This window comes from Hydrogenophaga sp. T2 (assembly GCF_049843535.1).
GTDB lineage: Bacteria > Pseudomonadota > Gammaproteobacteria > Burkholderiales > Burkholderiaceae_C > Hydrogenophaga > Hydrogenophaga crocea.
Genome location: NZ_JBBHZJ010000002.1, coordinates 334,104 through 388,241 on the forward strand (window position 1 = coordinate 334,104; position 54,138 = coordinate 388,241).

At 70.7% G+C, this 54,138-nt stretch carries 57 protein-coding genes (2 of these 57 running past the window's edge); 26 read left to right on the forward strand and 31 right to left on the reverse strand.

Features of this window, described 5'->3' with window-relative positions:
- The 3 genes from WDZ95_RS05175 to WDZ95_RS05185 all read right to left on the reverse strand — a co-directional run.
- Positions 1-924 carry the 5' portion of a M20 aminoacylase family protein gene (locus WDZ95_RS05175; protein WP_425776709.1) on the reverse strand. 363 nt of this gene lie to the left of the window's left edge, so only the first 924 of its 1,287 coding nucleotides appear in the window; its start codon is at positions 922-924; the stop codon falls past the left edge of the window.
- A gap of 2 nt (positions 925-926) precedes the next feature.
- Positions 927-1,907, reverse strand: coding sequence for an ABC transporter permease (locus WDZ95_RS05180; protein WP_166230329.1), 981 nt, complete (start codon positions 1,905-1,907; stop codon positions 927-929).
- A gap of 64 nt (positions 1,908-1,971) precedes the next feature.
- A complete protein-coding gene (locus WDZ95_RS05185; RefSeq protein ID WP_425776712.1) occupies positions 1,972-3,567 on the reverse strand; it encodes an ABC transporter substrate-binding protein in 1,596 nt (531 codons plus the stop codon).
- 284 nt (positions 3,568-3,851) lie between these two features.
- On the opposite strand from WDZ95_RS05185, the gene WDZ95_RS05190 reads away from it, so the two are divergent.
- The gene (locus tag WDZ95_RS05190; RefSeq protein WP_425776714.1) at positions 3,852-4,139 is read left to right on the forward strand and encodes a ComEA family DNA-binding protein; all 288 of its coding nucleotides are present in this window, start codon (positions 3,852-3,854) and stop codon (positions 4,137-4,139) included.
- A gap of 64 nt (positions 4,140-4,203) precedes the next feature.
- On the opposite strand, the gene WDZ95_RS05195 is transcribed toward WDZ95_RS05190, so the two are convergent.
- On the reverse strand, positions 4,204-5,265 hold the full coding sequence (locus tag WDZ95_RS05195) for a porin (RefSeq protein WP_425776715.1): 1,062 nt from the start codon (positions 5,263-5,265) through the stop codon (positions 4,204-4,206).
- Between the two features lie 270 nt (positions 5,266-5,535).
- Complete coding sequence (locus WDZ95_RS05200) at positions 5,536-6,567, reverse strand: porin (protein ID WP_166230321.1); 1,032 nt, start codon at positions 6,565-6,567, stop codon at positions 5,536-5,538.
- 296 nt (positions 6,568-6,863) lie between these two features.
- Here WDZ95_RS05200 and coq7 point away from each other — a divergent pair, with 296 nt between their 5' ends.
- Positions 6,864-7,523, forward strand: a complete 660-nt coding sequence (coq7, locus tag WDZ95_RS05205; protein WP_425776717.1) for a 2-polyprenyl-3-methyl-6-methoxy-1,4-benzoquinone monooxygenase — start codon at positions 6,864-6,866, stop codon at positions 7,521-7,523.
- 29 nt (positions 7,524-7,552) lie between these two features.
- On the opposite strand, the gene WDZ95_RS05210 is transcribed toward coq7, so the two are convergent.
- A complete protein-coding gene (locus WDZ95_RS05210) occupies positions 7,553-8,002 on the reverse strand; it encodes an OsmC family protein (protein ID WP_166230317.1) in 450 nt (149 codons plus the stop codon).
- A gap of 206 nt (positions 8,003-8,208) precedes the next feature.
- Between WDZ95_RS05210 and ilvA the strand changes: the two genes are divergently transcribed.
- Both ilvA and WDZ95_RS05220 read left to right on the forward strand, forming a co-directional pair.
- Positions 8,209-9,774 (forward strand): threonine ammonia-lyase, biosynthetic, encoded by a 1,566-nt coding sequence (ilvA, locus tag WDZ95_RS05215; protein ID WP_166230315.1) that lies wholly within the window; start codon positions 8,209-8,211, stop codon positions 9,772-9,774.
- A 12-nt stretch (positions 9,775-9,786) separates the two neighbouring features.
- Positions 9,787-10,899: a nicotinate-nucleotide--dimethylbenzimidazole phosphoribosyltransferase gene (locus WDZ95_RS05220; RefSeq protein WP_166230313.1), complete on the forward strand. Its 1,113-nt coding sequence runs from the start codon at positions 9,787-9,789 to the stop codon at positions 10,897-10,899.
- 25 nt (positions 10,900-10,924) lie between these two features.
- Here the strand turns inward: WDZ95_RS05220 and WDZ95_RS05225 are convergent, their stop codons facing one another.
- Positions 10,925-11,434, reverse strand: coding sequence for a type II secretion system protein N (locus tag WDZ95_RS05225; RefSeq protein WP_287468099.1), 510 nt, complete (start codon positions 11,432-11,434; stop codon positions 10,925-10,927).
- A gap of 29 nt (positions 11,435-11,463) precedes the next feature.
- On the opposite strand from WDZ95_RS05225, the gene gspG reads away from it, so the two are divergent.
- The 15 genes from gspG to WDZ95_RS05300 all read left to right on the forward strand — a co-directional run bounded on the left by gspG (position 11,464) and on the right by WDZ95_RS05300 (position 26,688).
- Positions 11,464-11,940 (forward strand): type II secretion system major pseudopilin GspG, encoded by a 477-nt coding sequence (gspG, locus tag WDZ95_RS05230; RefSeq protein WP_166230309.1) that lies wholly within the window; start codon positions 11,464-11,466, stop codon positions 11,938-11,940.
- Positions 11,941-11,978: 38 nt separating this feature from the next.
- Positions 11,979-12,440 carry a prepilin-type N-terminal cleavage/methylation domain-containing protein gene (locus WDZ95_RS05235; RefSeq protein WP_166230307.1) on the forward strand — a complete coding sequence of 154 codons (462 nt, stop codon included), beginning with the start codon at positions 11,979-11,981 and terminating at the stop codon, positions 12,438-12,440.
- Positions 12,437-12,793, forward strand: coding sequence for a type II secretion system minor pseudopilin GspI (gene gspI / locus WDZ95_RS05240; protein ID WP_166230305.1), 357 nt, complete (start codon positions 12,437-12,439; stop codon positions 12,791-12,793). Before WDZ95_RS05235 ends, gspI begins: the two co-directional genes overlap by 4 nt.
- A 2-nt stretch (positions 12,794-12,795) precedes the next feature.
- Positions 12,796-13,539: a prepilin-type N-terminal cleavage/methylation domain-containing protein gene (locus WDZ95_RS05245; RefSeq protein ID WP_425776722.1), complete on the forward strand. Its 744-nt coding sequence runs from the start codon at positions 12,796-12,798 to the stop codon at positions 13,537-13,539.
- Positions 13,536-14,516 carry a type II secretion system minor pseudopilin GspK gene (gene gspK, locus WDZ95_RS05250; RefSeq protein WP_166230301.1) on the forward strand — a complete coding sequence of 327 codons (981 nt, stop codon included), beginning with the start codon at positions 13,536-13,538 and terminating at the stop codon, positions 14,514-14,516. Before WDZ95_RS05245 ends, gspK begins: the two co-directional genes overlap by 4 nt.
- 90 nt (positions 14,517-14,606) lie before the next feature.
- Positions 14,607-15,890, forward strand: a complete 1,284-nt coding sequence (gspL, locus tag WDZ95_RS05255) for a type II secretion system protein GspL (protein WP_166230300.1) — start codon at positions 14,607-14,609, stop codon at positions 15,888-15,890.
- 3 nt (positions 15,891-15,893) lie between these two features.
- Positions 15,894-16,424 carry a type II secretion system protein GspM gene (gene gspM, locus WDZ95_RS05260; protein WP_166230298.1) on the forward strand — a complete coding sequence of 177 codons (531 nt, stop codon included), beginning with the start codon at positions 15,894-15,896 and terminating at the stop codon, positions 16,422-16,424.
- 2 nt (positions 16,425-16,426) lie between these two features.
- A complete protein-coding gene (gene gspN / locus WDZ95_RS05265; RefSeq protein ID WP_425776725.1) occupies positions 16,427-17,218 on the forward strand; it encodes a type II secretion system protein N in 792 nt (263 codons plus the stop codon).
- 34 nt (positions 17,219-17,252) lie between these two features.
- Positions 17,253-19,496, forward strand: coding sequence for a type II secretion system secretin GspD (gene gspD / locus WDZ95_RS05270; RefSeq protein ID WP_166230294.1), 2,244 nt, complete (start codon positions 17,253-17,255; stop codon positions 19,494-19,496).
- Positions 19,497-19,506: 10 nt separating this feature from the next.
- A complete protein-coding gene (gspE, locus tag WDZ95_RS05275) occupies positions 19,507-20,949 on the forward strand; it encodes a type II secretion system ATPase GspE (protein WP_166230292.1) in 1,443 nt (480 codons plus the stop codon).
- Position 20,950: 1 nt separating this feature from the next.
- Entirely contained in the window at positions 20,951-22,180 is a 1,230-nt protein-coding gene (gene gspF / locus WDZ95_RS05280) for a type II secretion system inner membrane protein GspF (protein WP_166230290.1), read from the forward strand.
- A gap of 4 nt (positions 22,181-22,184) precedes the next feature.
- Positions 22,185-23,081, forward strand: coding sequence for a 5'-nucleotidase (locus WDZ95_RS05285; RefSeq protein ID WP_166230288.1), 897 nt, complete (start codon positions 22,185-22,187; stop codon positions 23,079-23,081).
- An 11-nt stretch (positions 23,082-23,092) separates the two neighbouring features.
- A complete protein-coding gene (locus WDZ95_RS05290) occupies positions 23,093-24,010 on the forward strand; it encodes a D-hexose-6-phosphate mutarotase (protein WP_166230286.1) in 918 nt (305 codons plus the stop codon).
- Positions 24,007-25,779, forward strand: a complete 1,773-nt coding sequence (locus tag WDZ95_RS05295) for an ABC transporter ATP-binding protein/permease (RefSeq protein WP_166230284.1) — start codon at positions 24,007-24,009, stop codon at positions 25,777-25,779. Before WDZ95_RS05290 ends, WDZ95_RS05295 begins: the two co-directional genes overlap by 4 nt.
- A gap of 81 nt (positions 25,780-25,860) precedes the next feature.
- A complete protein-coding gene (locus WDZ95_RS05300) occupies positions 25,861-26,688 on the forward strand; it encodes a hypothetical protein (RefSeq protein WP_166230282.1) in 828 nt (275 codons plus the stop codon).
- Positions 26,689-26,700: 12 nt separating this feature from the next.
- Here the strand turns inward: WDZ95_RS05300 and bla are convergent, their stop codons facing one another.
- Genes bla through WDZ95_RS05345 form a run of 9 tightly spaced genes read right to left on the reverse strand, consistent with a single transcriptional unit; the run spans position 26,701 to position 36,463 of the window.
- Positions 26,701-27,561 carry a class A beta-lactamase gene (gene bla / locus WDZ95_RS05305; RefSeq protein ID WP_425776730.1) on the reverse strand — a complete coding sequence of 287 codons (861 nt, stop codon included), beginning with the start codon at positions 27,559-27,561 and terminating at the stop codon, positions 26,701-26,703.
- A 41-nt stretch (positions 27,562-27,602) separates the two neighbouring features.
- A complete protein-coding gene (locus tag WDZ95_RS05310; protein WP_166230278.1) occupies positions 27,603-28,862 on the reverse strand; it encodes a Zn-dependent hydrolase in 1,260 nt (419 codons plus the stop codon).
- Positions 28,863-28,866: 4 nt separating this feature from the next.
- The gene (locus WDZ95_RS05315) at positions 28,867-29,610 is read right to left on the reverse strand and encodes a GntR family transcriptional regulator (RefSeq protein ID WP_425776731.1); all 744 of its coding nucleotides are present in this window, start codon (positions 29,608-29,610) and stop codon (positions 28,867-28,869) included.
- 2 nt (positions 29,611-29,612) lie between these two features.
- Positions 29,613-30,812, reverse strand: a complete 1,200-nt coding sequence (locus tag WDZ95_RS05320) for an amidase (protein WP_425776733.1) — start codon at positions 30,810-30,812, stop codon at positions 29,613-29,615.
- Positions 30,813-30,822: 10 nt separating this feature from the next.
- Entirely contained in the window at positions 30,823-31,845 is a 1,023-nt protein-coding gene (locus WDZ95_RS05325) for an ABC transporter ATP-binding protein (RefSeq protein WP_425776735.1), read from the reverse strand.
- Entirely contained in the window at positions 31,842-32,906 is a 1,065-nt protein-coding gene (locus tag WDZ95_RS05330) for an ABC transporter ATP-binding protein (protein ID WP_166230272.1), read from the reverse strand. Before WDZ95_RS05330 ends, WDZ95_RS05325 begins: the two co-directional genes overlap by 4 nt.
- A 10-nt stretch (positions 32,907-32,916) precedes the next feature.
- Positions 32,917-33,810, reverse strand: a complete 894-nt coding sequence (locus WDZ95_RS05335) for an ABC transporter permease (RefSeq protein ID WP_166230270.1) — start codon at positions 33,808-33,810, stop codon at positions 32,917-32,919.
- A 12-nt stretch (positions 33,811-33,822) separates the two neighbouring features.
- On the reverse strand, positions 33,823-34,773 hold the full coding sequence (locus WDZ95_RS05340; protein ID WP_425776738.1) for an ABC transporter permease: 951 nt from the start codon (positions 34,771-34,773) through the stop codon (positions 33,823-33,825).
- Positions 34,774-34,792: 19 nt separating this feature from the next.
- Positions 34,793-36,463, reverse strand: coding sequence for an ABC transporter substrate-binding protein (locus tag WDZ95_RS05345; protein WP_425776740.1), 1,671 nt, complete (start codon positions 36,461-36,463; stop codon positions 34,793-34,795).
- A gap of 164 nt (positions 36,464-36,627) precedes the next feature.
- Here WDZ95_RS05345 and WDZ95_RS05350 point away from each other — a divergent pair, with 164 nt between their 5' ends.
- The 3 genes from WDZ95_RS05350 to WDZ95_RS05360 all read left to right on the forward strand — a co-directional run bounded on the left by WDZ95_RS05350 (position 36,628) and on the right by WDZ95_RS05360 (position 38,061).
- Positions 36,628-37,356: an aspartate/glutamate racemase family protein gene (locus WDZ95_RS05350; protein WP_425776742.1), complete on the forward strand. Its 729-nt coding sequence runs from the start codon at positions 36,628-36,630 to the stop codon at positions 37,354-37,356.
- Between the two features lie 67 nt (positions 37,357-37,423).
- Positions 37,424-37,669, forward strand: coding sequence for a FitA-like ribbon-helix-helix domain-containing protein (locus tag WDZ95_RS05355; RefSeq protein WP_166230262.1), 246 nt, complete (start codon positions 37,424-37,426; stop codon positions 37,667-37,669).
- Positions 37,666-38,061, forward strand: a complete 396-nt coding sequence (locus tag WDZ95_RS05360) for a type II toxin-antitoxin system VapC family toxin (protein ID WP_425776744.1) — start codon at positions 37,666-37,668, stop codon at positions 38,059-38,061. The genes WDZ95_RS05355 and WDZ95_RS05360 overlap by 4 nt, the downstream gene beginning before the upstream one ends.
- 15 nt (positions 38,062-38,076) lie before the next feature.
- Here the strand turns inward: WDZ95_RS05360 and queC are convergent, their stop codons facing one another.
- From queC to flgB, 13 genes are all read right to left on the reverse strand, one after another.
- Complete coding sequence (gene queC / locus WDZ95_RS05365; RefSeq protein WP_425776746.1) at positions 38,077-38,796, reverse strand: 7-cyano-7-deazaguanine synthase QueC; 720 nt, start codon at positions 38,794-38,796, stop codon at positions 38,077-38,079.
- Positions 38,797-38,833: 37 nt separating this feature from the next.
- A complete protein-coding gene (locus WDZ95_RS05370) occupies positions 38,834-40,036 on the reverse strand; it encodes an HDOD domain-containing protein (RefSeq protein WP_166230256.1) in 1,203 nt (400 codons plus the stop codon).
- An 11-nt stretch (positions 40,037-40,047) separates the two neighbouring features.
- Positions 40,048-41,268 carry a flagellar hook-associated protein FlgL gene (flgL, locus tag WDZ95_RS05375; protein ID WP_425776748.1) on the reverse strand — a complete coding sequence of 407 codons (1,221 nt, stop codon included), beginning with the start codon at positions 41,266-41,268 and terminating at the stop codon, positions 40,048-40,050.
- A gap of 2 nt (positions 41,269-41,270) precedes the next feature.
- Positions 41,271-43,184, reverse strand: a complete 1,914-nt coding sequence (gene flgK / locus WDZ95_RS05380) for a flagellar hook-associated protein FlgK (RefSeq protein ID WP_425776750.1) — start codon at positions 43,182-43,184, stop codon at positions 41,271-41,273.
- A 14-nt stretch (positions 43,185-43,198) separates the two neighbouring features.
- Positions 43,199-44,047 (reverse strand): flagellar assembly peptidoglycan hydrolase FlgJ, encoded by an 849-nt coding sequence (gene flgJ, locus WDZ95_RS05385; RefSeq protein WP_166230251.1) that lies wholly within the window; start codon positions 44,045-44,047, stop codon positions 43,199-43,201.
- Positions 44,047-45,174, reverse strand: a complete 1,128-nt coding sequence (locus WDZ95_RS05390) for a flagellar basal body P-ring protein FlgI (protein WP_425776753.1) — start codon at positions 45,172-45,174, stop codon at positions 44,047-44,049. Before WDZ95_RS05390 ends, flgJ begins: the two co-directional genes overlap by 1 nt.
- A 44-nt stretch (positions 45,175-45,218) precedes the next feature.
- A complete protein-coding gene (locus tag WDZ95_RS05395) occupies positions 45,219-45,893 on the reverse strand; it encodes a flagellar basal body L-ring protein FlgH (protein WP_166230247.1) in 675 nt (224 codons plus the stop codon).
- A gap of 17 nt (positions 45,894-45,910) precedes the next feature.
- The gene (gene flgG, locus WDZ95_RS05400; RefSeq protein ID WP_166230245.1) at positions 45,911-46,693 is read right to left on the reverse strand and encodes a flagellar basal-body rod protein FlgG; all 783 of its coding nucleotides are present in this window, start codon (positions 46,691-46,693) and stop codon (positions 45,911-45,913) included.
- A gap of 20 nt (positions 46,694-46,713) precedes the next feature.
- Positions 46,714-47,448 (reverse strand): flagellar basal-body rod protein FlgF, encoded by a 735-nt coding sequence (gene flgF, locus WDZ95_RS05405; protein WP_166230243.1) that lies wholly within the window; start codon positions 47,446-47,448, stop codon positions 46,714-46,716.
- Between the two features lie 254 nt (positions 47,449-47,702).
- Complete coding sequence (gene flgE, locus WDZ95_RS05410; RefSeq protein ID WP_166230241.1) at positions 47,703-48,911, reverse strand: flagellar hook protein FlgE; 1,209 nt, start codon at positions 48,909-48,911, stop codon at positions 47,703-47,705.
- A gap of 30 nt (positions 48,912-48,941) precedes the next feature.
- Positions 48,942-49,607, reverse strand: coding sequence for a flagellar hook assembly protein FlgD (locus WDZ95_RS05415; protein ID WP_240936445.1), 666 nt, complete (start codon positions 49,605-49,607; stop codon positions 48,942-48,944).
- Between the two features lie 22 nt (positions 49,608-49,629).
- Positions 49,630-50,034, reverse strand: a complete 405-nt coding sequence (flgC, locus tag WDZ95_RS05420; RefSeq protein WP_166230239.1) for a flagellar basal body rod protein FlgC — start codon at positions 50,032-50,034, stop codon at positions 49,630-49,632.
- Between the two features lie 20 nt (positions 50,035-50,054).
- Positions 50,055-50,468, reverse strand: a complete 414-nt coding sequence (gene flgB / locus WDZ95_RS05425) for a flagellar basal body rod protein FlgB (protein ID WP_425777259.1) — start codon at positions 50,466-50,468, stop codon at positions 50,055-50,057.
- Between the two features lie 199 nt (positions 50,469-50,667).
- Here flgB and flgA point away from each other — a divergent pair, with 199 nt between their 5' ends.
- The 3 genes from flgA (at position 50,668) to WDZ95_RS05440 (ending at position 52,184) form a co-directional block, all read left to right on the forward strand.
- Positions 50,668-51,393, forward strand: coding sequence for a flagellar basal body P-ring formation chaperone FlgA (gene flgA / locus WDZ95_RS05430; RefSeq protein ID WP_287468133.1), 726 nt, complete (start codon positions 50,668-50,670; stop codon positions 51,391-51,393).
- A gap of 123 nt (positions 51,394-51,516) precedes the next feature.
- On the forward strand, positions 51,517-51,828 hold the full coding sequence (flgM, locus tag WDZ95_RS05435; RefSeq protein ID WP_425776757.1) for a flagellar biosynthesis anti-sigma factor FlgM: 312 nt from the start codon (positions 51,517-51,519) through the stop codon (positions 51,826-51,828).
- A gap of 11 nt (positions 51,829-51,839) precedes the next feature.
- On the forward strand, positions 51,840-52,184 hold the full coding sequence (locus tag WDZ95_RS05440) for a hypothetical protein (protein WP_425776759.1): 345 nt from the start codon (positions 51,840-51,842) through the stop codon (positions 52,182-52,184).
- Between the two features lie 37 nt (positions 52,185-52,221).
- Here the strand turns inward: WDZ95_RS05440 and WDZ95_RS05445 are convergent, their stop codons facing one another.
- Positions 52,222-52,632, reverse strand: coding sequence for a gamma-glutamylcyclotransferase (locus tag WDZ95_RS05445; RefSeq protein ID WP_425776761.1), 411 nt, complete (start codon positions 52,630-52,632; stop codon positions 52,222-52,224).
- A 161-nt stretch (positions 52,633-52,793) separates the two neighbouring features.
- On the opposite strand from WDZ95_RS05445, the gene WDZ95_RS05450 reads away from it, so the two are divergent.
- Entirely contained in the window at positions 52,794-53,876 is a 1,083-nt protein-coding gene (locus tag WDZ95_RS05450) for a hypothetical protein (RefSeq protein ID WP_425776763.1), read from the forward strand.
- Positions 53,877-53,885: 9 nt separating this feature from the next.
- On the opposite strand, the gene WDZ95_RS05455 is transcribed toward WDZ95_RS05450, so the two are convergent.
- On the reverse strand, positions 53,886-54,138 hold the final stretch of the coding sequence (locus tag WDZ95_RS05455) for a glycosyltransferase (RefSeq protein WP_425776765.1). The gene runs 806 nt beyond the window's last position; 253 of the gene's 1,059 nt are visible here — the last part of the coding sequence; its start codon lies beyond the right edge, outside the window — the gene reads right to left on this strand; it ends in the stop codon at positions 53,886-53,888.

A 54,138-nucleotide genomic window follows, 5' to 3' on the forward strand; every position in this document is an offset into this window, starting at 1 on the left:
GCGTTCGTAGTGCAGGTGCGCCGACGCGCCCAGGCCCAGGGCCACGCCCGAGCACACCTCGTGCAGGCGCTTCTCGACCATGGCCTGCACCTCGGGGTTGAAGGTGCGCACCGTGCCCACGAGCCGCGCGGTGCCCGGGATCACGCTGAACGCGCCGGGATCGCCGGCCTGCATGGCGCACAGGCTGATCACCGCGCTGTCGATCGCGCGCACGTTGCGCGACACGATGGTCTGCACCGCCGTGATGATGTGGGCCGCGACCACCACCGGGTCGACCGTGGCATAGGGATGCGCGCCATGGCCGCCCTTGCCCGTGATCTCGATGGTGATGCGGTCGGCCGCGGCCATCATGGGGCCGGGGTTGATGCCCACGGTGCCCGGGCGCATCTGCGGCCAGTTGTGCATGGCAAACACGGATTGCACCGGAAAGCGCTCGAACAGGCCGTCTTCGATCATGGCCTTGGCGCCCGCGAAGCCCTCCTCGCCGGGCTGGAAGATCAGCACCGCGGTGCCGTCGAAGTGGCGCGTCTCGGCCAGGTAGCGCGCGGCGCCCACCAGCATCGCGGTGTGCCCGTCGTGGCCGCAGCCGTGCATCATGCCGGGCTTGCTCGACTTCCAGGCGAAGTCGTTGTGCTCGGTCATGGGCAAGGCGTCCATGTCGGCGCGCAGGCCGATCATGCGGCCGCTGGCCGTGCTGCGGCCTCGCACCATGGCGACCACACCGGTCTTGCCGATGCCGGTGTGGATCTCGTCGACGCCGCAGACCTTGAGCGACTCGACCACGCGCTGGCTGGTGTAGCGCTCCTCGAAGCCCAGTTCGGGATGCGCATGCAGGTCGCGGCGCAATGCGGTGAGCTCGGGGTGGTAGGCCGCGATGTGCGCGAAGGCGCGGCCATGGGCCCGGATGCGCGAGGTGACGGCCATGTTCAGTGGCCCCCGGCCTTTTCGACGCGCAGCCGCGGATCGACCGCGAAATACAGCAGGTCGACGATCAGGTTGATCACCACGAAGATCAGCGCGATCAGGCACAGGTAAGCGGCCATCACCGGGATGTCGGCGAAGGTCACGGCCTGGATGAACAGCAGGCCCATGCCCGGCCACTGGAACACGGTCTCGGTGATGATGGCGAAGGCGATCAGGCCGCCAAGCTGCAGGCCCGTGATGGTCATCACCGGCACCAGCGTGTTCTTGAGCGCATGGCCGAAATGCACCGCGCGGTTGGTGAGGCCGCGCGCGCGCGCGAACTTGATGTAGTCGGTGCGCAGCACCTCGAGCATCTCGGCGCGCACCAGCCGCATGATCAGCGTGAGCTGGAAGATCGCCAGCGTGATCGCGGGCAGGGTGATGTGCAGCCAGCCCTTGGGCGTGAGCAGGCCGGTGCTCCACCAGCCCATTTGCACCACGTCGCCGCGGCCGAAGCTCGGGAACCAGCCCAGGTGCACCGCGAACACCAGGATCAGCAGGATGCCGATCAGGAACGTGGGCAGCGACACGCCGAGCAGCGAGATCGTCATGAACACCTGGCTCATGAAGGTGCCGCGCTTGAGCGCCGCGTACACGCCCATGGGGATGCCCACCACCAGCGCGAGCACGGCCGCCACCAGGGCCAGCTCCAGCGTGGCCGGAAAGCGCTCGGCGATCAGGCGCGAGACCTTGGCACCCTGGCGCAGGCTCAGGCCGAACTCGCCCTGCGCCGCGTTCATGAGGAAGTGCCAGAACTGGATGATGAAGGGCTTGTCCAGGCCGAGGTCGGCACGCAGGGCGCGCACCTGCTCGGGCGTCGCGTCCTGGCCCAGCAGGAACACCACCGGATCACCGACGTACTGGAACAGCATGAAGGCGATCAGGGCCACGCTGACCATCACGATCAGTGCCTGCACCAGCCGCCGAAGTATGAAAGCGAACATCGGATGAAAAAACAAGAAAGGGTCGCGCCATACCTGGGGCGACCCTTTGCGGTCGGAAACGCGGTCAGTTTACCTTGATGAGACGCCAATCCAGGCGGTTGTCCGCGCGGTGCACCACGTCGATGTTCTTCTTCATGGCCCAGGGAATGATCTGGTTGTGCAGGGGCAGGTGCGACACGTCGGAGTTCGACAGCGCCAGCGCCTCGTTGAGCAGGCGGTTGCGGATCAGCGGATCGGTCTCGGTCTTGGCGCGATCGATGATCTGGTCCATCTTGGGGTTGCTGTAGCGGCCCACGTTGTAGTTGCCGTCACCGCCCTGGCCCACGCTGCGCACCAGCGACTGCAGGCTGTAGAGCGCGTCGAAGGTGGGCACGCCCCAGCCCAGCATGTAGATGCTGGCCTCGTAACGCTGGATCATGGGGAAATAGGTGGACAGCGGCAGCGTGCGCAGCTTGGCCTTCACGCCCACGCGCGCCCACATCGCGGTCACGGCCTGGCAGATCGCCTCGTCGTTGATGTAGCGGTTGTTCGGGCAGGCGAAATCCACCTCGAAGCCGTCCTTGTAGCCGGCGTCGGCGAGCAGCTTCTGCGCGACGGCCACGTCGAACGGGTAGCGCTGGTGCACCGACTCGCTCCAGCCCGCCACCTGAGGTGCCACCAGCGCGCCGGTGGGCTGACCCAGGCCGCGCAGCGTGACACGGGCGATGGCGTTCATGTCGATCGCCTGGTACAGCGCCTTGCGCACGCGCACATCCTTGAGCGGGTTCTTGCCCTTGATGTTGCTGCCCACGAGTTCGTCGCGGTGCTGGTCCATGCCGAAGAAGATGGTGCGGTTTTCCACCCCGTCGATCACCTTGAGGTTGCCGTCCTGGCGCAGGCGCGGCAGGTCTTGCGGGCTCGGGTCGAGCACGAAATCGACTTCACCCGAGAGCAGCGCCGCCATGCGCGTGGCGGTGGCCTTCACGGGCGTGTACACGACCTCGTTCACGTTGCTGTCGCCGCTGCGGCCCCACCAGTTCGGGTTGCGCGTGAGCACCATCTTCTGGTCCGGCGCCCATTCCTTGAGCATGAAGGGACCGGTGCCCATGGCGTTGCGGTGTGCGAAGTTCTCGTCCTGCGTCTTGATGTCCTTGGGCGCCACCGAGTTGTTCTTCTCGGCCCAGGCCTTGCTCATCATGCGCAGCTCGGTGAGCTGGTTCACCAGCACCGGGTTGGGGCCCTTGGTGAAGATGTCGATCGTGTTGTTGTTGACCTTGACGATGCGGTCGATGCCTTGCACGTAGGGCGTGAAGTTCGAGGTGGGCGCCATGGCGCGCTGCAGCGAGAACACCGCGTCGTCGGCCGTGAAGGCCGAGCCGTCGTGAAACTTCACACCCGTGCGCAGCGTGATGCGCAACTGGGTCGGCGACACCTCGGTCCAGCCCGTGGCCAGCATCGGCTCGGGCTTGAAGGTGCGGCTGTTGTAGTACACGAGCGATTCATAGACCGAGGCATGGATACCGTTGGCCAGCGCGTTGTTCTGCGAATGGATGTCCCAGGTGGGGATGTCGCTGGCGCTGGTCCACTTGAAGGTCTTGCCCTGGGCCTGCACGGCGCCGGTCGTGATGGCCAGCGTGGCGGCCAGGATGACCGCGCGCAGCGGCGTGGAGATGGGTTTCATCGTTGACACCTGAAATAAGTGTGGGTGCCGGGACTATGCAACAAGCGTTCCTGCACCAGCGAGGGGAATTACCCGTATGGCTTGCGCCGGGGAAATGGCCTCTTTGGCGCGGCGGTTTTGGGTTGCGGGTGTTTCCGCGCACCGACCGGCATCTCAAACAAGCTTGCTTTCTTCGTGATGAAATACGAATGCTTAAGGCCTATATTTCCAACGCCCGATCGTCCGGATCGGGTTCTTCTGTCTTCAACCCAACCCACAGGGAGTGATCCATGAAACGCCAATTGATGGCCGTGCTGCTGTCGCTGTGCGCCGGCTTTGCCTTCGCCGCGGTCGATGTGAACAAGGCCAGCGCCACCGACCTCGACAGCATCAAAGGCATCGGTCCGGGCACGAGTGCCAAGATCATCGAACAGCGCAAAAGCGCCCCGTTCAAGAACTGGAACGACCTGATCGGGCGCGTGTCCGGCATCGGCGAAAAGCGCGCGGCCAAGCTGTCGCACCAAGGGCTCACGGTCAACGGTGAAGCCTACAAGCCAGCCGGTGCACCGGCACCGGCGAAGCCGAAATCTTGAAGCCATAAAAAAACCGCCCGGCAAGCCGGGCGGTTTTTCATGCTTCGAACGCTTGGGGAAGCGATCAGAAGTTGTGCTGAACGCCCACGGCGTACAGGGTGTTCTTGGCTTCCAGACCGGTGCCGATGGCTTCGGCTTTGGTGCGGTTGAAGGCCAGGTACGTGAAGGTGCGCTTGGAGAGCGCGTACTTCAGGCCGGCGCTGAAACCGGTGGTCTTGGTGAGGTCAACACCAGCCGACTCGGTCTTCGAGCGGGCCAGGCCGAAACCGGCTTCGAGCGCGCCACCCAGGGGCACGTCCACACCGATGTTGTACTCGTTGGCCTTGACGTCGGCAGCGGCGCCGTCGGCCTTCACCTTGACCTGGTTGATGCCACCGATCAGCTTGGCCACGCCGAAGTCGTACGAGCCGTTCAGCAGGTTGTAGGTGGTCTTGCCGGTGGCGCCAGCGAAGGTCAGCAGGTTGGTGCTGCCCGGGGCCAGGTAGCCAGGAACCAGGCTCGCGTTCTTCTCGGACTGGTGAGCGAAACCAGCCACGATCGGGCCGTTGGCGTAGTTCAGGCTCAGGGACAGCAGGCTGCTGGTACCGCCGGTCAGCGAAGCGGCCTTGTCTTCACCCAGCGAGTAGGCGATGGCACCCGAGAAACCACCGAAGTTCGGCGAGTTGTAGCGGATGGTGTTGTTGGGGTTGTCTTCGTACGGCAGCCAGGTCGAGAACGACGACGAGAAGTTCGCGTTGAACGTGTCGTTGGCCATCGAGCGGGTGTCGTCGTACGGGGTCCAGGGCTTGCCCAGCTGGACTTCACCGAAGCCACCCGACAGGCCGACCCACGACTGGCGGTCGAAGCGGAAGCCACCGGCGGTGCCGTTGTCCATGCCCAGGGCGCCTTCCAGTTGGAAGTTGGCCTTCAGGCCGCCACCGAGGTCTTCGCTGCCTTTGAAGCCCAGGCGGCTGGTGTTGAAACCGCCGCTGTCCAGGCGCGAGGTGCTCACGGAAGGAGCGCCGGTCACGTCGGTCTTGGTGCGGCCAACCCACACGTCGGCCATGCCGTACAGGGTCACGCTGGACTGGGCCATGGCGGCGCCGCTAGCGGCCAGAACGGCCAGGGCGATCAGACTTTTCTTCATGGGGATTCCTTTTCCTTTGGAACGGTTGGGGAAACGTTTCACACGACTGAAACTGCATGGATGGTAGGACACCCACGACACAGAGACAGGGTTAGCCCCTAGATTTTTCCCCAACGCATGCGCAGCTGTTGCCATGGTGCAACGCATCATCCCCTCCCGATGCCGGGCGCCTCTTGAGCCAGCCCGACGCGAAGCACCCATGAAAAAAGCCACCGCTTGCGCGGTGGCTTTTCAAGCTTCGAATACCAAGCGGGTCAAGCCCGCCAGGGATCAGAAGGAGTGGCGAACGCCGACTTCGAAGCCGCGCGAGCTCTGGCCCGGGGTCACGGCGGCGCCGGTGGCACCGGCTTCGGCGCTCACGCTGAAGGCGGCACCGACCTTGTTGGAGATGCGCGAGTAGTTCGTGTACAGAGCGGTGCGCTTGCTCAGGCCGTACTCGTAGCCGATGGCAACCTGGTTGGCATCGCCAGCGAAGTTGTCATAGCTCGAACGGGTGTACGAAGCCTTGATCAGGCCAGGACCCACGGGGGCGGTCAGGCCGACCATCAGGTGCTTGACTTCCTGGTCCACACCGGCGTTGGTCTCGAACTTGCCGATCGTGTACTGAGCCATCGGCTTGATGAAGCCGAAGTCGTACGAAGCGCCCACGTTGGTGCGCTTGAACTTGTTCACGTTGGCGGCGGCGCTGCCTTCGGCGGCGGTGGCCAGGGCCACGCTCAGGGGACCCGCGTTGTACGTCAGGCGCAGGCCGGCATACTTGTTGGGATCGTTGTCGGTCTGGGTTTCCTTGAACGCGTACTGGAACTGACCCTGGAAGCCAGAGATGTTCGGCGTGAAGTAAGCGATGGTGTTGTTCGCACGCACGACGGTGGTCGCGCCGCTGCCCAGGGCACCGAAGGTGTTGGTGGACGAGCCCACGCCGTTCGTGCCGAACGGGTCGTACACGGTGTGGTTCCAGAAGGTCGGGGTGTAGTCACGGCCCAGGCGGACTTCACCGAAACCGCCCGACAGGCTCACGGTGCTGCGGCGCTGGAAAGTCAGGCCAGCGGCGTTGCCGGTGTCGGGATCAAGGGCACCCTCGAGCCAGAAGCTGGCGCTCATGCCGCCACCCAGGTCTTCCACGCCACGGAAACCGATGCGGCTCGAAGCCGTGCCGTCCTGGCTCAGGGAGGACTGGCTCACGCCGCCTTGCTTCACGTTGCGCACGGCCACGTCCACGATACCGAACAGGGTCACCGACGACTGGGCCAGTGCAGCGCTGGAAGCTGCAACGGCAGCCAGAGCGATCAGGGTCTTTTTCATTGAGGAGTTCTCCAAGGTTGAGTTGACTGGCCAAGGGTCTTTGGCCCTTGAGCCCACCTCCGTTGCGGGAAGCTGCGGGCATTGCAACAGAAAGCCACAGCACATTCCATGTTTACGGGGCGCCGATGCCGTTCATGCGCCCGGAATGTTGTTCGGTCACCACGAATTTCGGGCTATCCCTTAGCACCAAAGCACTCATATGGGCCGCCCGCGAAACCGCTCGGCGCGCCGGGAAACCGTTCAAGTCACGCCCGGCCATGGCAACATGCCATGACGCAACCGACGGAACTTCCACCATGTCCGCCTCCGACGCCCTGATCCATGCCGCCGACTCGGCGCTGCGCACCCTGTTCGTCAAACCCCATGCGAGCCAGCCCTGCCCCACGGTGCCCGAGCACCACGACGATGCTGCGTTGACGGCCGAGGAGCGGCACCTTTCCGGTGCGCTCATGCGCGTGAACCACGTGGGCGAGGTTTGTGCCCAGGCGCTGTACACGGCGCAGGCTTTGGCCGCTCGCTGGCCTGGCGGCCCGAAACGCGAGGCCAATGAGGCCCTCGCGGCACGGCTGGAGGCGGCAGGCCGCGAAGAAACCGATCATTTGGCCTGGACCCAGGCGCGGCTTGACGAGCTCGGCGCCCGGCCTTCCCTGCTCAACCCGCTGTGGTACGCGGGCGCCTTCGGCCTCGGGTTGGTGGCCGGCGCCCTGGGGCGGGGCGCCAGTCTGGGTTTCGTGGTGGAAACCGAGCGCCAGGTCGAGGCCCACCTGGCCTCGCACATGGACCGGCTGCCCGCCCAGGACCATGCCTCACGCGCCATCGTGGCCCAGATGAAAGAAGACGAAGCCCGCCATGCGCGTGATGCCCAGCAGGCTGGCGCCACCGAGCTGCCGCTGCCGGTGAGAGGCGCCATGCGCGCCATGGCCAAGGTGATGACCACCGTGGCGCACCGCATCTGAGCCGCGCCTCGCTGCGGCGCGGCGGGCGCTCAGGCTTCGATCAGGTCGAAGCCGGTGGTGATCTCGGCGGTCTTGCCCAGCATGATGCTGGCCGAGCAGTACTTCTCGTGGCTCATGGCGATCGCGCGCTCGACCGCCGCGGCCGGGATGCCCTTGCCGGTCACCGTGAACTGCATGTGGATCTTGGTAAACACCTTGGGATCGGTAGCCGCTCGCTCGCTGGTCAGTTTCACCGAACAGCCGCGCACGTCGTGGCGGCCCCGCTTGAGGATCAGCACCACGTCATAGGCGGTGCACCCGCCCGTGCCGGCCAGCACGGTTTCCATGGGCCGGGGGGCCAGATTAGCGCCGCCGTTCTCAGGCTTGGCGGCATCGGGCGCGCCGTCCATGGTCAGCACGTGGCCGCTGCCGGTCTCGGCCACGAAGCCCATGGCCGATCGGGTGCCGCTGGCGCCGGTCCAGGTGACGGTGCATTCCATGAAAACTCCGTGTGATCGCGCACACCAATTAGAGGTAGCGCTCTGAAAACAGGGGCAATGCGGCAAAGGTTGTTGCAATGCAGCATGCCAACGGTATACTCGCGGCATTGTATTGAAGGTTGTCTCCTCTACCCTCCACGGGTGGATTCAAACCCGGACCACGAACGTCGGTCCGGGTTTTTTTTGCCCATCGATATGATCGGCCGATGACATCGCCCCAGACGGCCCTCACCCCGGCCGACTACCTCAAGAAAATCCTGACCGCCCGGGTGTACGACGTGGCGGTGGAGTCCGACCTCGAGCCCGCGCGGGCGCTGTCGCGCCGTCTGCACAACACCGTGCTGCTCAAGCGCGAGGACCAGCAGCCGGTGTTCAGCTTCAAGCTGCGCGGGGCCTACAACAAGATCGCGCACCTGCCGCCCGAGCAGCTCGCCAAGGGCGTGATCTGCGCGTCGGCGGGCAACCACGCCCAGGGCGTGGCCCTGAGCGCCAAGAAGCTGGGCATCCGCGCCGTGATCGTCATGCCGGTCACGACGCCCCAGGTGAAGATCGACGCGGTGCGCGGCTTCGGCGGCGAGGTGGTGCTGCACGGCGACAGCTATTCCGACGCCCACGGCCACGCGGTGGTGCTGCAGAAGAAGCAGGGCCTGACCTTCGTGCACCCCTTCGACGACCCCGACGTGATCGCGGGCCAGGGCACGATCGCGATGGAGATCCTGCGCCAGTTGCAGCGCCTGGGCTCCGACCGGCTCGACGCGGTGTTCGTGGCCATCGGCGGCGGCGGCCTGATCTCGGGCGTGGCCAACTACATCAAGGCGGTGCGCCCCGAGGTGAAGGTGATCGGCGTGCAGATGACCGACTCCGACGCCATGATGCGTTCGGTCGCCGAGCACCAGCGCGTGACGCTGCCCGACGTGGGCCTGTTCGCCGACGGCACCGCCGTGAAGCTGGTGGGCGAAGAAACCTTCCGCATCGCGCAAGACCTGGTCGACGACTACATCGCGGTCGACACCGACGCCGTCTGCGCCGCGATCAAGGACATCTTCGTGGACACGCGCAGCATCGTCGAGCCTTCGGGCGCGATGGCCGTCGCCGCGGTGAAGCAGTACGTGGCCCGCCACAAGACCAAGGGCCAGACCTACGCGGCCATCCTGTGCGGCGCCAACATGAACTTCGACCGCCTGCGCTTCGTCGCCGAGCGCGCCGAGGTGGGCGAAGAACGCGAGGCCCTGTTCGCCGTCACCATGCCCGAGGAGCGCGGCAGCTTCCGCCGCTTCTGCGAGCTGATCGGCGAGCTGCCCGGCAGCCCGCGCAGCGTGACCGAGTTCAACTACCGCATGCACGACGGGGCCCAGGCGCACGTGTTCGTGGGCCTGAGCACCACGGCCAAGGGCGAGTCGGGGAAGCTGGCGCAACAACTCATCCGCCACGGCTTCGAGACGCTGGACCTCACCCACAACGAACTGGCCAAGGAACACGTGCGCCACCTTGTGGGCGGCCCGTCGCCGCTGGCGCACGACGAGCGCCTGCTGCGCTTCGTGTTCCCCGAACGCCCCGGCGCCCTGCTGAAGTTCCTGAGCCTGATGCGCCCCTCCTGGAACATCAGCCTGTTCCACTACCGCAACCAGGGCGCCGACTACGGCCGCATCCTGGTGGGTTTGCAGGTGCCGGCCAAGGACGACAAGGCCTTCGCGAAGTTCCTCGACACGCTGGGCTACCCCTGTGTGGAAGAAACCGGCAACCCCGCCTACCGGCTCTTCCTGCGCAACTGAACGAACCGCCCCATGCCCTCGGCCCGCGACCCCGCGCTGACCCCGCTCAATGCCGCCCGGCCCCACGCCCCGGTGGAGGGGCTGCGCGTGCCCACGATCGCCGCCACGGCGGACGCCACGCTCGACCACACGCTGGCCCTGCGCATGCAGACGCCCGGGCACGACCTGTTCGCCCTGGGGCGCGTGCAGTCGCTCGCGCTGCAGCTGGCGCGCATACAGAACGGCAGCCCGCTGCCCTTTGACCTGCTGGTGTTCGATGCGCCGCAACTTGTGGTGTTCGCAGCCGACCACGGGCTGGCCGACGAGGGCATCAGCGACTGGCCGCAATCCACCTCGCAACAGCACGTGGCGCAGCTGCTGTCGGGCGCGGCCCCGGCCAACGTGCTGGCGCGCCAGCACGGTTTCGACGTCACGGTGGTCGACGCCGGCCTGGCCGCGCCCATTCCGCCCGTGGCCCGCACCCGGCCCGCGGCGGTGCTGCAACCGCGCAAGATCGGCTACGGCACGCGCAACTGCCTGCTGGGCCCGGCCATGTCGCTGGTGCAGGCGGTCTCGGCGCTGCACGCCGGCATGGACGTGGTGCGCCACCTGCCCGGCACGGTGATCGCGCTCGGCGACATCGGCGTCGGCGGCATCGCCAGCGCGTCGCTGCTGCTGTCGCGCCTGTGCGGTGTGCCGGTGGTCGATGCCTTCCCGCGCGAAGACCCGGGTGCCACCTCGCTTGACGACACCCTGCACTGGCAGCGCGTAGACAAGCTGCAGGCCGCGTCGCAGCGGCACGCGCTCGCCATGTCGCCGATCCACGCGCTCGCGGCCTTCGGCGGCTTCGAGATCGCCATGCTGGCCGGCGCCATGCTGCAGGCCGCGAGCGAGCGCCGCATCGTGCTGGTCGACGGCTTCGTGGCCGGCGCCGCGGCGCTGGTCGCGCGGGGACTGCACCCCAACGTCGGTGATTACCTGGTGTACGCGCAGCGCTCGGCCGCGGCGCCGCACCGGCTGATGCTGATCCACCTGCGGGCGCACCCACTGCTCGACCTCGAACTCAACACCAACCAGGGCACGGGCGCGCTGCTCGCCTGGCCCCTGCTGCTCGCCGCGCAGGGCATGCTCGACGCCACCGCTTGAACGGCCCGGCCGCGCGCCGGCCGCCTCAGGAGCGGCCGCCCGGTGCTTCGGGCAGGCTCAGTTCGAACGGTTGGGCATTGCCGGGCGGCGCCAGCCGCACCGAGCGCCGCTGCACCGTGCGCAAGACCACATCGCCTTCGAGCGTGGCACCCACGCGGTAAGGCTTGGGCGGCTGGCCGTCGATCGCGATCAGCGCGGCACCACCGTCGCCGCCGTCGGCCACCACGCCCACCAGCTGGTAGCGCGAGGACAGCGGCGGCGCCGCCACCGGTGCGGTGACCGCGGCCACCTGGGGCGTGGCGCCCAGCACCCGCGCGAGGGCCGCGGGCTCGGGCGCTTCGGGCAGCTGGGCGGTGGTGGAAACGGGTGTGAGCGGCGAGCGACCCAGCACCTGCAGCGCCCAATAGCCTAGGCTGAGGCCGGCAGCGAGCCACAACAGACCAGCCGCCAGCGCCGGCCAGCGGCGCGGCGCGGCGCCGCTGGCCGCGCTTTCGCCGAGAAACACCGAGTGGCCGAAGCTTCGATCTGTTGCCATGACGGCGCATTATCATCGACCGACCCTCTATGTGGGCCTCTGCCCACGCGGCACCGGAGACGCGCTTGATTCGATTCCTTTCCCCCGCCCGGCAAGCCCTGCAGCGCGGTTTCACGCTCATCGAGCTGATGGTGGTGCTGGTCATCATCGGTGTGCTGGCCGCGCTCATCGTGCCCAACGTGCTCGACCGCACCGACGACGCGCGCATGACCGCCGCACGAACCGACGTCAACAACCTCATGCAGGCGCTCAAGCTGTACCGCCTCGACAACCAGCGCTACCCGAGCAACGAGCAGGGCCTGGCCGCGCTGGTGGCCAAGCCCACCGCCGCACCGCTGCCGCCCAACTGGCGCCGCTACCTCGACAAGCTGCCCAACGATCCCTGGGGCCGGCCCTACCAATACCTCAATCCCGGCGTGCACGGCGAGGTCGACGTGCTCTCGCTCGGCGCCGACGGCCAGGCCGGCGGCGAGGGCGCCAATGCCGACATCGGCAGCTGGCAATGAACCCGTCGGCCGGCTGACGGCCTGCTGAGCCCAAGCCCATGCGCCCCGCCCACCGAGGCTTCACGCTGCTGGAGATCATGGTGGTGGTGGCCATCGTGGCCCTGGCCACGGCCAGCGTCACGCTCGCGCTGCGCGACGACAGCGGCACCCGCCTCGAACGCGAGGCCATGCGCCTGTCGGCGCTGGTCGAATCGGCGCGCGCGCAGTCGCGCACCAGCGGCCTGCCCGTGGTCTGGCGCATCCGCCCCGACGGCTTCGAGTTCATCGGCCTGCCCCGCCCGCAGGAAGGCGTGCGCCCCGCCGGCGTCACCGACGGCCCGCAACGCTGGCTCAACGAAGGCACGGCCGCGCAGGTGGTGGCACCGCCCGGCGCCACCGGCCTGGTGCTCGGCCCCGAGCCGCTGATTCCCGCGCAGCGCGTGGCCATCGTGCTGGGTGAGCGCCGGCTCGTCATCGCCACCGACGGCCTTGGCCCCTTCGCCGTGGTGAACGAACCATGAAGCCCTGCCGCGGCTTCACGCTGATCGAGGTGCTGGTGGCGCTCGGGGTCGTGGCGCTCACCCTCACCGCCGGGCTGCAGGCCAGCGGCGCGCTCACCCGCAACGCCGAACGCCAGACCGAACAGTGGCTGGCCCAGCTCTGCGCCGAGAACGCGCTCACCGCGCTGCGGCTGCAGCGCCAGCTGCCCGGCACGGGCGACAGTGAGGTGGTGTGCGAACAGGCCAACCGCACGATGCTGGTGCGGCTGTCGGTGTCACCCACGCCCAACCCCAACTTCCGCCGGGTCGACGCCACCGTGGTGCAGGGCGCGACGCGCCTGCTCACACTGTCCACGGTGCAGGGCCGGTATTGACCATGGGCCCCCACACTTCGCGCTGCGTGTCGCCGTTGCCGCCCCGGCGCGCACGCGGCTTCACCCTGGTCGAACTGCTGGTGGCGCTGGTCATCCTGTCGACCATCGCCATCCTGAGCTGGCGCGCCATCGACGGCATGGGGCGCACGCAGGCGATCACGCAGTCGCGCGCCAACGAGTTGCTGCGCCTGCAATCGGCACTCGGCCAGTGGAACGCCGACCTCGACGCGCTGATCGACACGCGCGAGGTCAACCCGATCGACTTCAACGGCCAGGTGCTGCGGCTCACGCGCCGCGACCCGATGGAAACCGGCCTCGACAGCCGCGGCATCCGCGTGGTGGCCTGGGCCCTGCTGCCCGGTGCCGAAGGCCTGCGCTGGTCGCGCTGGCAATCGGGCCCGCTGCGCCAGCGCGACGAGCTCGCGCGCGCCTGGCAGCGCGCGAGCGAGTGGTCGGCCGGGCGGGTCAACCCCGGCGCCAGCGGCGACACCCTGGCCTCGCCCACGGCCGACAGCGCGATCGGCCTGGTGCGCGCCAGCGCCTGGCAGCTCTACTACCACCGCGGCGAGGCCTGGACCAACCCGCAGTCGGCCGCCGACACCCTGCCCGCCAGCGGCGACGGCTACGCGCCCAACGCCAACCTGCCCAACGGCGTGCGGCTGCAGCTCACGCTCGCGCCCGAGCTGCCGCTGCAGGGCACGCTGCTGCGCGATTGGGTGCGGCCCACGCTGGAGGCCGCGCCATGAGCGCCGGTGCGCGGACCCAGCGCGGCGCGGCCCTGCTGCTCGCCATGCTCACCGTCACCCTGGTGGCGGCGCTGGCGGCCAGCGCCGCCTGGCAGCAGTGGCGCGCGATCGAGATCGAACGCGCCGAGCGCCAGCGCGGCCAGGCGGCCTGGATCCTCGCGGGCGCGCTCGACTGGGCCCGCCTGATCCTGCGCGAGGACGCGCGCGGCAACCAGACCAGCGGCAACCCCGACCACCTGGGCGAGCCCTGGGCGCTGCCGCTCGAAGAAGCCCGCCTCTCCAGCTTCCTCGCGGCCGACCGCGACAACAACGCCGACAGCGTGCTGCAGGCTTTCCTGTCGGGCGAGATGATCGACCTGCAGTCGCGCCTGAACTTCAACAACGTGATCCGGCGCGAGGGCAGCGGCAGCGCGCTCAAGGTGGAGCTGTCCGAGCCCGACCTGCAGGCCCTGCAACGGCTCTACGAGGGCCTGGGCCTGCCCCTGGGCGAACTGCAGGCGGCGGCCAACGAACTGCTCGCGAGCACGCGGCTGTCGCTCACCGACCCCCAGCCTTCGCGCACCGCGCTGCTGCCCACCAAGTTCTCGCAACTCGCGTGGCTGGGCATTTCACGCGAGAGCCTGGCGCGGCTCGAACCCCACCTCACCGTGCTGCCGCAGCGCACCACGCTCAACCTCAACACCGCGAGCGCCGAGGCCATCGCCGCTTCGTCGCCCGGGCTCGACCTGGCGCGCGCGCGCCGGCTCATCGCCGTGCGCGAGCGCACCCCCTTCCGCAGCCTGGCCGAGGCCGCGCGCGTGCTCGGGGCGAGCGAGGTGCCGCCGCTGTCCGACCAGTACCACGGCGTGCGCAGCGAGCATTTCGAGGTGCGCGGCCGGCTGCGGCTGGACGACACCATCATCGAAGAGCGCTCGCTCGTGGTACGGCGCAACCTCGACGTGCGCATCGTCTGGCGCGAGCGCTTCACACGCCGTTGAAGCCGGGATGCAACGCCGCCCGGGCCTTTCCGGTCTTTTTGTCGTGATCCCTCCCTAGAATGGCCGCTCCCACTTCCTGAAATCCCCGCTGTGCTGATCGTCACGCCCGTCGACCCCCTCGCCAGTCCCGGCGCGGCCTCCACGCTGCTGCAGTGGGTGCGCAGCGCCGACGGCCAGCAGCCCGATGAACACGGCGAGTGCGCGATCGACCTGCTGCCGCGCGACGACGAGCTGGTGCTCGCGCTGCCGCCGCGCACGCTCACCTGGAACCGCATCAACCTGCCGCGCGTGAGCGGCCCGCGCCTGCGTGCCGCGCTCGACGGCCTGCTCGAAGACCGCGTGTTGTGCGACGTGGGCGAACTGCACCACGCCCTCGAGCCCGACGGCCGGCCGGGCCAGCCGGTCTGGGTCGCGAGCACCCACCGCGACCGCCTGCGCGCCTGGGTGCGCGCCCTCGAAAGCTCGGGCCGGCCGGTGGCGCGCATCGCGCCGCTCATGTGGCCCATGGTCGCGGCCGCCGCACCCTCGGCACCCGGCAGCACGCGCAGCTTCGCCATGGACGCCCCCAGCCTCGTGCACTGGGCCCACATCGACGGCCAGCAGGCCTGGCTCGCGAGCGCCAGCCCGCTGGGCGTGAGCAGCGTGCCGCTGCTCGAAGGCGCGGGCGTGCCGCCGCTGTCGGCGCTCATTCCCGGCGCCGACGAAGGCCAGGACGACGCGCGCAGCCTCGATGTCTGGCTCGCCGACCCGCTGGTGGTCGAGCTCGCCACGCGCGTGCTGCAGCGCCATGTCGACCCGGTGCCGCCCGACCAATGGCTGCTGCGCGCGGGCCAGACCGACTGGAACCTCGCGCAGTTCGACCTCAGCCTGTCCTCCAACGCCCGCCGCAGCCAGCGCCTGCGCCGCGCCTGGCGCGAGTTCCGCGCCTCACCCGCCTGGCGCCCGGCGCGCTGGGGCCTGGCGGCGCTGCTGCTGGCGCAGCTCGTGGGCCTGAACCTCGTGGCCTGGCAGGAAGGCCGCAGCCTGCAGGCCAAGCAGGCCGCCGCGCGCGACACGCTCACGCGCACCTTCCCCAACGTCGGCCTGGTGATCGACCCGCCGGTGCAGATGCAGCGCGAGGTCGCGCGGCTGCAGCAGGCCAGCGGCCACCTGGCCGCGGGCGACCTCGAAACCCTGCTCGGCGCGATCGACCGCGCGGCCGGCCCCGAGGCCGTCACGCCCACGCGGCTGTCCTACGACGCCAACGGCCTGCGCCTGTCGGGCTGGCGCGCCGGCGACGACCAGGTGCGCGCGCTGCAGCAGGCGCTGCAGACCGCCGGCTGGCGCGCGCGCTACGACGGCGGCGAACTGTCGCTGCAAACGCCCCAACCCTGAACCATGGCCGCCAGCGACACCCCCTCCAAGACCCGCGGCCTGGCCGCCGTTTCGGCCTGGCTGGCCGGCCTGTCGGCGCGCGAGCGCCGGCTGGTGCTGATCGCCGCCGCCGTGCTCGGCCTGGGCCTGCTGTGGTGGGTGGCGATCGCGCCGGCCTGGCAGACCCTGCGCCAGGCGCCCGCGCGCCAGGCCGCCGCCGACGCCCAACTCGCGCGCATGCAGCAGTTTGCGCAACAGGCCGAAGCCTTGCGCGCGCAGTCGGCGGCCGCCGCGCCCAGCCGCGACGAAGCACTGCGCCAGCTCGAAGCCGCCAGCGCCACGCTGGGCGGCAGCGCCCAGGTGAGCGTGGTCGGCGACCGCGCCACCGTTGCGCTGCGCCAGGCCAGCCCCGTGGCGCTCGCGCAGTGGCTGCAGCAGGTGCGCAGCAACGCCCGCCTGCTGCCGGTCGAGTCGCAACTGAGCCGCGACGCCGCCTCGGGTGGCTGGACCGGCACCCTGGTGCTGGCCGGCCCGCCGCTGGCCACGGCCAACTGACCATGAACCCCACCGCCATCCAACGCCTGGCCCTCGCGGCCGCCGTGCTCGGCGCGCTGCTCGCGCTGCTGCTGTTCGCGCCCGCGCGCTGGCTGGCCGACGCCGTCACCCGCGCCAGCGGCGGCCAGGTGCAGCTGGTCAACGCCAGCGGCACGGTCTGGACCGGCCGCGCCGACCTGCTCTTCACCGGCGGCGAAGGCAGCCGCAGCACCAGCGCGCTGCCCGAAGGCCTGGCCTGGCGGCTGCGCCCGGCCTGGCATGGCGGGCCCGCGCTCGCGCTCGGCCTGCGCGCGCCGTGCTGCACGCCGCAACCGGTGCAGCTGCACCTGCGGCCCGGCATCGGCGAAACCCGGCTCGACATCGCCCCCTTCCAGGGCCGCCTGCCCGCGGGCCTGCTCGCGGGCCTGGGCACGCCCTGGAACACGCTGCGCCTCGAAGGCACGATCGCACTGCAAAGCCAGGGCCTGGGTCTGAGCCTGGTGAGCGGCCGCGCGCAGCTGCACGGCGGACTCGACATCGACGCGCTCGACCTGGCCTCGCGCCTGTCCAGCATCCGCCCCCTGGGCAGCTACCGCGCCCAGCTGCGCGCCGACGCCGACGGCCACACCGCGCGGCTCGAACTCCAGACCCTCAGCGGCGCCCTGCTGCTGCAGGGCCAGGGCGAATGGGTCGGCGGGCGGCTGCGCTTCGCGGGCGACGCCCAGGCCGCGCCGGGCAGCGAGCTCGCGCTGACCAACCTGCTCAACATCGTGGGCCGCCGCGACGGCCCGCGCTCGGTGATCACCATCGGGTGACCGCTGCCTGACCACCTCCCTATAGGATTGCGCCATGTCCGCCCTCACCCCCCTCGCCAGCCGCAGCAGCGCCCTCGCGCTGGCCTGCGCCATGGCGCTGAGTCTGCTGGGCACGCCCTCGGCCCAGGCCCAGCCCGCCGCCCGCAACAGCGAACCCGTCACGCTCAATTTCGTGGGCGCCGAGATCGAGGCCGTGGCCCGCACCATGGCCACCATCACCGGCCGCAGCGTGGTGGTCGACCCGCGCGTGCGCGGCACCATCAACCTGTCCACCGACCGCCCGGTGCCGCCCAACGCGGCGCTCAACCAGTTCGCGGCCGCGCTGCGCCTGCAGGGCTTCGCGCTGGTCGACACCGGCGGCCTCTACAAGATCGTGCCCGAGGCCGACGCCAAGCTGCAGGGCAACGTGGTCAACGCGGGCGCACCCTCGGCCCTGCCCTCGTCGAACCAGGTCGTCACGCAGATCTTCCGGCTCAACCACGAGAACGCGAACAACCTGGTGCCGGTGCTGCGCCCGCTGATCCCGCCCAACAACACCATCAACGTCAACCCGGGCAACAACTCGCTGGTCATCACCGACTACGCCGAGAACCTGCAGCGCGTGGCGCGCATCATCTCGGCGCTCGACGTGCCGGGCGCGAGCGACATCGAGATCGTGCCGCTGCAGCACGCGGTGGCGGCCGACCTGGTGCCCATGATCCAGCGCCTGATCGACCCCGCGACCGCGGGCGCCGGCGGCGCTGCGGGCGCGGCCGACGCGAGCTACCGCACCACCATCATGGCCGACGCACGCAGCAACAGCCTGGTGCTGCGTGCGGCCAATCCGGCGCGGCTGGCGCTCGTGAAATCGCTCGTGGTGCGGCTCGACCAGCCCTCGGCCACCGCGCTCAGCGGCAACATCCACGTGGTCTACCTGAAGAACGCCGACGCGGTCTCCATGGCCACCACGCTGCGCGCCGCGCTGGCCGCGGCCGAATCGGGCGGTGGCGGCGGCGGTGCAGCCGGCGCCATCGGCTCCGCCTCGGCCGTCCGCGCCGCGCCGTCCACCATCAACCTCACGGCCAATGCCTCGGGCATGACGGCCTCGACCACGCCGGTCACGCCCAGCGCCCAGCCCTCCACCGGCGGCCAGATCCAGGCCGACCCGGCGACCAACTCGCTCATCATCACCGCGGCCGAGCCGGTCTACCGCCAGCTGCGCGCGGTGATCGACCAGCTCGACTCGCGCCGCGCCCAGGTCTACGTGGAAAGCCTGATCGCCGAGATCAACGACGACAAGGCCGCCGAGTTCGGCATCCAGTGGCAGGGCGCCTCGGGCAATTCGGGCGACCGCGTGATCGGCCTGCTCGGCACCAACTTCGGTGAGGGCGGCCGCAACATCATCAACCTCGCGCAGGGCGAGACGACGCCCGCGGCCGGCCTCAACATCGGCCTGGCCCGCCGCACCGGCGGCGTCTACGTGCTGGGCTTCCTCGCGCGCTTCCTGCAGGAGAACGGCGCCGGCAACGTGCTGTCCACCCCGAACCTGCTCACGCTCGACAACGAAGAGGCCAAGATCGTCATCGGCCAGAACGTGCCCTTCGTGACCGGCCAGTTCACCAACACTGGCGGCGGCAACAACGGCTCGGTCAACCCGTTCCAGACCATCGAGCGCAAGGACGTGGGCCTGACGCTGCGCGTGAAGCCGCAGATCAGCGAGAACGGCACCATCAAGATGACCATCTACCAGGAGGTCAGCAGCATCCTGCCCTCGTCGGTGGGCTCGAGCACCGGCCTGATCACCAACAAGCGCAGCATCGAGACCAACGTGCTCGTGAACGACGGCGCCATCGTGGTGCTCGGCGGCCTTCTGCAGGACGAGTTCGCCAACAACCAGCAGAAGGTGCCCGGCCTGGGCGACGTGCCCGTGCTGGGCGGCCTGTTCCGCAACGAAAGCCGCAGCCGCCGCAAGACCAACCTCATGGTGTTCCTGCGCCCCGTGGTGCTGCGCGACGAGCGCGACACCGCCAACCTCGCGCTCGACCGCTACGAGCAGATGCGCGCGGTGCAGCGCGACATCCAGCCCGCGCCGAGCAGCGTGCTGCAGATCAACCAGAGCCCGGTGCTGGGCGAGCAGCCCATGCCCTACCAGCGCCAGAACGCGCCGCGGCCACAGCTCGGCACCACCGAAGGCGCGCCCGGTGGCGTCACGTCCACGCCGGTGCCCGTTCCGGTGCAGCCCACGCCCACCCCGGCGCCCGCAGCCCCCGCGCCGGCCCCGGCCAGTCCGCGCCCCTGAGGCCCGCGCCGTGAAGTACCCGCTGCCCTACGCCTTCGCCCGCGAGCACCAGTGGCTGCTCGAGGAAGACGCGGGCACGCTCACCCTGATCGGCAGCCGCAGCGCCGCCAGCGACGCCGAGTCGCAGACGCGGCGCCTGTCGGCGCTGTCGGAGATCCTGCGCCAGCATCCGGTGGTCGACATGCGCTGGGAAGACGCCGAGGGCCTGCGCCAGCGCATCAGCGCCGCCTACTCGCAGGGCGAGTCGAGCGCCGCGGCGGTGGTCAGCGAAGTGCAGGGCGACGCCGACCTGAGCCGCATGATGCAGGAGCTGCCCGCGATCGAGGACCTGCTCGAGACCGCCGACGACGCCCCCATCATCCGCATGCTCAACGCCCTGCTCACGCAGGCCGCGCGCGACGGCGCGAGCGACATCCACATCGAGCCCTTCGAGCGCCACTCCAGCGTGCGCTTTCGCGTCGACGGCACGCTGCGCGAGGTGGTGCAACCCAACCGCGCGCTGCACGCGGCGCTGATCTCGCGCCTGAAGATCATGGCCGAGCTCGACATCTCCGAGAAACGCCTGCCGCAGGACGGCCGCATCAGCCTGCGCATCGGCACGCGCGCGGTCGACGTGCGCGTGTCCACCCTGCCCAGCGCGCACGGCGAGCGCGCGGTGCTGCGCCTGCTCGACAAGAGCGAGAGCAAGCTCAACCTCGAATCGGTGGGCATGCAGGGCGACGTGCTCGCACGCTTCGAGCGCCTGGTCACGCAGCCGCACGGCATCATCCTCGTCACCGGCCCCACGGGCTCGGGCAAGACCACCACGCTCTACGCCGCGCTGCAGCGGCTCGACGCCGGCACGCAGAACATCATGACGGTCGAAGACCCGATCGAATACGAGCTGCCCGGCATCGGCCAGACCCAGGTCAACCCGCGCATCGAGCTCACCTTCGCCAAGGCCCTGCGCGCCATCCTGCGCCAGGACCCGGACGTCATCATGATCGGCGAGATCCGCGACCACGAGACCGCGCAGATCGCGATCCAGGCCTCGCTCACCGGCCACCTGGTGCTGGCCACGCTGCACACCAACGACGCGGCCAGCGCCGTCACCCGCCTCACCGACATGGGCGTGGAGCCCTTCCTGCTCAGCAGTTCGCTGCTGGGCGTGCTCGCGCAGCGCCTGGTGCGAAAGCTCTGCGTGCACTGCCGCAAGCAGGACGCGCACGGCCGCTGGCACCCCGTGGGTTGCGCGCAATGCAACCACAGCGGCTACAAGGGCCGCACCGGCATCTACGAACTCATGGTGGCCGACGACGCCATCCGCACCCTGGTGCACAACCGCGCGGCCGAGAGCAAGCTCTTCGTGCAGGCCGAGAAGGCCGGCATGAAGACCATGCGCGAAGACGGCCAGCGGCTGATCGAGGCGGGCATCACCTCGGTCGAAGAGGTGATGTCTGTGACACGGGAATAAAGTGCCCGCCTACACCTTCGAAGCCCTCGACGCCGACGGCCAGACGCACAAGGGCCTGATCGACGCCGACACCGCGCGCGCCGCGCGCAGCCAGCTGCGCGCGCGCTCGCTCGTGCCGCTGGCGGTCGAACCCGCGAGCTCGGCCATCAACGACGGCGGCGGCAAAGGCCTCAACATCACGCTCTGGGGCGGCCGGGTGTTCAACGCCACCGCGCTGGGCGTTTGGACGCGCCAGCTCTCGGGTCTGGTGGCCGCGGGCATGCCGCTCGAACGCGCGCTCACCGCGCTCACCGACGAGGCCGAGAACGACAAGGTGCGCAACCTCGTGGCCACGCTGCGCGGCGAGGTCAATGCGGGCTCGGCGTTCGCGCGTGCGCTGTCGCAGTTCCCGCGCGAATTCCCGGCCAGCTACTGCGCCGTGGTCGCCGCGGGTGAACAGAGCGGCCAGCTCGGCACCGTGCTCGAACGCCTGGCCGACGACCTCGAGGCGCGCGAGGCGCTGCGCAACAAGCTGCTCGCCGCGGCGCTCTACCCGGCCATCGTCACGCTGGTGGCGATCGCCATCGTGGTCTTCCTTGTGAGCTACGTGGTGCCGCAGGTGGCCGGGGTGTTCGAGGGCAGCAAGCGCGCCCTGCCCTTCCTCACCGTGGTCATGCTGGGCCTGAGTGGCTTCGTGCGCCACTGGGGCTGGCTGGTGCTGCTGCTGGCGGTGGCCGGCTTCACCGGCCTGTGGTTCGCGCGCAAGCGCGACAGCGTGCGCCTGCGCATGGACACCGCGGTGCTGCAACTGCCCGTGATCGGGCGGCTGGCGCGCGGCTTCAACGCGGCGCGCTTCGCGGGCACGCTGGCCATGCTCGCGGGCGCGGGCGTGCCCATCCTGCGCGCGCTGCAGACCGCGGCCGAAACGCTCAACAACCGCGCGCTGCGCGAAGACGCGCTCGACGCCCTGGTGCGCGTGCGCGAGGGCGCGCCGCTGGCCTCGGCGCTCGCGGCCAAGAAGCGCTTTCCCCCGCTGCTGAGCATGTTCGCGCGCCTGGGCGAGCAGACCGGCCAGCTGCCGCCCATGCTGCAGCGCGCGGCCGACCAGCTCGCCGCCGAGGTGCAGCGCCGCGCCATGTCGCTGGCCACGGTGCTCGAGCCGCTGCTCATCGTGGGCATGGGCCTGGTGGTCATGCTGATCGTGCTCGCGGTGCTGCTGCCCATCATCCAACTGAACACCCTGGTCACCTGATCCCATGGCAGTCACGCTCGACGGCAAGCTCGTCGTCGCCATCTCTTCGCGCGCCCTGTTCGACTTCGAAGAGGAGAACCGGGTTTTCGAAGGCGGCGACGACAAGGCCTACATGCGCCTGCAGCTTGAGCGCCTCGACCAGCCCGCCGCGCCCGGCGTGGCCTTCTCGCTGGTGCACAAGCTGCTCGCCTTCAACGACGCCCAGGCCCAGCGCGTGGAGGTGGTGATCCTCTCGCGCAACGACCCGGTCTCGGGCATGCGCGTGTTCCGCTCGGCCCAGCACTACGGCCTGCCGATCCAGCGCGGCAGCTTCACGCGCGGCCAGCCGCCCTGGCGCTACCTGCGCCCGCTGCGCGCCAACCTCTTCCTCTCGGCCCACCTGGCCGACGTGCGCGCCGCGCTCGACGCCGGCGTGCCCGCGGCCCAGGTTTACCCCACCTCGGTGCGCGCCAGCGACGCCCACCCGACCGAGGTGCGCATCGCCTTCGACGGCGACGCCGTGCTGTTCTCCGACGAGGCCGAGCGTGTCTACCAGGCGCAGGGCCTGTCGGCCTTCCAGACCCACGAGGCGAGCAAGGCCGCCACGCCGCTCGAAGGCGGGCCGTTCAAGCCCCTGCTCGAAGCCCTGCACCGCCTGCAGAGCGAAGGCACGCCGCTGATGCGCGTGCGCACCGCGCTGGTCACGGCGCGCAGCGCGCCTGCGCACGAACGCGCGATCCGCACGCTCATGAACTGGAACATCGAGGTCGACGAGGCCATGTTCCTCGGTGGCCTGCCCAAGGGCGAGTTCCTGCGCGAGTTCGAGCCCGACTTCTTCTTCGACGACCAGACCGGCCACATCGAATCCGCGGCGCGCCATGTGCCCGCGGGCCACGTGGCCTCGGGCATCTCCAACACCTGACGCCGACCGCCATGCCCCACGCGCCCGCCCCGCTGCCCTCGTCGACCCGGGTGGCGGCCGGCCGCGGCAGGCTCACCGAGCTGCACATCCACAACCGCCACGCGCGGGCCGTGGTCGCGCTGCAGGGCGCGCAGCTGCTGTCGTTCCAGCCGCACGGCGAACCCGACTGGCTGTACCTGAGCCCCAACGCGGTGTTCGCGCCCGGCCGGCCCGTGCGCGGCGGCGTGCCGGTGTGCTGGCCCTGGTTCGGCCCCGACCCGCAGGGCCTGGGCCGGCCGGCGCACGGCTTTGCGCGCCAGTCGCCCTGGGTGCTGCGCCACGCGCTCGACGAGGGCGACGGCTGCACCCTGCTCGAACTCGAGCTCACCGACGACGCGGCCACGCGCGCGCTCTGGCCGCACCGATTCCGCCTGCGGCTCGAAATCCGCGTCGGCGACACGCTCGCGCTGGCGCTCACCACACGCAACCTCGGCGACACCCACCTCACGCTCACCCAGGCGCTGCACAGCTACTTCGCGCTCGATCGCATCGAGGGTGCGCGCGTGCACGGCCTCGACGGCCTGGGCTTCATCGACCAGGTGCCGGGCGCGAACCCGCAGGGCGCGCCCGCGCCCGGCCCGCTGACCTTCGCGGGCCGGCTCGACCGCATCTACCCGAACGCGCCCACGCGGCTGCAGCTCGAAGGCGCCGCGGGCGGCGGCCGGCTCACGCTCGACAGCGAGGGCAGCCGCAGCGCCGTGGTGTGGAACCCGGGCGCCGAGCTCGCCGCCGGCATGGCCGACCTCGGGCCGGGCGAACACAGCCGTTTCGTGTGCGTGGAAACCGCCAACGCGGGCGACGACGTGGTCACGCTCGCACCCGGCGCCGAACACCGGCTCGCGCTCGCCATCGCGCGCACAACCGAACCCAGCCACCGGAGTCCCCCATGAGCGTTCGCGAGAAACTGCAGGCCTTCAGCGCCTTCGCGGGCAAGGCCTGGCGCCTGTCCCGGCCCTATTTCCATTCCGACGAGAAGTGGAAAGCGCGCGGCCTGCTCGCGGCCATCGTCGCGCTCAATCTCGGCGCGGTGTACATGCTGGTGCTGCTCAACGACTGGAACCGCGTGTTCTACGACGCCCTGCAGAACAAGGACGCCGCGGTGTTCTGGCGCGAGCTCGGCCGCTTCACCTACCTGGCCTTCGCCTTCATCATCATCGCCGTCTACCGCTTCTACCTCACGCAGCTGCTCGAGATGCGCTGGCGCTCGTGGATGACGCGCCACTACCTCGACCGCTGGCTGCAGGACCACCGCTTCTACCGCATGGAGCTCGCGCGCTACGCGCGCGGCACCGACGCGCCGCCCGACAACCCGGACCAGCGCATCGCCGAAGACATGAACCTGTTCACCAGCTACACGGTGAGCCTGTCCATGGGCCTGCTCAACGCCGTGGTCACGCTGATGAGCTTCATCGGCATCCTGTGGTCGCTCTCGGGCAGCTTCGGTTTCAGCTTCCAGGGCCGCGCCTGGGACATCCCGGGCTTCATGGTCTGGATGGCGGTGCTCTACTGCGTCGTGGGCAGCGTCATCACCCACTACCTGGGCCGGGCGCAGATCCCGCTCAACTTCAAGCAGCAGCGCTACGAGGCCGACTTCCGCCACCACCTGGTGCGGGTGCGCGAATACAGTGAATCCATCGCGCTCGACCGGGGCGAGGCCGTCGAGCGCCGCCAGCTCGGCCTGCGCTTCGGCGAGGTGCTGGCCAACTACCTCCGGCTGCTCAACGCGCAAAAGCGCCTCACCTGGTTCACCTCGGGCTTCGGCCAGGCCGCGGTGGTGTTCCCCTTCATCGTCGCCGCGCCGCGCTTCTTCAGCGGCGCCATCCAGCTCGGCGAACTCATGCAGATCGCCTCGGCCTTCGGCCGCGTGCAGGACTCGCTCTCGTGGTTCGTGGACAACTACAGCACCCTGGCCACCTGGCGCGCCACCACCGACCGCATCACCAGCTTCGAAGACAGCTTCGCCGCGCTGCAGGCCGATGACGACGCCACGGCGAACATCCGCCACGGCGCCGACGCGATCGCCATCGACGCGATGGACCTGGCGCTGCCCGGGGGCGTGGCGCTGCTCGGTGTGCAGGGCATGCGCATCGCCGCGGGCGACACGCTGCTGCTCAAGGGCCCCTCGGGCAGCGGCAAGTCCACGCTGCTGCGCGGCCTTGCGGGCATCTGGCCCTGGGCGCGGCGCCGCTTGCGCCTGCCCGACGACTTCGAGGCCCGCGCCATGTTCCTGCCGCAGCGGCCCTACTTCCCCAACGGCCCGCTGCGCGACGCCCTGGCCTACCCCGAGCCGGCCGAACGCTACAGCGACGAACAGCTGCGCGGCGCGCTCGAGCAGGCCCTGCTGCCCGCGCTGGCCGACCGCCTCGACGAGCACGACGCCTGGGGCCAGAAGCTCTCGGGCGGCGAGCAACAGCGCCTGGCGATCGCGCGCGCGCTGCTCAAGCGGCCGCGCTGGCTGTTCGTGGACGAGGCCACCAGCGCACTCGACGAAGCCGCCGAGGCCACGCTCTACGAGCGCCTGCGCGCGCTGGTGGCAGCACAGAACGGCGCGCTGGTGTCCATCGCGCACCGGCCCGGGGTGGCGGCCTGGCACGCGCAGCAATGGCAGTGGGTGCCCGGTGACCCGAGCGGGCCGAGATACCGGGTCGTGGTGCCCTGACGCGGGCGGAACGCCGCCCGGGTGCGGGTTACTGAGCCGGGGTACTCCATCACCCCGACCCGCCCGGCGGGTTTCCTCCGCATGCAACGCCTGTCTCACTCACGATCGCCCTCTCCCTCGCGCCAGCCCACGGGCCCGGGCGGGGCACACGGCACCACCCTGCCCAGCGCCAAACCCGACCTGCTCACGCGCTGGCGCTTCGATCCCGTCTGCCACACGGTGCTGGACGCCACGGGCCTGTCCATCAGTCCCGCGATCTTCAGCGGCCCCGCGGTGGCGGATTCGGACATTGCCCAACTCGCCAACGAAGCGCATCGCTACATCAGCACGCCCCCGCTGCTGTGCCCGCTGCGCTTCGACGCCAGCCGCCACGTGAAGCAGGAGCTGGACGGCCAGTGGGCGCCCGATGCCACCGCCATCTGCGCCGACCCCCGCCTCGACGCAGCCGACCAACGCGAGGTGTTCCGCTGGGCCCGGGCCCACGCCGCGCCCGCCGACGACGCGATCGCGCAACGGCGTTCCGAGCGGCTCCTGAACTGCCTCACCCTGGGCGGCGGCATGGTGTTCGCGGTGGTGATCTTCGTGGGCATCGTGGCGGCGCTGGGCCAGCACAACGACCGCGCGCCCGCAGGGCACTACCAGTTCATCAACCGGACCGAGGCGCAGGCGCTGCTCGACGAACTGCGCGCACTCGCACCCGACCACCGGCTCGCGAACGCCACGCTCGACAACTACGCCGACTGGTTCGACGCCCTGCCCGCAGACTGGCGCATGAAGGCGCCCCTGCACACCGTGGACGGCGCCTTCGCGCAGTGGATCGCCAACGCCGCGCCCGCCCTGGCCGACGTGCGCGAGGCCCTGTGGCTGCTGGCGCTGGGCATCGCCCTGCAGTTCGCGTGGCCGGGCTGAGCGCCGCGGCGCTCAGGCGCGCGCGATGAGCCGCGCCACCTCGGCCAGCGCCTGCTCGCGCTGTTCGGCGGGCGCCTCGCTGTCGGCCAGGTAGGCGCTCACCAGCAGCGGCGCGCGGCCGCGCGGCGGCCACACGATGCCCGCGTCGTTCGCGCTGCGGCCGGCGGTGCCGGTCTTCTCACCCACGCCCCAGTCGGGTGGCAGGCCCGCGCGCAGGCGCTTGCCGCCCGTGGTGTTGGCGCGCAGCCAGGCCGCGAGCTGCAGGCTGGCCTCGGTCGACAGCACATCGCCCAGCAAGAGCGTGCGCAGCGTGCGCGCCATGGCGCGCGGCGTGGTGCTGTCCAGGTCCTGCCCGGGCACCGGCCGGTTGAGCTCGGGCTCGGTGCGGTCCAGCCGCGTCACCGGGTCGCCGATGCGGCGCAGGAAGGCGGTGAGCGCGGCCGGCCCGCCCACGTTCGCGAGGATCAGGTTGGCCGCGGTGTTGTCGCTGGTGGTGATGGTGGCCTCGCACAGCTCGGCCAGCGTCAGGCCCTCGCCGCCCACATGGCGCTCGGTCACGGGCGACCAGCTCACGAGCTCGGCGCGGCCGTAGCGCACGCGCTGCGCGAGCGGGGCCAGGCCCTGGTCGGCGCGCGCGAGCACCAGCGCCGCGGCCAGGGTCTTGAACGAGCTCAGCATCATGAATCGCTCGTCGCTGCGGTGGCCCCATTCGCGGCCCGAGCCGCTGTCGATCACGTGCACGCCGAGTCGGCCCTGGGCGCGCGACTCGATCGCGCGCAGCGCGGCGGCGAGCACGTCGGTCTGCGCGAGCGCACCGGAGAGGGGAAACAGGGCGAAGGCGGTGGCGGCGATGGCGTGGCGGCGGTGCGGCATGGGCTGTTCCTGACAGCCCGCCATGCTAGCGCCGCCGCGTCTCAGCGTGCCAGGCCCGCGCGCTCCAGCATGACGCGCAGCAGCACGTCGGCGCCCGCGGTCACGTGCGCCGGGTCGGCGTCCTCGATCTCGTTGTGGCTGATGCCGTCCTTGCACGGGATGAACACCATGCCCGCCGGCGCCAGCCGCGCGGCGTAGATCGCGTCGTGACCCGCGCCCGAGATCGCGGGCATGTGCGAATGGCCCAGGGCCTGCGCGGCGCGGCGCACCGCGTCGATGCAGCCGGCGTCGAAGGGCTGCGCGGCGTAGCTGGAAACGGGCTCGATGCGGATCGACAGGCCGGTCTGCGCCTGCAGCCGCTCGGCCAGCGCGAACACCTCGGCCACCTGCTGGTCGACCAGGGCGTCGCTGGCGTTGCGCAGGTCGATCGAGAACTGCACCTGGCCCGGGATCACGTTGCGGCTGTTCGGGTGCACACGCACCATGCCCACGGTGCCGCGGCCATGCGGGCCGTGGCGCAGCGCGCTGGCCACCACTTCCTGCATGAGTTGCGTGGCCACCTGCAACGCGTCGCGGCGCAGGCCCATGGGCGTGGGGCCGGCGTGGGCCTCCATGCCGGTCACGGTGCAGTCGAACCAGCGGATGCCCAGCACGCCCTCGACCACGCCGATGGTCACGCCCGCGTCTTCGAGCACCGGGCCCTGCTCGATGTGCACCTCGAAGTACGAGCCGATCGGATGCGCCCCGGGCGCTTCGTCGCCAAGGTAGCCGATGGCCTCGAGCGCCTCGCGCACGCTGATGCCCTCGGCGTCCTTCGCGGCGTAGGCGTGTTCCAGGCTGAAGGCGCCCGCGAACACGCCCGAGCCCATCATCACGGGCACGAAGCGCGAGCCCTCCTCGTTGGTCCAGAACGCGACCTCGATCGGCGCCTCGGTCTGGATGCCGTGGTCGTTGAGCGTGCGCACCACCTCCAGGCCCGCGAGCACGCCGTAGTTGCCGTCGAACTTGCCGCCCGTGGGCTGGGTGTCGATGTGGCTGCCCGTCATCACGGGCGGCAGCGCGTTGTTGCGGCCCGCGCGGCGCATGAAGACGTTGCCGATGCGGTCCACCGTGACCGTGAGGCCGGCCTCGCGCGCCCACTGCACCACGCGGTCGCGGCCCTGGCGATCGAGCTCGCTGAGCGCCAGCCGGCACACGCCGCCTTTGGGCGTGGCGCCGATGGCAGCGAGGTCCATGAGCGATTGCCAGAGGCGTTGGCCGTTGGTGCGCAGGGTGTCGATGTCGAGGGCGGTGGCGGTCATGGGGTCAGGGCTTGTCGGGTTCGGTGGACGGCTCGCTGTAGCCGTCGAAGGGGGCGCGGCGCCGGCGCGCCGGCCCGGTGAGCGAGCGTTCGAGCTCCACCAGGTGCCGGCGCATCTCGGCCGCGGCCGGTGCGGCGCCCTGCCGGAGCGCGCCGATGAGATCGACGTGGCGGTGCGCCACGCAGACCTGGCCGCCGTGGCGCTTGAAGTGCGCCATGAGCAGCGAGGTGGTGGGCATGAGCCCGGTGAGCAGGCGCAGGTACACGGGGTTGCCGTGCATGCGCGCGAGCGCGTTGTGGAATTCGCCCGAGAGCCGGATCGCCTCGGGCCGGTCGCCGCGCTGGTCGGCCTCGAGCTCGTCGCGCGCCAGGGCTTCGAGCTCGGCCACCTGCGCGGGCGTGAGGCGCCCGCCCAGGCGGCGCGCCACCTCGCACTCCACCATGCGCCGCGCCTCGAACACGTGGCGCGCGTCGGCCTCGTCCGGCTGCGGCACGCGCGCGCCGCGGTTGTGCAGCAGTTCGATCACCTGGTCCTGCGCCAGCCGCTGCAGCGCCTGCCGCACCACCGTGCGCGAGACGCCGAACTCGGCCGCCATGGCCTCTTCGCGCAGGCGCTGGCCGGGCTCCAGGCGGTGCTCCATCACCGCGCGGTACACGGCCTGGTAGACCCGGTCGGTGGCGGTGGGCGCACCCGCCTCGGCCTCGGGGGCCAGGGCGGCGGTGGCGGCAGGCGGCAGTCGGGCGTTCACGTTCACGCCAGCGATGAAACCACACGTTCGGCCAGGCGCACCAGCGAGCGGTCGCTGCCCGCAGGGCCCAGCAGGGAAATGCCCAGCGGCGCATCGGCGCGGCGCGCCAGCGGCAGCGTGAGCTGCGCGAAGCCCGACAGGCCGGCCACGCAGAGCAGGCGGATGGCGCGGTTGCGGTAGTCCTCGAGCGCGGACTCGGGCTCGTCCACGCGCGGCGCGATGTCGGGCATGGTGGGCAGCAGCAGCACGCCGTCGCGCCCGAGCAGCGCCGCCAGGTGGGCGCGGAAGCGCTCGCGGAAGGCGCGCGCGCTCGCCGCCTGCGCGTCGGTGACCTGTGCGCTCCACGCGAAGCGCTCGGCCACGCCCGGGCCCAGCGGCGGCGCGAAGCGGCGGATGAAGCCGCCGTCGACCTGCCAGGCCTCGGCACCCTGCAGGTGGCGGAAGTGCCAGTACATGTCGTCGATGCCGTCGAGCACGGTCTTCACGGGCCGGGCCTTGCCCAGCACCGCTTCGATGGCGCGGCGCGCGGGCGCGAGCGCCTTGGCCGCGGCCGGCGTGGCCAGGGGCCAGAGGTCGCTGGGCGCGAGCAGGCGCACGGCCTCGGGCAGCGGCGCGGGGTCGTCGCCGAGCAGCACGTCGGCCACGCGCGCGAAGGTCGGCACGTCGCGCGCGAACCAGCCGCAGGTGTCGAAGCTGGGCGCGAGGTCGAGCGCGCCGTGCAGGCTCACGCGGCCGTGGGTGGGGCGCAGGCCGACCAGGCCGCAGTGGCTGGCGGGCGCGCGCACCGAGCCGCCGGTGTCGGTGCCGAGCGCGAAGTCGCACAGGCCGTGCGACACCGCCGCGGCCGAGCCCGAGGAGGAGCCGCCCGCGATGCGCTCGGGCGCGGCGCCGTTGACGGGCGCGCCGAAGTGCGCGTTGCGCCCGTTCATGGAAAAGGCGAGCTCGTCGGTGACGGTCTTGCCCACGAAGCGCGCGCCCGCGTCGAGCAGGCGCTGCACCGTGGGCGCGGTGGTGGTCTGCACGCCCAGCAGCGCCAGCAGCAGCGGCTGGCCGCCGCTGGTGGGGTAGCCGGCCACGTGGAACAGGTCTTTCACCCCGAAGCCCAGGCCCGCGAGCGGGCCGGTGGGCGCGTGCGGCACCGGCGCCGCGGGGTAGGGCATGAAGGCGTGGGCGGGGTCGTGGTGGACGTCGGTGTGGGGCATGGGGCGGTGCTCAGGCGGTGGCGACGGTGGCGGCGGTGGGGTGGCTGGCCTCGCTCACGAGCCAGCAGCGCGCGCGGTGGCCGGCGTCGATCCAGGTGCTGTCGGGGCGCGCGTCGAAGCAGCGCGCCTGCGCCTGCGGGCAGCGCTCGGCGAAGGCGCAGCCCGCGGGCAGCGCGGTGAGGTCGGGCGGCGAGCCGGCGATGGTCTGCAGCCGCGCGCCTTTCTCGAGCGCACCGTGCGCGCGGCTGCGCAGCAGCGCCTGGGTGTAGGGGTGGCGCGGCGCGCGCAGCAGCGTGGCGGCCGGGCCCTCTTCGACGATGCGGCCCGCGTACATCACGGCGATGCGGTCGGCCACCTCCACCGCGGCGCCGATGTCGTGCGTCACGAAGACCACCGACAGGCCGAGCTCGCGCTGCAGCTCGCGCAGCAGCAGCAGGATCTGGATCTGCACCGTGGCGTCGAGCGCGGTGGTGGGCTCGTCGGCCAGCAGCAGCTGCGGCTGGCAGGCCAGGGCCAGCGCGATCATGGCGCGCTGGCGCATGCCGCCCGACATCTCGTGCGGGTAGGCCTGCAGGCGGCGCTCGGGGCTGGGGATGCGCACGCGCTCGAACAGCTGCAGCGCGCGCCGCTGCGCCTCGGCCGCGCCCACGGGCTCGTGGCGGCGGATCGCTTCGGTGATCTGCCGGCCCACGGTGTAGACCGGGTCGAGCGCGAGCAGCGGCTCCTGGAAGATCATGGAGGCCACCTTGCCGCGGTAGTCGGCGAGCGCGCGCGGGCCCAGGCCCAGCACGTCGTGACCCGCGACGCGGATCCGGCCCTCGATGCGGGTGCGCGCGGGCGGGTGCAGGCGCAGCAGGCTGCGCAGCGTCACGCTCTTGCCCGAGCCCGATTCGCCGATCAGCGCCACCACCTCGCCGCGCCGCAAGCGCAGGTCGACCCCGCTCACCGCCTCGACCGGCTTTTTGCCGCCGGTGAAGGTGATGCGCAGGTCGCTCAGTTCGACGTGGGCGTCGTCGCCGTCGGGGGTGTTCATGCGGCCTCCAGCGAAACGAAGGGCGTGGCCACGGGCGCGGCCGGGGCCTGGGGGTGGCCGCTGCCGGCCACGTGCAGCCAGCACGCGGCCTGCTGGCCGTGCGGCGTGGCGAGCAGCTCGGGCATGTGCTGCGAGCACACCGGCGCGGCCTGGGCGCAGCGGGTGTGGAAGCGGCAGCCCGAGGGCGGGTTGATCGGGTTGGGCGGGTCGCCCGCCAGCGGCGGCGCCTCGGTGCGGCGGTCCGGGTCCATGGACGGCACCGAGGACAGCAGCGCGCGGGTGTAAGGGTGCGCGGGGTGCTCGAACAGCGCCTCGCTGTCGCCGATCTCCACCACCTGGCCCAGGTACATCACCATCACGCGGTCGCTCATGAAGCGCACCACGTTGAGGTCGTGGCTGATGAAGATGTAGGTCAGGCCGAACTCGGCCTTGAGGTCGAGCAGCAGGTTGAGCACCTGCGCCTCCACCGACTTGTCGAGCGCCGACACCGCCTCGTCGAGCAGGATCAGGCGCGACTGCAGCGCCAGCGCGCGCGCGATGTTCACGCGCTGGCGCTGGCCGCCCGAGAGCTCGTGCGGGTAGCGCTCGGCGAAGCGGCGCGGCTCCAGGCCCACGCGCGCGAGCAGGTCGCGCGCGCGCTCGATGGCCTCGCGCTTGCCCAGGCCGTGCACCTGCGGCGCGAAGGCGATCGATTGCTCCATGGTCAGGCGCGGGTTGAGCGAGGCGTAGCTGTCCTGGAACACCATCTGCGCCTGGCGCCGGAAGGCCTTGAGCGGCAACGCGCGCTCGCCCACGGTCTGGCCGTCGAACACGATCTCGCCCGCGTCGGGCGCGATGAGCTGCATCAGCAGCCGCGCGGTGGTCGATTTGCCGCAGCCCGACTCGCCGACCACGCCCAGGGTCTCGCCCTTGAGCACGTCGAAGTCGATGCCGTCGACCGCGCGCACCACGCCGCCGCCGCGGCCCAGCGCATCTTTCTTGAGCGGGAAATGCTTGACCAGGCCGCGCACGCTCAGGAGCGGCTGGGCCGGACCGCCGATGTCGGGGGTGCTCAAAGGCATGCGGACCTCCTCACTGCTTGATGTCCATGGCCGTGCGCAAGCCGTCGGCCAGGCCGTTGAAGGCGATCGAGGTGATGAAGATCATCACGCCCGGCAAGGCGGCCAGCCAGGGCTGCAGGTAGATGGCGGTGCGCAGGGTGTTGAGCATCAGGCCCCACTCGGGCTCGGGCGGCTTCACGCCCAGGCCCAGGAAGCTCAGGCCCGACGCCAGGATCATGCTCACCGCGATCAGGCTGGTGGCGTAGACGAACACCGGCCCGAGCACGTTGCCCAGCACGTGCACGCGCACGATGGTGAAGGCGTTGGCGCCCGAGGCGCGCGCCGCGTCCACGAACTCGCGGCCGCGGATCTGCGTGGTCACGCTCTCGGCCACGCGCGCGATCGGCGGGATGAACACGATGGTGAGCGAGATCAGCGAGTTGGTGATGCCCGCGCCCAGCGCACCCGACAGCGCGATGGCCAGCAGCACCGAGGGGAAGGCGTAGAACACGTCGATGGTGCGCATGAGCACCGTGTTGAGCGCGCCGCCCGCGTAGCCCGCGGTGATGCCGATGACCGAGCCCAGCACGAAGGCGCAGACCACCGGCGTGATGCCCATGAACAGCGACAGCCGTGCGCCCACCATGAGGCGCGAGAGCATGTCGCGGCCGAGCTCGTCGGTGCCCAGCGGGTGGCCCTCGAAGCCGATGGGCTTCAGGCGCTTGAGCATGCTGGCCTGGTAGGGGTCGGCCGGCGCGAGCCAGGGCCCGAAGACCGCCAGCAGCAGGAGCAGCAGCACCACCGCGGCGGCCGCCAGGGCCACCGGGTCGCGCAGGAAGCGCCGGCCCACCGTCTGCCAGTAGCCGGGGGACCGTTCGAAGGCGGCGGCCGCTGGGGCCGCGGCGGACAGGGCGATGTCGTTCATGCGGGGCTCCGGTCAGCGGGAAATGCGCGGGTCGAGCAGGGTCTGGATCACGTCGACCACCAGGTTGAGCACCACGAAGAACAGGGCGAGCACCAGGATGGTTCCCTGCAACAGCGGCAGGTCGCGCTGGAAGATCGCCGAGTTCAGCAGGAAGCCCGTGCCCGGCCACGAGAACACGGTCTCGATCAGGATCGAGCCGCCCAGCAGGTAGCCCAGCTGCAGGCCCATGACGGCGAGCGCGGTGGGCGCGGCGTTCTTCACCACGTGGCCGAACACGCCGAGGTCGGTCAGGCCCTTGGCGCGCAGGCCCACGATGAACTCCTGCGCCAGGATCTCGGCCACCAGCGCGCGCACGGTGCGCGCGATGATGCCCATGGGGATCACGCTCATGGTGATGGCGGGCAGGATCATGTGCTGCACGTGGGCCCAGTCCCAGGCCCAGTCGCTCGAGCCACCCGGGCCCGCGCCGCCCGGCGGCAGCCAGGCGAGCGTGGCCGAGAACACGATCACCATGAGCATGCCCAGCCAGTAGTGCGGCACGCTCACGCCCAGCACCGAGGTCAGCGAGGCCGCCTTGTCGAGCCAGGAGTTCTGGAAGTAGCCCGCGACGAAGCCGAACAGGCAGCCGAAGACGAAGCCGATCAGCGTGGCCAGCACCGCCAGCCGCAGCGTGTTGCCGACCGCGCGGAACACCTCTTCGGTGACCGCGCGGCCCGAGGCGATGGACGTGCCCAGATCGCCCTGCAGCGCGCGCCACACCCACGAGGCGAATTGCTCGGGGTAGGAGCGGTCGAAGCCGTAGAGCCGGATGAGCTGCTGCTGCAGCTCGGCCGAGGCGTCGGGCGGCAGGATGGACACCAGCGGATCGCCCGGCGACAGGTGCACCAGGGCGAAGCACACCAGCGCCACCCCCAGCATGATGGGCAGGGTGTAGACCACCCGGCGCAGCAGGAAGGCGATCATGGGCGGCGTCCGTCGGGGCTCAGTCCATCGAGACCGGGGCCAGGTCCACGAACCAGCTGCGCGGCTGGACGAAGCCCTTGATCTTGGTGCTCATGGCGCGCGGGCCCACGTCGTGCGCGATCCACACGAAGGGCGCTTCTTCGACGATGCGCGCGTGCAGCTTGGCCAGCGCCTCGTCGCGCTTCTTGTCGTCGAAGGTGGTGCGCGCGTCGGCGATCAGCTTGTCGAACTCGTCGTTGCCGAAGTAGCCCCAGTTGTTCGAGACCGGCGGGAAGGTCTTGGTGCTGGTGAAGCGCACCATGGCGAAGAACGGGTCCATGGCCGCATAGCTCACGTTGGTGGCGTGCGCGCCGTTGGCCGACGGGTCCTTCGCGCCCTTGCGCCAGTTGGTGAACAGGGTGTTCCACTCGATCACGTCGAACTCGACGTCGAAGTAGCACTGCTTGAGCGACTGCTGCACGAACTCGTTCATGGGCAGCGGCTGCATCTGGCCCGAGCCCGAGGCCGAAATCTGCACCTTGACCTTCACCGGCTTGGCGGCAGAGAAGCCGGCCTGGGTCATGAGGGCCTGGGCGGCCTTCACGTCGTACTTGATGTCGAACTTGGGGTTGCCCCACCAGGGGTGGCCCGGGGGCACGGTGCCCTTGGGCACGGCCATCATGCCGCCCAGCAGGGTCTTGAGGCCTTCGCGGTCCACGCACAGGTTGGCCGCGTGGCGCACGCGCTTGTCGAGCCAGGGCGAGCCTTCGGCGAACGAGAGCTGCCAGGGCCACACGTGCGGCTGCGCGTTGCTCTCGATCTTGAAGCCGCGCTGGCGGATCTGGGGCATCGCGTCGGGCGCGGGCGCCTCGATCCAGTCGACCTGGCCCGACAGCAGCGCCGCAGTGCGCGCGTTGGCCTCGGGCATGGGCAGCATCACCACGCGGTCGACCTTGGGCGTGCGCTTGGGGTCCCAGTAGGCCTTGTTGGCCACCACCTCGAGGCGCTCGCGCGGCACGAAGCGCGCCATCTTGAACGGGCCCGAGCCCGAGGCGTCGGCCGCGAACGCGGTCCAGGCGGCCTTGGCCTTGTCGGCCGGCGTCGCGCCTGGCGCGGCGTCGAACTTCTTCTGCCAGTGCGCGGGCGAGGCGATGAACAGGTTGGTGAGGTTGAGCGGCAGGAAGGCGTCGGGCTCGCTGGTGGTGAGCTCCACCGTGAGGTTGTCGATCTTGCGCGCGCTGCGCAGCGTGGGCATGCGCGAGGCGGTCACGCCGACCTGGCTGGCGTCGAAATGCACCGCGTCCTTGTCGAGCACCTTCTGCACGTTCCACACGATGGCGTCGGCCGTGAGGTCGGAGCCGTCGTGGAACTTCACGCCCGGGCGCAGCTTGAAGACCCACTTGGTCTTGTCCTTGTCGTCCACCTTCCACGAGGTGGCCAGGCCGGGCACCAGCACGCTGGGGGCGTCGGCCTTGGACAGGTCCCAGTGCGTGAGCGCGTCGTACATGGGAATGCCGGTGAAGCGGTTGCCCTCGAAGCCCTGGTCGGGCTGGCCCAGGGTGCGCGGGATGTCGGCCGCCGTCATGGCGATGCGCAGCACTTTTTCCTGCGCCAGGGCGCTGCCGCCGAAGGCCGCGAGACAGGCCGCAGCGGCCAGGGACAGGCCCAGGGAACGGGGGGCGAAACGGGAGGAAGCGGTGGTCCGGTTCATCGTGACTCCAGCAAGGGTCGTTGGGATGGGGCGTTGTGGTGCGCCGGGGGTTGGCAGGCTTTTTGTATGCAATCACCGTGCCACGCGGCGGCGCCCCGACGCGCAGCGCGAGCGCCCGTTTTGTATGCAAAACGCCCCGACATGGGGCCTGACCCGGCACTGAAATGAAGATCCTGCTGATCAACCCCAACACCTCGCGCGGCATGACCGAAGGCATCGCCGCGGCGGCGCGCGCGGTGGCCGCGCCGGGCACGCGGATCGTGGCCACGCAGCCCACGTTCGGTCCGGTGTCCATCGAGAGCCACTTCGACGAAGCCATCGCCGCGGCCGGCGTGGCCGAGCAGGTGCGCCTGGCCGCCGAGCCACCCGATGCGGTGGTGATCGCCTGCTTCGGCGACCCGGGGCTGGACGCCGCGCGCGAGGCCACGTCGGCGCCGGTGATCGGCATCGCCGAGGCCGCGTTCCAGGCCGCGGCCCTGCTGAGCACCGGCTTCTCGGTGGTGACCACCATGACGCGCACCTGCGTGATGGCCGAGCGGCTGCTGCAGCGCTACGGCATGCACCACGCCTGCCGCGGCGTGCACGGCACCGACGTGCCGGTGCTGGCGCTGGAAGACTGCAGCCCCGACACCCTGAACCAGCTGGAGGCGGCCGCGCGCACCGCCCTGGCGCGCGACCGCAGCGGCGCCATCGTGCTGGGCTGCGCGGGCATGGCGCCGCTGTGCCGCACGCTCGGCGAGCGCCTGGGCGTGCCCGTGGTCGACGGCGTGGCGGTGGCGGTGAAGTGGGCCGAGAGCCTGGTGTCGCTGGGCCTGCGCACCAGCGCGCACGGCGACTACGCGCCGCCGTTGCCCAAGCCCATGGCGGGCTGGGCGGGGACGCTGCGCTGGTGAAAGGACTGGCGCGGCTCAAGGAACCACTATGGAACCATAATGGTTTCATCCGCCACGGAGCACCGCCATGCCGACCAACCTGACCCTCAAAGGCATACCCGATGAGCTCTACGCGCAGCTCAAGAGCGCTGCCGAGCTGCACCACCGCAGCCTCAACAGCGAGGCCATCGCGTGCCTGGAAGGCGCTTTGCTGCCCCGCCGGCTGAGCGCCCAGGAGCGCGTCTCCCGGGCCCGCGCGCTGCGCGCTGGCCTCAAGCCGGGCGCGTTCAAACCGGCCGACATCGACACCGCCAAACGGCAGGGGCGCAAGTGATCGTCGTCGACACCAACGTCATCGCCTACCTCTACCTGCCTGGGCCCTATACCGCCGCGGCCGAGGCCTTGCTGCTGACCGATGGCGACTGGGCCGCGCCCGTCCTGTGGCGCAGCGAGTTGCGCAACATCCTCTCGACCTACCTGCGCAAATCCCTGTTGGCGCTCGAAGACGCCTACCGCATCCAGCGCGAAGCCGAAGCGCTGATGGCCGATCGCGAATACGAGGTGGACTCGCTCGATGTGCTGCAGCTTGCCCAAGCCAGTGGATGCAGCGCCTACGACTGCGAGTTCGTGGTGCTGGCCCGCCGCCTGGGCACAGCGCTGATCACCCGGGACGCCAAGCTGCGACAAGCCTTCGTCGACGACACCCGCGCGCTCGCGCGGATCTGAGCCCAGCCAGGCCGCTCAGGCCCGCACGCCCTTGCGGAACGCGGCCCAGCCGCGCGCGCGCAGTTCGCACGCGGGGCAGCTGCCGCAGCCCCAGCCCCAGTCGTGGCGGTGCTCGCGGTCGCCGAGGTAGCAGGTGTGGCTGTGCTCCACGATCAGGTCGATCAGCGCGTCGCCGCCGAGATCGCGCGCGAGCCGCCAGGTGTCGGCCTTGTCGATCCACATCAGCGGCGTGTCGACCAGGAAGCGCTGGTCCATGCCGAGCGAGAGCGCGAGCTGCATGGCCTTCATGGTGTCGTCGCGGCAGTCGGGGTAGCCCGAGAAATCGGTTTCGCACACGCCGGTGACGAGCGCGCTGAGGCCGCGCCGGTAGGCCAACGCCGCGGCCAGCGTGAGAAACAGCAGGTTGCGCCCCGGCACGAAGGTGTTGGGCAGGCCATTGGCCTGCATGCGGAATGCCATGTCGCGCGTGAGCGAGGTCTCCGACACCGAGCCCAGCACCGCGAGGTCGAGCACGTGGTCGGGACCGAGCTTGCGCACCCAGTCGGGGAACTGCGCGCGCAGGTGGTGCAGCACGTTCAGCCGCGCATCGAGTTCGACGTGGTGGCGCTGGCCGTAGTCGAAGCCGACGGTCTCGACATGGTCGTAGCGCTGCAGGGCGTGGGCGAGGCAGGTGGTGGAGTCCTGGCCGCCGGAGAAGAGGACGAGGGCGCGGGTGTGGCGTTGGGGGTCGGGCATGGGGCGATGTTAGAACGTTCGCCCCGCGCGAAGCCCCTCAGTGCATCAACCGCTCCGACCGCCGCGCCGCGTGGTCGCGGCTGGTGGCCAGCATGCGCAGCAGCGCGCGGTTGGCCTGGTCGAGCGTGATCTCGTGGCGGCGGCACACGGTCTCGAGGCGGTCGATGCGCGTGGGATCGCCCATGGCGCGCGCCACGTCGAGCAGCGGAAAGTACGGGCCGTCGCGGCGCAGCAGCGCGTCGGTGATGCGCGGGGGCAGCGGCAGGCGGTGCAGCAGGTCGGCCAGCGGCTGGTGCAGCAGCAGATCGAGCTGCGCGAGCGCGGCCGTGGTGTAGACCTCGGCGCGCAGCAGGTCGTCCGAGCCGCTCGCGAGCAGGTGGTGCGCCAGGCGCGAGCGCATCACCATGGCGTAGCGCACGGGCTGCAGGTCGGGGTCGGGTTCGAGCTCGGGCAGCTGCTCCACGAGCCATCGGCCGAGCTCGCGAAAGCCCAGCATCATGAGCGCGTGGCGCAGCGAGCCGATCTCGCGGTGCGCGCCGTAGGCGGCCGAGTTCACCAGCGAGAGGATGCGGTAGATCAGCACCGGGTCCTGGCGCACCAGGCGTTCCAGGTACTCGATCGAGCACTCTTCGTCGTCGATCACCGCGAGCACCTGCTCCACCACGCGGCGGTCGTAGCGCAGCGGGGCGTGGCGGTGGGCCTTCATGACGTCGGCCACGGGCCAGTCGAGCACGGCGGCGGCGCCGGCCTGGTCGAGCGCCTGCTGCACGCGGGCCTGGGTGTCCAGGCCTTCGAGCCATTGGCCCGGCAGCGGTTCGAGCCGGTCGAGCGGGTCCACGTGCAGCAGGTTGCGGTGGTCCACGCCCGGCGAGGGCTGGCCGCGCAGCGCGCCGAGCGCGCCGCTGCGCACGAGCTGGTGGCCGCGGCGCTGCGCGGCCGACAGGCGCGCCAGGGTTTCCTGGCCCTGGAACATCGCCGCCGGCACCTCGATCGAGGTGTTGCGCACCGGCGGGCACTGCAGGGCCTGCTGCAGCAGCCGCGGCGTCTGCAGCGACACCAGCAGCGGCGGCGCGCCCTCGGGCCAGTCGTCACCCACGGCCTGCAGCAGGTGCTGGGCGTCCACGCCTTCGGGGTGGATGGCGCGCACGTACAGGCGCACCCCGGCGAGTTCGCGCGCGCGGTTCCACAGCGGCGCATAGGCCATGGCGACGCTGTCGAGGACGGAATGCGCGTTGAGCATGCGGGCGGGAATCAGATCTGGTTGAACAGGGACAGGCGTTGCACCTGCGCGTACGACTTGATCGCAGCATCGAGCGCGAGCTGCTGCTTCTGGAAGTCGGAAATACCCTTGACGGGGTCGAGGTCGGTGAGCCGCGATTGCTCGGTCTCGAGGTCGACCACGCGGTCTTTCATGAGGGTTTCCTGCGAATCGGCGCGGTTGAGCCATTCGCCCACGCGGCCGCGCGCCAGCAGCACGCTGTCGAGCGAGCTTTCCATCTCGGTCATGGCGCGGCCCAGTTCCTGGGTGCGGAAGGTCTGCTCGCCCGGGCCGTTGTAGCGCAGCGCGGCGACGGCGTTCTCGATCACGCCGAAGACGCTGGTGGGCCCGGTGTTGGCGGCGAGGTCCACGCGGTCGCCCGCGTCGGGTTCGCCGGTCATGGAAAAGCTCAGGCCGTCGGCGTTGATGGTGGCGCCGCTCACGTAGGGCACGCCCACGTGGCCGGGCACCGGCGTGCCGGTGGTGGTGTTGGTCAGGGTGTATTGCGTGACGCCGGCGACCACCGCGAAATCGACGCGGTAGTTGTCGCCCGTGAGAGCGGCCGTGTTGGTCACCTCGCCCAGGCTGGTGGTGACCGAGCCGGTATTGCTCGTGGGCACGCTGAGCGTGAAGCTGCCGTTGCCCTGGGGCACACGCATCCAGATGGCGTTGCCGTCGAGCGTCTGCGGCAGGCTGTTGTCGCCGGGCGCGGGCTGGCCGCGCAGGCCCTGGAAGACCACGCCGTTGCCGCTGGGGCTGTACACGTCCACGAAGGGCACCGAGTTGCCGCCCAGGCCGCCGTAGAGCGTGCGGCCGCTGCTGTCGGTGCGGTTGGCCACGGTGATGAGCTGCTCGCGCAGGCCTTCGAGCTGGCGCGCGATGTCGGCGCGTTCGGCGTCGGTGTACGAGCCGTTGCCGGCCGACACCAGCAGCTCCTTCACCTTGATCATGAGCTCGCCCGATTCGGCCAGGCCCGACTCGGCCTGCTGCAGGCTGGTGCGCGAGGCGTTGAGCGCACGCAGATCGGCCTCGAGCCGCGAGGAGCGGTTGCGCGAGGCCTCGTTGAGCGTGGCGGCCACGGGGTCGTCGCTGGCCTTGAGCACCTGCTTGCCGGTGGACATGCGCTCCTGCTGGCGCGCCAGCTCGGTCTGGCGCATGCCAAGCTGCGCCACGGTGCGGTCGTACTGGTTGGAGGTGGCGATGCGAAAACTCATGATCAGCGGCCCACGGTTTGCAGCAGGCTGTCGAAGGTGCTCTGCGCGATCTGCAGGAATTTGGCCGAGGCCTGGTAGGCCTGCTGGAACTGCAGCAGGCGCGCGGCCTCTTCGTCGAGGTTGACACCGGCCACGTTGGCGCGCGCCTGTTCGGCGGTGGTGGCCACGTTGCTCGAGAAGGCGGCCGAGAACTGGGCGTTCTGCACCCGCGAGCCGACGTCGGAGAACAGGCTCACGTAGCCGTCGGACAAGGCCGTGCCCTCGAAGGTGGCCAGGCTGCGCAAGGCGAGCATGCCGTTGGCGTTGCCCGCGTTCTGAGCGATGGCACTCGAAGGCGCGGCGCCGATGGCGAAGCTGTCGCCCGCGGTGGGCGTGCCGCGCAGCGTGAGGCTCCAGCCGTTGAACTGCAGCGGCTGGCCCGGCGTGTATTTGTAGCTCGCGGGCGGGCCGGGGTTGTCGGGCGGCGGGTTGCCCGGGCCCAGGCCGGTGGCGCTGAAGGTGCCGTCGGCGTTGAAGGTGAGGGTGACCGGGTCGGTGAGGTTGGCCGAGGGCGCCCACGCGTAGAGCGATTCCACGCTCATGCCCGCGGAATTGCCGGTGCCGGGCGTGACCAGCACCGGGCTGGCCACGGCCAGGCTCGACGGCGCGGCGATGGCCACCTGCAGGTTGCGCGCCGCGCCCTCGTAGGGGCGGATGCGGAAGCTGTCGCCCACGGCGGCGGGGCCGGCGCCGATGCTGAAGCTCAGGCCGTCGATCTCGGCGGGCAGCGTGGCCAGCGCGGTGGTCGTGCCGTCGGACAGGCGCCGCACCGAGAAGCCCGTGGCCTCCACGCGCAGCTCGTAGTCGGACGCGATCAACGCCTGCGGGTTGCTGACCGTGGCGGCCGCGGTGGCGGCGCTCGCGTTGGTGGGCGCGGGCAGGCCCTGGGCCGGGCCGGTGGGCACGAAGAAGTTGCCGCCCATGTTGCCCGCCAGATCCACACCGAGCTGGTGCTGCTGGTTGATGAGCGAGGACGTGGCCAGCGCGATGCGGCCCACCTGGTTCTGGATCGCGCTCAGGTCGTCGTTGAGGAAGCGCAGCGTGCCCGCGAGCGCGCCGCTGCCCAGGGTGTTGGCGTCCAGCGGCGTGGCGAGCGCGCCCTGGGTGAACATGACGTTGATGCGCGAGGTGTCGAGCGGGTCGCGCTGCACCGCGAGCTTGCCGGTCTGCGTGCCCAGCACCAGCGGCTGGCTGCCGCCCAGGAAGACGTTGGCCGAGCCGCCCTCGCCCGGCACCACGCTGATCTGCGCGTACTGGCTCAGGTCGGCCAGCAGCTTGTCGCGCTGGTCGAACAGGTCGTTGGGCACGTGGCTGCCGCCCGCGGTCTCGATGATGCTGCGGTTGACGCCGGCGAGCTCGGTCGCAAGGCGGTTGATGGCGTCGACGTGCTCGCCCACCTGCTGCTGCGTGCTGTTGCGCAGCAGGTCGATCTGGCCCGCGGTGTCGCGCAGGCGCGCGGCAAAGGCGTCGGCGCGCGAGATCACCACCGAGCGCGCGGTGCTGTTGCTCGGCGAGGCCGACAGGTCGGCCCAGGCGTTGAGCATGTCGTTGAGCGCGCTGCCCAGGCCCTTGTCGCCCATGGGGAACAGGGCCTCGAGCTGCTCCAGGCGCTCCAGCCGCGCGGCGTCGCCGGCCGCGGTGGAAGCCGTGATGCGCGCCTCGCGCGTGAGGTGCGCGTTGTAGGCGCGGTCGACGGTGGCGATCTCCACGCCCTTGCCGAAGTAGCCGCCGCCGGTGGACTGGTAGCCCGCGTTCTGCAGCTGCACCGTCTGGCGCGAATAGCCTTCGGTGTTGACGTTGGCGATGTTGTGGCCGATGACCTGCAGCGCCGCCATGTTGGTGGTGAGCGCGCGGGTGGCGATGTTGAGCGATGACATGCGGAAGCTCCCCCTCAGCCCTGGGCCCGCTGCAGCGACAGCGTGGTGTTGATGGCGCGGCTGAGCTTGGCCGCGTAGGCCGGGTCGGTGGCGTAGCCGGCGCGCTGCAGACCGCTGGCGAAGCCCTGCACCGAGTGGCGCTGCTCCATCACGCCTTCGTAGCGCGGGCTGTTGCCGATCAGGCGCGCGTAGTCGCGGAACGATTCCTCGTAGGAGTCGTAGGCGCGGAACTTCGCGGTCACCTTGCGGGGCTCGCCGTCGATGTATTCGGTGGTGGTGATCTCGGCGACCTTGCCGGTCCAGCCGCCCGTGGCCTTGATGCCGAACAGGTTGAACGCGGGCGAGCCGTCGGCGTGGCGGATCTCGCCGCGGCCCCAGCCGCTCTCGTGGCCGGCCTGGCCGATCATGAAGGCCGCGGGAATGCCCGATTCGCGCGCCACGGCCTGGGCCGCGGCGCTGTGTTTCTCGACGAAGTCGGCCTGGCGTTCGGTGGCGCTCACGCGGTCCACCGTGCTGGGCATGCGCAGGCCGCCCGGGGCCTGCATGTCGGTGGCCTGGCCCGTGAGCTGGCGGCCGAGCTGGCGTTCGATGGCCTCGGACAGGCCGCCCGGCAGGCCCGAGAGCTGCACCGAAAACTGCTGGTCGAGCAGGTCCGTGCCCATGTTCTCGCCCTGGCTGTCCATGAGGCCGCTCTTGGCCGTGGCCTCGCGCATGCTCTTGAGCAGCTCGCGCATGAACAGCGCCTCGAACTGCTTGGCGGCTTCCTTGAGCGCGGCCTTGTCGTTGCCCGCGGCCTTGAGCGCGTTCAGCGAGGTCGGGTCGGCCGCCAGGCCGGCGGGCGTGATCGAGGTGCCGATGGCCATCAGATCACCTCCAGCTCCGCGTTGAGTGCGCCCGAGGCCTTGATCGCCTGCAGGATGGCGAGCAGGTCCTGCGGCGTGGCGCCGAGCGCGTTGAGCGCCTTCACCACGTCGGCCAGTTGCGCGGCCGGTCCCATGGACACGAGCGAGCCCTTGTCCTGGCTGATCTGGATGTTCGATTGTTCGCGCACCACGGTCTCGCCGCCCGACAGCGGGGCCGGCTGGCTGATGACGGGGGTGGTGCTGATGCTCACCGACAGGTTGCCGTGCGCCACCGCCACCGGGCTGAGCGTGACGGCCTGGTTCATCACGATGGAGCCGGTGCGTGCGTTGATCACCACCTTGGCCGTGGGCACGGCCGATTCGATGCGCACCTCTTCGACGCGCGCGAGGAAGGCCACACGCGCGCTCGGGTCGGCGGGCGCGTTCAGGCGCACCACGCGGCCGTCCACGGCCGCGGCCGTGCCCGCGCCCAGCGCCTTGTTGATCGCGTCGGTCACGCGCGTGGCGGTCTGGAAGTCGTTGCTGTTGAGGCCGAGGTCGAGCGTGCCGCCCGAGTGCAGCGGCGTGGGCACGGCGCGCTCCACCTGGCCGCCGCCGGGGATGCGGCCCGCGCTCAGGTGGTTGATCTGCACCTTGCTGCCGCCGGCCGAAGCGCCCGCGCCGCCGACCATGAGGTTGCCTTGCGCGAGCGCGTAGATCTCGCCGTCGGCGCCGCGCAGCGGCGACACCACCAGCGTGCCGCCGCGCAGCGACTTCGCATTGCCAATGGACGAGACGGTGACGTCGATCGCCTGGCCCGGCTGCGCGAACGGCGGCAGTTCGGCGGTGATCATCACCGCGGCCACGTTCTTGAGCTGCGGGCTCGCGCCCGCGGGCAGCGTGAGGCCGTGCTGCTGCAAAAAGTTGGCCAGGCTCTGGCCGGTGTAGGGCATCTGCGAGGTCTGGTCGCCGGTGCCGTCCAGGCCCACCACCAGGCCATAGCCCGTGAGCATGTTGCTACGCACGCCCTGCACCGCCGCGATCTCCTTCACGCGCACGCTCTGGGCGGCGGCGGGCAGCAGCGCGAGCGCGCAGCAGACCACCATCAAGTGGCGCAGGCATCGGTCGATAAAGAAAGCAGGGCTCATGGCAGGACGGCCTAGGGGTTGCATGCCACCGATGGTGGCGGGTGTCAGAACGGCAGAACGCTCAAAAAGAAGCGCGCCAACCAGCCAATTGACATGGCTTCGCCCTGCGCGCCGCGGTTGCGCGACTCGATGCGCGCGTTGGCCACCTGGGTCGAGGGCACCACGTTGCCGGGCCGGATGTCGCGCGGGTTGATGGTGCCGGAGAAGCGCATCACGTCGACGTTGGCGTTGACGCCGATCTGCTTCTCGCCCACCACCACCAGATGGCCGTTGGGCAGCACCTGCTGCACCGTGGCCGTGATGGAGCCGGTGAAGGCGTTGTTCGCCTGGTTCTTGCCGTCGCCCGCGAAGGTGTTGCTGCTCTGCGCGCCCAGGCTTGACTTGGCCCAGGGCGACGAGCCGCCGAACAGCGGGATGGCGCTGATGCTGCCCGAGGCCTCGCCGCTGCGGTCGATCGAGGCCGAGGAGCTCTGGCTCGCGGTGACGCGTTCGGTGATCTGGATGGTGACGATGTCGCCCGGCAGCCGCGCGCGCGCGTCTTCAAGCGGCGGGCGGTAGCTCGCGGCCTGGAACAGGCCGCCGGTGGGCGCGGCGGGCGGCGTGGTCTGCACGTACTGCACCGGCTGCGCCGGCTGCAGGTCGACCTTGGGCTGGTTCTGCAGCGTTTCGCAACCGGTGGCCAGCAGGGCCAGGGCGAGCGTGAGGGCGAGGCGGATCATGGCGGGCCTTTCGGGAATCACAGCTGGCTCAGGCGCTGCAGCATCTGGTCCGAGGTCTGGATCGCCTTGGAATTCATCTCGTAGGCGCGCTGGGTCTGGATCATCTGCACCAGCTCCTGCACCACGTTGACGTTGGACGCTTCGGTGTAGCCCTGCATGAGGTAGCCCATGCCGGTGGCGCCGGGGGCCGAGGCCACGGGCGCGCCCGAGGCCACGCTCTCGCGGTACAGGTTCTGGCCCAGCGGCTCCAGGCCCGGCGGGTTGATGAAGTTGGCGAGCTCGATCTGGCCGATGCGCTGCGGCTGCGTCTGGCCGGTGATCTTGGCGCTCACGATGCCGTCGGACGAGATCGTGACGCTCTCGGTCTGCGCGGGCACGGTGATGCCCGCGGTGAGCGGGTAGCCGCTGTTGGTGACCATGCGGCCCTGGGCGTCGACCTGGAAGCTGCCGTCGCGCGTGTAGCCGGTGGTGCCGTCGGGCATCTCGACCTGGAAGAAGCCCGCGCCGTTGATGGCGACGTCGAGCGCGCGGCCCGACTGCTGCGGCGTGCCCTGCGTGAAATTGCGGCTGGTGGCCACGGTGCGCACGCCCAGACCCACCTGCAGGCCCGTGGGCAGCTCGGCCTGCTCGGTGCTGTTGGCGCCCACCTGGCGCAGGTTCTGGTACATCAGGTCTTCGAACACCGCGGTCGAGCGCTTGAAGCCGGTGGTGCTGACGTTGGCCAGGTTGTGCGAGATGACGTCGAGTTGCGTCTGCTGCGCGGTCATGCCGGTGGCGGCGGTCATCAGGGAATTGATCATGGCGATTCCTTTGCCTTTGCTTAGCTGACGTTGAGCAGTTGCGACGCGGCGCGGTCATTGCCTTCGCCGTTCTGCAGCATGCGCATCTGCAATTCGTACTGACGGGCCGCGGCGATCATGCCGACCATGGCCTCGACGGGGTTGACGTTGGAGCCTTCGAGCGCGCCGTCCTGCAGGCGCGCCACGGGGCTGGCGGGCAGCGGGTCGCCGCCGGCGCCGCGGAACAGGCCGTCCTCGCCGCGGCGGATCGGGTTGTCGGCGTCGGGCACGACCATCTTCAGGCGGCCCACCACCTGGCCGGGCTCGTTGCCCACGCGGGTGTTCACCGTGCCGTCGGCGCCGATGTCCACGTGCGCATTGGCCGGCACCACGATGGGCCCGCCATCGCCGAGCACCGGCAGGCCGTTGGCGGTCACGAGCGTGCCTTCGGCGTTGACCTCGAAGGCGCCCGCGCGCGTGTAGGCCTCGGTGCCATCGAGGCCTTGCACCGCGAACCAGGCGTCGCCCTGCGCGGCCACGTCGAGCGCGCGGCCGGTGATCTGGATGGCGCCGGGCTTGTGGTCGGCGCCGGCCGTGGCTTCGAGCGCGAACACGCGCGTGGTGGCGCCGTCACCGCGGATGGGCACGGCGCGGAAAGTGGAGAGTTCGGCGCGAAAACCCGGCGTGGACACGTTGGCCAGGTTGTTGGTCAACACCTGCTGGCGATGCGCCGCGGCGTTGGCACCGGTCATGGCGGTGTAGATGAAGCGGTCCAAGCACAAGTCCTTTCACTCGCCAGGGGGCACCAGCACGGCTGGCCACGACGGCTTGAGCGAATTGTGGGAATTCTTGAGGGTGGCCAATGCCGCGAACAACGTGCGCCGCGGGGGCCTATTCATCGCTTCACCGCGGGGCCGCGCGGCCCCGCGCGAGGTGCCGGCAAACGCCGCGCCCCGCGCGAAGACCGTCGTGCGACGGCCCCCGGGCGGGGCGCGAAAGGCGGGCGGCCACGCGGCGGCGGCGCGCCGGATCAGCGCATGTTGAGCAGCGTGCTCAGCACCTGGTCCTGGGTCTTGATGGTCTGGGCGTTGGCCTGGTAGGCGCGCTGCGCGGTCATCATGTTGACCAGCTCGGCGGTGATGTCGACGTTGGAGTCTTCGAGCGCGCCCGCGCGCAGCTTGCCGAAGTTGCCGCTGCCGGCCTCGCCGCGCAGCGGCTCGCCCGAGGTGAAGGTGGCCGACCAGTTGCCGCCGCTGCCCGGCTGCAGGCCCTGGGCGTTGCGGAAGTTCACGAGCGCGATCTGGCCCGCGGCACGGGTTTCGCCGTTGGAGTACTGGCCCGTGACCACGCCGTTCTCGTTGATCTTCAGGCCGATGAACTGGCCCGGGCGGTAGCCGTCCTGATCGAGCTCGGTGACGCCGAAGGCGGTGCCGAACTGCGTGATGTTGTTGAAGTCCAGGTTCACGTTGAAGGTGCCGTTGGGCGAGCTCAGCGCGAGCGGCGGGATCGTGGTGGTCGCGGTGTCGAGCGAGCCGTCGGCCAGGAAGTTCACGGTGAAGGGCGTGGACAGCGCGGGGTCGGCGCCGTTGACACCGGTGTAGACCTCCCAGCTGTTGTTGCCCACCTTGCGGAAGGCCAGGTTCACCGGGATCTCGATGCCCTGCGAATCGAAGCACACCAGCGAAGTGCCGTAGGTGGACAGCGGCGTGGGCGGCGTCGCGGTGTTCCACACCGGCGCGCGCGCGTCGAGGTTGAATTCGGCGGTGATGGTGCCGGTCTGCTGCGCGGGGATCGGGCTCGCGGTGGGCAGCGACAGGGGCACCGGGTTGAAGCTCAGGCGGTTGCCCGCCGCATCGGTGGGGTAGCCCATGAGCTGGCCGCCCTGGTTGGTGACGATGTTGCCCTGGTCGTCGAGCTTGAACATGCCGGCGCGGCTGTAGGCCACGGTGCCGTTGGGCATGGTGAGTTCGAAGAAGCCCGCGCCGTTGATGGCGACGTCGAGGTCGTTGCCGGTGATGGTGATGTTGCCCTGGGTGAACTGCTGCGACACCGAGGCCACCGACACGCCGATGCCCTGGTTCACGCCGCCGGCCGCATTGACCGAGCTCGCGTACACCTCGGCGAACTCGGCGCGCGAAGACTTCATGCCCACCGTGTTGCCGTTGGCGATGTTGTGGCCGATCACGTCGAGGTTCTTGCTCGCGCTGTTGAGGCCGGAGAGTCCTTGCTGGAATGCCATGGTGGTTTCCTTGCGGTGCGGTGTCGGGGTTTAGATGAAGGTGGTGATCTTGTCCTGGGACAGGGTGCTGCCGTCCTGCAGCTCGAGCTGCAGCTGGCCGTCCTTGTTGCCCACGGCGGTCACCGTCAGTCGCGTGAAGGTGGTGGCATTGACCGGGGTGCCGCCGTTGGACGCGCGCACGCGGTAGCCCGCCACGTCGGTGGGGCTGTGGTCGCTGCCGTCCCAGTTGAACGAGTGCTGGCCCGCGGTGAGGCCGCCGAAGTCGAGCGTGTCGATCACGCTGCCGTCCTTGCCGATCACGTCGACCTGCACGTTGGACGCCGCGGCCGGCAGGCGGAACGCGGCCTTGCCCACGGTGCCGTCGAAGCCGAACTGCGTGCCCGCGACCAGGGCTTCGCGGCCGATCAGCGACACGCCCTGCATGGTCTGCATGGCCGAGTACTGCGCGGCCATGCCCTTGAGCGTGGTGTTGAGCGACTCGATGCCCGCGACCGTGTTGATCTGGGTCATCTGCGTGGTCATCTGCGCGTTGTCCATCGGGTTCATCGGGTCCTGGTTGTTGAGCTGCGCGACCAGCAGCTTCAGGAACCGGTCCTGCGTGGCCTCGGCGTTGGTGGCCGAGGTGGCGGACTTGGCGGTGGAGCTGCCGACGGTGTTGCCGAGGCCGGACAGGTCCAGGGGGTTGGAGAACATCATGGTGCGGGTTCCTCGAAGGGCCTCACTGGCCCATCTGCAGCGTCTTGAGCATCAGGCTCTTGGCGGTGTTCATCACCTCGACGTTGTTCTGGTACGAACGCGAGGCCGAAATCATGTTGACCATCTCCTCCACCGGGTTCACGTTGGAGTGGGTCACGTAGCCCTGCGCGTCGGCGCTGGGGTGGTTGGGTTCGAACACGCGGCGGTTGGGCGTGTCGCTCTCGGTGATGTTCTGCACCTTCACGCCCGCGCTCGCCTGGCCGCCCATGGGCACGGTCTGGAAGTGGATGTGGCGCGCCTTGTAGGCCTTGCCGTCGGGGCCGGCCACGGCGTCGGCGTTGGCCAGGTTGCTGGCCACCACGTTGAGCCGCTGCTGCTGCGCGCTGATCGCGCTGCCGCTGACGTTGAAGATCTGGAACATGGACATGGCGAGGTCCTTTCAGGCGCTCACTGGCCGGTGATGGCGCTGAGCATGGTTTTCACGTGCCCGTTGATGAAGCGCAGCGTCGACTCGTAGCGGATGGTGTTGTCCACGAAGGCCGCGCGCTCGCGGTCGAGATCGACCGAGTTGCCGTCCTGCGAGGGCTGGGTCTGCACCACGTAGCCGAGCTTGGGGTCGCCGCCCGCGCCGGCGGCTGCGCCCACGCTGCTGAAGTGGCGCGCGTCGGTGGTGGCCGCGGGGCCGGTGCCGGCCGCGCCGCCCGCGGCGTTGCGCAGCGCGGCCGCGAAATCGAGGTCGCGCGCGGCGTAGCCGGGCGTGTCGGCGTTGGCGATGTTGCTGGCGATCACCTGCTGGCGCTGCGAACGCAGCGTCAGCGCCTTGGCGTGGAAGTCCAGCCGGTCGGTCATCTGTTCGAGCATGCTCACCTCGCAGGCGGGGAATCGGGGCCGGCGCCGGAAGCGGTCCGGGGCCGGGGCGTGCGGGCATTGTCAAAAGACTTGAGGGGAGCCAATGGGGCGAACAGCGGCCGGTGGACCCGTCATTTCCCCGCTTAGCCCCGGCGCGGGATGCCTAGAGTGCCGGGCTGTCCCTGTGTCTTTTTCCTGTCTGGAGCGCCCCATGAACCGCCCCGCCTTCCGATTGCTGCTGACCGTGGGTTTCTCCCTGGTGCTGCTGGCCGCGGCCGCCAGCGCCCGCGCCACCGAACCGGGCGGCCTGGAAAAGCTCGCGCGCGACTTCCTGCAGCCCGCGGTCGACCAGGCCGTGGCCGAACAGGGCGGCAAATCGCTGCGCGCCGAGGTCGTGATGGGCAACCTGGACAGCCGGCTGCGGCTGGCGCCGTGCAACGGCATCGAACCCTTTCTGCCGCCGGGCGGGCGCCTGTGGGGCCGCAGCCGCGTCGGGCTGCGCTGCGTCGACGGGCCCACGCGCTGGTCGGTCTACATCCCGGTCACGGTGCAGGCCTTCGGGCCGGCCTGGGTGCTCAAGGCCGCGGTGCCGGCCGGCGAAACCCTGACTCAAGCCCACGCCGAACGCGCCGAAGTCGATTGGGCCGCCCACCCGTCACCGGTGCTGGCGCTGCCGGAACGCTGGCTGGGCCAGCAGGCGGCCTTCGCCCTGACCCCGGGCCAGGTCATCCGCGAGAACATGGTGCGCGCTGCCCAGGCTTTCGACGCCGGCAGCGCCGTGAAAGTGAGCGCCAACGGTGGCGGCTTCGCCGTGAGCGTGACGGGCCAGGCCCTGAACACCGGCTACGTGGGCCAGGCGGCGCGCGTGCGCCTGCCCTCGGGCAAGATCGTCAGCGGCACGGTGCGGCCCGACCTGACGGTGGAATTGCCTCTTTGAGGCCTCTCTGCGGCAGGCGCTGTACGACCAACGGTTGAAAAGCACCCTCAAAACCCTAAAGTTCTGGAGATCGCGACCGATACGACAACGACATTGCCCCGAAAACCGGGGACGGAGCGTGACATGAAAGTCGATTCCTCTAGCGCGGATTCCTACATTGGCAGCGTGGCCGGTGGCCCCCACAAGGCGGCCACCCCGCCCGCCGCGGCCGTCGAAGGCGCCGCCAAAGGCCCCAGCAACCCGCAACCCGGCGTGACCTTGACCCTGTCGTCGAGCGCCACGGTGGGCGCGTCGGGCAGCGAGGTCTTCAACAGCGAGAAGGTCGAAGCCATGAAGCAGGCCATCGCCGCGGGCACCTTCCAGGTCAATCCGGAAGCCATCGCGGACAAGCTGCTGTCGAACGCCGCCGAAATGCTCAACGCCGCTCGCGCCTGAACACCCCCACCATGAGCCTGCTGCCCCCGCCCGCCGCCCCCTGGATCGCCCGCCTCAACGGGCAACTGGACGGGCTGGAGCGCGCCCTGCTGCAGGGCGACGCGCCCGCGGTCGAGGCCGCCAGCGCCGCCGTGCAGGCCGCGCTGCAGCAAGCCCCGCGTTCGGCCGATCTGCAGGCCGGCCATTTCGAAGCGCTGCGCGAAGCCGCGCGCCGCTTCACCCAATTGCGCGCGGCCACGCTGCGCGCCGCCGCGCTCAACGAGCGCGCGCTGGGCAGCCTGCTGCCCGACCACCTGCAAAAGCCCACCTACCAGGGGCTGGGCCAGGCGGGTGCCCGCCGCTACGCGGCGCGCTGACACTTCCTTTTTCCGTTGCCGGCCCGCTGGCCTGCGCTCACCAGCGCAGGGCCTTGGCGTGCTCCGGCGTGTACTCGTCGATCGGCCCCGGGTGCGGCCCTTCGCGTTCGAGCAGCGCCGGGGCCTGCACGTAGACGAAGGCCTGAACGGGCCGCTCGGGCGCGTCCAGCGGCACCACGTCGATCGCCACGCGCTGGTAGCCGCCCGGCTCGCCGATGCGCTCGAGCGCGTCCATCGCGGCCAGGGCCGCGTCGTCCACCTCGAACAACTGGCCCTTCACCGGCAGGCCCTTGCCGGGCGCCAGGAACAGGCAGGGCAGCACCGATTCCACCAGGTGCATCGGATAGGGCTGTGCGGTGCGGTAGTCGCCGGGCAGGCGCCGGCCGCGGTTGACGTGGGCGTTGGGATAGCCCTCCTTGAGAGAGCCGTAAACGAACAACAGGGTCATGGGGAAACCGGCCATACGGCCGGCGTAGCAGGGCCAAACCGCCGAGTCTGCCCGAAGTGACGACCGGTCCGCCGGCCCCGCGCCGCGACCCGCGCTCACCGATACCCGGGCGTTTTCCACTTTCCCCGTCGGGGCGCGCGCCGCATGCCCCGACCCGCCGCATGCCTCCTGCCAGCCGCCCCGCTCCACCGCCCGCTTCCCTGGCCGTGCAACGCCGCCTGTTCGCCCGGCCGGTCCTCGAACTCTGGTCGGCCCAGCACGGCCGCGCGAGCGGCCTGCAAAGCCGCTGCTGGGACGCCCTGCTCGCCCAGGCCGGCGGCCAGGCCGCGCTGCCCGCGCGCATGCCCTTCCTGCCGTCGGACTGGATGCGGCTGTTCGGCCAGCTGCTCGACACCGACCCCGGGCTCGCGCCCCCGGCCACCGAGCAGCTCGTGCGCCTGCTCACCGTGGCGCTCACGCGGCCGCGCAACCTGCTCGACCTGAGCGGCGTCGACGCGCTGCTGTTCGAGGCCTTCGAACAGCTCGGCGGCATGACGGTGTTCCTGGGTTTTCGCCGCCAGCGCCGGCCGGCCGTGGACACGCTCAAGGCCCCGGCCTGGCTGCGCACGGCGCCGGGCTGGTTCGCGGGCCTGCCCGAGGTGGGCGAGCTCTGGCTGCCTTCGCCGCTGGCGCGCTCGCTCGACCTGCGCGGCCTGCCGCGCCTGAGGGCCGTGCACCTGCTCGACCCCGTGCACGCGCAGCTGCAGGAGCACATCGCGCGCCCCGCGGGCTGCGGCCTGCCGGTGCTCGGTTTCACACGCCGCACCGACACGCCCACGCTGGGCGACTGGGTGGTGCGGCGGCCGCGCGCCCAGGCGGCGTTCGCGCGCGCCCTGCGCCGCGCCGACACCGCGCGCCGGCTGCGCCCGCCGCAGACGCCGCGCGACTGGGCGTGTGCGCTGCGCACGCTGCTGGTCGACCGGCACGGCTTCCGGCCGGCCGACGTGGACACGCTGGAGACCGTGCTGCTCACGCACCTGGAGCAGCCCGGCGCCACGCTCGACCTGAGCCCGCTGCCCGCGCCGCTGCTCGAGGCCTTCGACGCGCTCGGGGGCATGGCCTTTTTTGCGGCGGTGCGCACCGGCCTGCTGCCGCCGCTCACGCGGCTGGTGCCGCCGCGCGCGCTGTCCAGCGTGCCGGCCTACCTGGCGCTGCTGCCCGATCTCGAGGAACTGTGTCTGCAGCCCGGCGACGGGCCGGGCTGAGCGCGCAACTCAGGCGCGCAAGTGCTGCGCGAGGCGGCGGTAGTGCGCCGCCTGCTCGCCCTGGCCCAGGCCTTCGTGGATGACCGCGAGGTTGTGGGCCGCGAGGTGGCTGCCGCGGCCGGTGACGCTGCCGTCGAGGTCGGGGCGTTCGCCGATTTCCAGGCAGCGTTCCCAGGCGGCGCGCGCCATGGGCAGGCCCTGGTCGAGCGCCTGTTCGGGGTGTTGCGTGGACCAGTCGAGCAGCAGGTTGCCGAGCACGAAG

What these genes read in the sequence shown, in the direction of transcription:
- WDZ95_RS05180 (WP_166230329.1), bottom strand. Translation starts at nt 1,907, where the DNA reads ATGTTCGCTTTCATACTTCGGCGGCTGGTGCAGGCACTGATCGTGATG.
- WDZ95_RS05185 (WP_425776712.1), bottom strand. Translation starts at nt 3,567, where the DNA reads ATGAAACCCATCTCCACGCCGCTGCGCGCGGTCATCCTGGCCGCCACG.
- WDZ95_RS05190 (WP_425776714.1), top strand. Translation starts at nt 3,852, where the DNA reads ATGGCCGTGCTGCTGTCGCTGTGCGCCGGCTTTGCCTTCGCCGCGGTC.
- WDZ95_RS05195 (WP_425776715.1), bottom strand. Translation starts at nt 5,265, where the DNA reads ATGAAGAAAAGTCTGATCGCCCTGGCCGTTCTGGCCGCTAGCGGCGCC.
- WDZ95_RS05200 (WP_166230321.1), bottom strand. Translation starts at nt 6,567, where the DNA reads ATGAAAAAGACCCTGATCGCTCTGGCTGCCGTTGCAGCTTCCAGCGCT.
- coq7 (WP_425776717.1), top strand. Translation starts at nt 6,864, where the DNA reads ATGTCCGCCTCCGACGCCCTGATCCATGCCGCCGACTCGGCGCTGCGC.
- WDZ95_RS05210 (WP_166230317.1), bottom strand. Translation starts at nt 8,002, where the DNA reads ATGGAATGCACCGTCACCTGGACCGGCGCCAGCGGCACCCGATCGGCC.
- ilvA (WP_166230315.1), top strand. Translation starts at nt 8,209, where the DNA reads ATGACATCGCCCCAGACGGCCCTCACCCCGGCCGACTACCTCAAGAAA.
- WDZ95_RS05220 (WP_166230313.1), top strand. Translation starts at nt 9,787, where the DNA reads ATGCCCTCGGCCCGCGACCCCGCGCTGACCCCGCTCAATGCCGCCCGG.
- WDZ95_RS05225 (WP_287468099.1), bottom strand. Translation starts at nt 11,434, where the DNA reads ATGGCAACAGATCGAAGCTTCGGCCACTCGGTGTTTCTCGGCGAAAGC.
- gspG (WP_166230309.1), top strand. Translation starts at nt 11,464, where the DNA reads ATGTGGGCCTCTGCCCACGCGGCACCGGAGACGCGCTTGATTCGATTC.
- WDZ95_RS05235 (WP_166230307.1), top strand. Translation starts at nt 11,979, where the DNA reads ATGCGCCCCGCCCACCGAGGCTTCACGCTGCTGGAGATCATGGTGGTG.
- gspI (WP_166230305.1), top strand. Translation starts at nt 12,437, where the DNA reads ATGAAGCCCTGCCGCGGCTTCACGCTGATCGAGGTGCTGGTGGCGCTC.
- WDZ95_RS05245 (WP_425776722.1), top strand. Translation starts at nt 12,796, where the DNA reads ATGGGCCCCCACACTTCGCGCTGCGTGTCGCCGTTGCCGCCCCGGCGC.
- gspK (WP_166230301.1), top strand. Translation starts at nt 13,536, where the DNA reads ATGAGCGCCGGTGCGCGGACCCAGCGCGGCGCGGCCCTGCTGCTCGCC.
- gspM (WP_166230298.1), top strand. Translation starts at nt 15,894, where the DNA reads ATGGCCGCCAGCGACACCCCCTCCAAGACCCGCGGCCTGGCCGCCGTT.
- gspN (WP_425776725.1), top strand. Translation starts at nt 16,427, where the DNA reads ATGAACCCCACCGCCATCCAACGCCTGGCCCTCGCGGCCGCCGTGCTC.
- gspD (WP_166230294.1), top strand. Translation starts at nt 17,253, where the DNA reads ATGTCCGCCCTCACCCCCCTCGCCAGCCGCAGCAGCGCCCTCGCGCTG.
- WDZ95_RS05285 (WP_166230288.1), top strand. Translation starts at nt 22,185, where the DNA reads ATGGCAGTCACGCTCGACGGCAAGCTCGTCGTCGCCATCTCTTCGCGC.
- WDZ95_RS05290 (WP_166230286.1), top strand. Translation starts at nt 23,093, where the DNA reads ATGCCCCACGCGCCCGCCCCGCTGCCCTCGTCGACCCGGGTGGCGGCC.
- WDZ95_RS05295 (WP_166230284.1), top strand. Translation starts at nt 24,007, where the DNA reads ATGAGCGTTCGCGAGAAACTGCAGGCCTTCAGCGCCTTCGCGGGCAAG.
- WDZ95_RS05300 (WP_166230282.1), top strand. Translation starts at nt 25,861, where the DNA reads ATGCAACGCCTGTCTCACTCACGATCGCCCTCTCCCTCGCGCCAGCCC.
- bla (WP_425776730.1), bottom strand. Translation starts at nt 27,561, where the DNA reads ATGCCGCACCGCCGCCACGCCATCGCCGCCACCGCCTTCGCCCTGTTT.
- WDZ95_RS05310 (WP_166230278.1), bottom strand. Translation starts at nt 28,862, where the DNA reads ATGACCGCCACCGCCCTCGACATCGACACCCTGCGCACCAACGGCCAA.
- WDZ95_RS05320 (WP_425776733.1), bottom strand. Translation starts at nt 30,812, where the DNA reads ATGCCCCACACCGACGTCCACCACGACCCCGCCCACGCCTTCATGCCC.
- WDZ95_RS05325 (WP_425776735.1), bottom strand. Translation starts at nt 31,845, where the DNA reads ATGAACACCCCCGACGGCGACGACGCCCACGTCGAACTGAGCGACCTG.
- WDZ95_RS05330 (WP_166230272.1), bottom strand. Translation starts at nt 32,906, where the DNA reads ATGCCTTTGAGCACCCCCGACATCGGCGGTCCGGCCCAGCCGCTCCTG.
- WDZ95_RS05335 (WP_166230270.1), bottom strand. Translation starts at nt 33,810, where the DNA reads ATGAACGACATCGCCCTGTCCGCCGCGGCCCCAGCGGCCGCCGCCTTC.
- WDZ95_RS05340 (WP_425776738.1), bottom strand. Translation starts at nt 34,773, where the DNA reads ATGATCGCCTTCCTGCTGCGCCGGGTGGTCTACACCCTGCCCATCATG.
- WDZ95_RS05345 (WP_425776740.1), bottom strand. Translation starts at nt 36,463, where the DNA reads ATGAACCGGACCACCGCTTCCTCCCGTTTCGCCCCCCGTTCCCTGGGC.
- WDZ95_RS05350 (WP_425776742.1), top strand. Translation starts at nt 36,628, where the DNA reads ATGAAGATCCTGCTGATCAACCCCAACACCTCGCGCGGCATGACCGAA.
- WDZ95_RS05355 (WP_166230262.1), top strand. Translation starts at nt 37,424, where the DNA reads ATGCCGACCAACCTGACCCTCAAAGGCATACCCGATGAGCTCTACGCG.
- queC (WP_425776746.1), bottom strand. Translation starts at nt 38,796, where the DNA reads ATGCCCGACCCCCAACGCCACACCCGCGCCCTCGTCCTCTTCTCCGGC.
- WDZ95_RS05370 (WP_166230256.1), bottom strand. Translation starts at nt 40,036, where the DNA reads ATGCTCAACGCGCATTCCGTCCTCGACAGCGTCGCCATGGCCTATGCG.
- flgL (WP_425776748.1), bottom strand. Translation starts at nt 41,268, where the DNA reads ATGAGTTTTCGCATCGCCACCTCCAACCAGTACGACCGCACCGTGGCG.
- flgK (WP_425776750.1), bottom strand. Translation starts at nt 43,184, where the DNA reads ATGTCATCGCTCAACATCGCCACCCGCGCGCTCACCACCAACATGGCG.
- flgJ (WP_166230251.1), bottom strand. Translation starts at nt 44,047, where the DNA reads ATGGCCATCGGCACCTCGATCACGCCCGCCGGCCTGGCGGCCGACCCG.
- WDZ95_RS05390 (WP_425776753.1), bottom strand. Translation starts at nt 45,174, where the DNA reads ATGAGCCCTGCTTTCTTTATCGACCGATGCCTGCGCCACTTGATGGTG.
- WDZ95_RS05395 (WP_166230247.1), bottom strand. Translation starts at nt 45,893, where the DNA reads ATGATCCGCCTCGCCCTCACGCTCGCCCTGGCCCTGCTGGCCACCGGT.
- flgG (WP_166230245.1), bottom strand. Translation starts at nt 46,693, where the DNA reads ATGATCAATTCCCTGATGACCGCCGCCACCGGCATGACCGCGCAGCAG.
- flgE (WP_166230241.1), bottom strand. Translation starts at nt 48,911, where the DNA reads ATGGCATTCCAGCAAGGACTCTCCGGCCTCAACAGCGCGAGCAAGAAC.
- WDZ95_RS05415 (WP_240936445.1), bottom strand. Translation starts at nt 49,607, where the DNA reads ATGATGTTCTCCAACCCCCTGGACCTGTCCGGCCTCGGCAACACCGTC.
- flgC (WP_166230239.1), bottom strand. Translation starts at nt 50,034, where the DNA reads ATGTCCATGTTCCAGATCTTCAACGTCAGCGGCAGCGCGATCAGCGCG.
- flgB (WP_425777259.1), bottom strand. Translation starts at nt 50,468, where the DNA reads ATGCTCGAACAGATGACCGACCGGCTGGACTTCCACGCCAAGGCGCTG.
- flgA (WP_287468133.1), top strand. Translation starts at nt 50,668, where the DNA reads ATGAACCGCCCCGCCTTCCGATTGCTGCTGACCGTGGGTTTCTCCCTG.
- flgM (WP_425776757.1), top strand. Translation starts at nt 51,517, where the DNA reads ATGAAAGTCGATTCCTCTAGCGCGGATTCCTACATTGGCAGCGTGGCC.
- WDZ95_RS05440 (WP_425776759.1), top strand. Translation starts at nt 51,840, where the DNA reads ATGAGCCTGCTGCCCCCGCCCGCCGCCCCCTGGATCGCCCGCCTCAAC.
- WDZ95_RS05445 (WP_425776761.1), bottom strand. Translation starts at nt 52,632, where the DNA reads ATGACCCTGTTGTTCGTTTACGGCTCTCTCAAGGAGGGCTATCCCAAC.
- WDZ95_RS05450 (WP_425776763.1), top strand. Translation starts at nt 52,794, where the DNA reads ATGCCTCCTGCCAGCCGCCCCGCTCCACCGCCCGCTTCCCTGGCCGTG.